General features: G+C 63.7%; 54 protein-coding genes (1 of these 54 only partly in view). 37 read left to right on the plus strand and 17 right to left on the minus strand.

The window, feature by feature from the left end; genetic code table 11:
• Nucleotides 1-105 precede the first annotated feature (105 nt).
• The 3 genes from LN996_RS10275 to LN996_RS10285 are packed head-to-tail and all read right to left on the minus strand — an operon-like array spanning nt 106 to nt 3,076.
• Complete coding sequence (locus LN996_RS10275; RefSeq protein WP_231340291.1) at nt 106-927, minus strand: ABC transporter ATP-binding protein; 822 nt, start codon at nt 925-927, stop codon at nt 106-108.
• Nucleotides 924-1,988 carry an iron-enterobactin ABC transporter permease gene (gene fepG / locus LN996_RS10280; RefSeq protein WP_231340292.1) on the minus strand — a complete coding sequence of 355 codons (1,065 nt, stop codon included), beginning with the start codon at nt 1,986-1,988 and terminating at the stop codon, nt 924-926. Before fepG ends, LN996_RS10275 begins: the two co-directional genes overlap by 4 nt.
• Complete coding sequence (locus LN996_RS10285; protein ID WP_374110773.1) at nt 1,985-3,076, minus strand: Fe(3+)-siderophore ABC transporter permease; 1,092 nt, start codon at nt 3,074-3,076, stop codon at nt 1,985-1,987. The genes fepG and LN996_RS10285 overlap by 4 nt, the downstream gene beginning before the upstream one ends.
• Before the next feature lie 150 nt (nt 3,077-3,226).
• On the opposite strand from LN996_RS10285, the gene LN996_RS10290 reads away from it, so the two are divergent.
• Nucleotides 3,227-4,219: an ABC transporter substrate-binding protein gene (locus LN996_RS10290; RefSeq protein ID WP_374110834.1), complete on the plus strand. Its 993-nt coding sequence runs from the start codon at nt 3,227-3,229 to the stop codon at nt 4,217-4,219.
• 152 nt (nt 4,220-4,371) lie between these two features.
• Here the strand turns inward: LN996_RS10290 and LN996_RS10295 are convergent, their stop codons facing one another.
• Nucleotides 4,372-5,004, minus strand: coding sequence for a uracil-DNA glycosylase (locus LN996_RS10295; RefSeq protein ID WP_231340294.1), 633 nt, complete (start codon nt 5,002-5,004; stop codon nt 4,372-4,374).
• Between the two features lie 242 nt (nt 5,005-5,246).
• Here LN996_RS10295 and LN996_RS10300 point away from each other — a divergent pair, with 242 nt between their 5' ends.
• From LN996_RS10300 to LN996_RS10330, 7 genes are all read left to right on the plus strand, one after another.
• Complete coding sequence (locus LN996_RS10300; RefSeq protein ID WP_231340295.1) at nt 5,247-5,585, plus strand: hypothetical protein; 339 nt, start codon at nt 5,247-5,249, stop codon at nt 5,583-5,585.
• A 111-nt stretch (nt 5,586-5,696) separates the two neighbouring features.
• Nucleotides 5,697-6,314: a SipW-dependent-type signal peptide-containing protein gene (locus tag LN996_RS10305; RefSeq protein WP_231340296.1), complete on the plus strand. Its 618-nt coding sequence runs from the start codon at nt 5,697-5,699 to the stop codon at nt 6,312-6,314.
• Between the two features lie 3 nt (nt 6,315-6,317).
• Nucleotides 6,318-6,977 carry a SipW-dependent-type signal peptide-containing protein gene (locus LN996_RS10310; protein WP_231340297.1) on the plus strand — a complete coding sequence of 220 codons (660 nt, stop codon included), beginning with the start codon at nt 6,318-6,320 and terminating at the stop codon, nt 6,975-6,977.
• Nucleotides 6,974-7,498: a signal peptidase I gene (locus tag LN996_RS10315; RefSeq protein ID WP_231340298.1), complete on the plus strand. Its 525-nt coding sequence runs from the start codon at nt 6,974-6,976 to the stop codon at nt 7,496-7,498. The genes LN996_RS10310 and LN996_RS10315 overlap by 4 nt, the downstream gene beginning before the upstream one ends.
• Nucleotides 7,485-8,147, plus strand: a complete 663-nt coding sequence (locus LN996_RS10320; protein ID WP_231340299.1) for a hypothetical protein — start codon at nt 7,485-7,487, stop codon at nt 8,145-8,147. The genes LN996_RS10315 and LN996_RS10320 overlap by 14 nt, the downstream gene beginning before the upstream one ends.
• The gene (locus tag LN996_RS10325; RefSeq protein ID WP_231340300.1) at nt 8,144-8,674 is read left to right on the plus strand and encodes a hypothetical protein; all 531 of its coding nucleotides are present in this window, start codon (nt 8,144-8,146) and stop codon (nt 8,672-8,674) included. The genes LN996_RS10320 and LN996_RS10325 overlap by 4 nt, the downstream gene beginning before the upstream one ends.
• A 235-nt stretch (nt 8,675-8,909) precedes the next feature.
• The gene (locus LN996_RS10330) at nt 8,910-10,199 is read left to right on the plus strand and encodes an adenylosuccinate synthase (RefSeq protein WP_011773318.1); all 1,290 of its coding nucleotides are present in this window, start codon (nt 8,910-8,912) and stop codon (nt 10,197-10,199) included.
• A 60-nt stretch (nt 10,200-10,259) separates the two neighbouring features.
• Here LN996_RS10330 and LN996_RS10335 read toward each other — a convergent pair whose 3' ends face one another.
• Complete coding sequence (locus LN996_RS10335) at nt 10,260-10,985, minus strand: DUF2306 domain-containing protein (RefSeq protein WP_231340301.1); 726 nt, start codon at nt 10,983-10,985, stop codon at nt 10,260-10,262.
• Nucleotides 10,986-11,129: 144 nt separating this feature from the next.
• On the opposite strand from LN996_RS10335, the gene LN996_RS10340 reads away from it, so the two are divergent.
• From LN996_RS10340 to LN996_RS10360, 5 genes are all read left to right on the plus strand, one after another.
• Nucleotides 11,130-11,870, plus strand: coding sequence for a TetR/AcrR family transcriptional regulator C-terminal domain-containing protein (locus tag LN996_RS10340; protein ID WP_231340302.1), 741 nt, complete (start codon nt 11,130-11,132; stop codon nt 11,868-11,870).
• The gene (locus LN996_RS10345) at nt 11,851-13,308 is read left to right on the plus strand and encodes an MFS transporter (RefSeq protein WP_231340303.1); all 1,458 of its coding nucleotides are present in this window, start codon (nt 11,851-11,853) and stop codon (nt 13,306-13,308) included. The genes LN996_RS10340 and LN996_RS10345 overlap by 20 nt, the downstream gene beginning before the upstream one ends.
• A 9-nt stretch (nt 13,309-13,317) precedes the next feature.
• Nucleotides 13,318-14,190, plus strand: coding sequence for an SMP-30/gluconolactonase/LRE family protein (locus LN996_RS10350; protein WP_231340304.1), 873 nt, complete (start codon nt 13,318-13,320; stop codon nt 14,188-14,190).
• Nucleotides 14,191-14,409: 219 nt separating this feature from the next.
• A complete protein-coding gene (locus LN996_RS10355) occupies nt 14,410-14,784 on the plus strand; it encodes a MarR family transcriptional regulator (protein WP_231340348.1) in 375 nt (124 codons plus the stop codon).
• Nucleotides 14,781-16,043, plus strand: coding sequence for an MFS transporter (locus tag LN996_RS10360; protein ID WP_231340305.1), 1,263 nt, complete (start codon nt 14,781-14,783; stop codon nt 16,041-16,043). The genes LN996_RS10355 and LN996_RS10360 overlap by 4 nt, the downstream gene beginning before the upstream one ends.
• Nucleotides 16,044-16,064: 21 nt before the next feature.
• Here LN996_RS10360 and LN996_RS10365 read toward each other — a convergent pair whose 3' ends face one another.
• A complete protein-coding gene (locus tag LN996_RS10365) occupies nt 16,065-17,414 on the minus strand; it encodes an MFS transporter (RefSeq protein ID WP_231340306.1) in 1,350 nt (449 codons plus the stop codon).
• A gap of 266 nt (nt 17,415-17,680) precedes the next feature.
• Here LN996_RS10365 and LN996_RS10370 point away from each other — a divergent pair, with 266 nt between their 5' ends.
• A complete protein-coding gene (locus LN996_RS10370; protein ID WP_231340307.1) occupies nt 17,681-18,766 on the plus strand; it encodes an App1 family protein in 1,086 nt (361 codons plus the stop codon).
• A gap of 249 nt (nt 18,767-19,015) precedes the next feature.
• Nucleotides 19,016-20,521, plus strand: coding sequence for a CoA-acylating methylmalonate-semialdehyde dehydrogenase (locus tag LN996_RS10375; RefSeq protein WP_231340308.1), 1,506 nt, complete (start codon nt 19,016-19,018; stop codon nt 20,519-20,521).
• A gap of 123 nt (nt 20,522-20,644) precedes the next feature.
• Here the strand turns inward: LN996_RS10375 and LN996_RS10380 are convergent, their stop codons facing one another.
• Complete coding sequence (locus LN996_RS10380) at nt 20,645-22,174, minus strand: PucR family transcriptional regulator (RefSeq protein ID WP_231340309.1); 1,530 nt, start codon at nt 22,172-22,174, stop codon at nt 20,645-20,647.
• Between the two features lie 125 nt (nt 22,175-22,299).
• On the opposite strand from LN996_RS10380, the gene LN996_RS10385 reads away from it, so the two are divergent.
• The 8 genes from LN996_RS10385 (at nt 22,300) to LN996_RS10425 (ending at nt 30,859) form a co-directional block, all read left to right on the plus strand.
• The gene (locus LN996_RS10385; protein WP_231340310.1) at nt 22,300-23,628 is read left to right on the plus strand and encodes an aspartate aminotransferase family protein; all 1,329 of its coding nucleotides are present in this window, start codon (nt 22,300-22,302) and stop codon (nt 23,626-23,628) included.
• Nucleotides 23,629-23,763: 135 nt separating this feature from the next.
• Nucleotides 23,764-24,219 (plus strand): iron chaperone, encoded by a 456-nt coding sequence (locus LN996_RS10390; RefSeq protein ID WP_231340311.1) that lies wholly within the window; start codon nt 23,764-23,766, stop codon nt 24,217-24,219.
• 447 nt (nt 24,220-24,666) lie between these two features.
• Nucleotides 24,667-25,713: a saccharopine dehydrogenase gene (locus LN996_RS10400; protein ID WP_231340312.1), complete on the plus strand. Its 1,047-nt coding sequence runs from the start codon at nt 24,667-24,669 to the stop codon at nt 25,711-25,713.
• The gene (locus tag LN996_RS10405) at nt 25,710-26,324 is read left to right on the plus strand and encodes a TetR/AcrR family transcriptional regulator (RefSeq protein ID WP_231340313.1); all 615 of its coding nucleotides are present in this window, start codon (nt 25,710-25,712) and stop codon (nt 26,322-26,324) included. The genes LN996_RS10400 and LN996_RS10405 overlap by 4 nt, the downstream gene beginning before the upstream one ends.
• A complete protein-coding gene (locus LN996_RS10410) occupies nt 26,321-27,577 on the plus strand; it encodes an alpha-L-fucosidase (protein WP_231340314.1) in 1,257 nt (418 codons plus the stop codon). Before LN996_RS10405 ends, LN996_RS10410 begins: the two co-directional genes overlap by 4 nt.
• 91 nt (nt 27,578-27,668) lie before the next feature.
• Nucleotides 27,669-29,111, plus strand: coding sequence for an HNH endonuclease (locus LN996_RS10415; RefSeq protein ID WP_374202218.1), 1,443 nt, complete (start codon nt 27,669-27,671; stop codon nt 29,109-29,111).
• A gap of 339 nt (nt 29,112-29,450) precedes the next feature.
• Complete coding sequence (locus tag LN996_RS10420) at nt 29,451-30,005, plus strand: RNA polymerase sigma factor (RefSeq protein WP_231340316.1); 555 nt, start codon at nt 29,451-29,453, stop codon at nt 30,003-30,005.
• Entirely contained in the window at nt 30,002-30,859 is an 858-nt protein-coding gene (locus LN996_RS10425) for a hypothetical protein (protein ID WP_231340317.1), read from the plus strand. Before LN996_RS10420 ends, LN996_RS10425 begins: the two co-directional genes overlap by 4 nt.
• 17 nt (nt 30,860-30,876) lie before the next feature.
• Here the strand turns inward: LN996_RS10425 and LN996_RS10430 are convergent, their stop codons facing one another.
• From LN996_RS10430 to acs, 4 genes are read right to left on the minus strand one after another with little or no spacing between them, the layout of a single operon-like run.
• Nucleotides 30,877-31,371 (minus strand): CoA-binding protein, encoded by a 495-nt coding sequence (locus LN996_RS10430; protein ID WP_231340318.1) that lies wholly within the window; start codon nt 31,369-31,371, stop codon nt 30,877-30,879.
• Entirely contained in the window at nt 31,368-32,735 is a 1,368-nt protein-coding gene (locus LN996_RS10435) for an O-acetylhomoserine aminocarboxypropyltransferase/cysteine synthase family protein (protein WP_231340319.1), read from the minus strand. Before LN996_RS10435 ends, LN996_RS10430 begins: the two co-directional genes overlap by 4 nt.
• On the minus strand, nt 32,735-33,925 hold the full coding sequence (sfnG, locus tag LN996_RS10440; RefSeq protein ID WP_231340320.1) for a dimethylsulfone monooxygenase SfnG: 1,191 nt from the start codon (nt 33,923-33,925) through the stop codon (nt 32,735-32,737). The genes LN996_RS10435 and sfnG overlap by 1 nt, the downstream gene beginning before the upstream one ends.
• On the minus strand, nt 33,922-36,036 hold the full coding sequence (acs, locus tag LN996_RS10445; RefSeq protein ID WP_231340321.1) for an acetate--CoA ligase: 2,115 nt from the start codon (nt 36,034-36,036) through the stop codon (nt 33,922-33,924). The genes sfnG and acs overlap by 4 nt, the downstream gene beginning before the upstream one ends.
• Nucleotides 36,037-36,253: 217 nt before the next feature.
• On the opposite strand from acs, the gene LN996_RS10450 reads away from it, so the two are divergent.
• The 9 genes from LN996_RS10450 to LN996_RS10490 all read left to right on the plus strand — a co-directional run bounded on the left by LN996_RS10450 (nt 36,254) and on the right by LN996_RS10490 (nt 42,909).
• Entirely contained in the window at nt 36,254-36,679 is a 426-nt protein-coding gene (locus LN996_RS10450) for a CoA-binding protein (RefSeq protein ID WP_231340322.1), read from the plus strand.
• Nucleotides 36,680-36,751: 72 nt separating this feature from the next.
• Nucleotides 36,752-37,585: a polysaccharide deacetylase family protein gene (locus LN996_RS10455; protein WP_231340323.1), complete on the plus strand. Its 834-nt coding sequence runs from the start codon at nt 36,752-36,754 to the stop codon at nt 37,583-37,585.
• 9 nt (nt 37,586-37,594) lie between these two features.
• On the plus strand, nt 37,595-38,005 hold the full coding sequence (locus LN996_RS10460; RefSeq protein WP_159705716.1) for an MmcQ/YjbR family DNA-binding protein: 411 nt from the start codon (nt 37,595-37,597) through the stop codon (nt 38,003-38,005).
• Between the two features lie 97 nt (nt 38,006-38,102).
• The gene (locus LN996_RS10465; protein WP_231340324.1) at nt 38,103-38,369 is read left to right on the plus strand and encodes a hypothetical protein; all 267 of its coding nucleotides are present in this window, start codon (nt 38,103-38,105) and stop codon (nt 38,367-38,369) included.
• A 176-nt stretch (nt 38,370-38,545) separates the two neighbouring features.
• Complete coding sequence (ngcE, locus tag LN996_RS10470; RefSeq protein WP_231340325.1) at nt 38,546-39,955, plus strand: N-acetylglucosamine/diacetylchitobiose ABC transporter substrate-binding protein; 1,410 nt, start codon at nt 38,546-38,548, stop codon at nt 39,953-39,955.
• A 5-nt stretch (nt 39,956-39,960) separates the two neighbouring features.
• Nucleotides 39,961-40,977 (plus strand): carbohydrate ABC transporter permease, encoded by a 1,017-nt coding sequence (locus LN996_RS10475; RefSeq protein WP_231340326.1) that lies wholly within the window; start codon nt 39,961-39,963, stop codon nt 40,975-40,977.
• Nucleotides 40,977-41,870 (plus strand): carbohydrate ABC transporter permease, encoded by an 894-nt coding sequence (locus LN996_RS10480; protein WP_231340327.1) that lies wholly within the window; start codon nt 40,977-40,979, stop codon nt 41,868-41,870. Before LN996_RS10475 ends, LN996_RS10480 begins: the two co-directional genes overlap by 1 nt.
• Before the next feature lie 80 nt (nt 41,871-41,950).
• Nucleotides 41,951-42,493, plus strand: a complete 543-nt coding sequence (locus LN996_RS10485) for a GNAT family N-acetyltransferase (protein WP_231340328.1) — start codon at nt 41,951-41,953, stop codon at nt 42,491-42,493.
• A 98-nt stretch (nt 42,494-42,591) separates the two neighbouring features.
• Nucleotides 42,592-42,909 carry a putative quinol monooxygenase gene (locus LN996_RS10490; RefSeq protein ID WP_231340329.1) on the plus strand — a complete coding sequence of 106 codons (318 nt, stop codon included), beginning with the start codon at nt 42,592-42,594 and terminating at the stop codon, nt 42,907-42,909.
• 76 nt (nt 42,910-42,985) lie between these two features.
• Here LN996_RS10490 and LN996_RS10495 read toward each other — a convergent pair whose 3' ends face one another.
• Genes LN996_RS10495 through LN996_RS10520 form a run of 6 tightly spaced genes read right to left on the minus strand, consistent with a single transcriptional unit; the run spans nt 42,986 to nt 48,236 of the window.
• On the minus strand, nt 42,986-43,510 hold the full coding sequence (locus LN996_RS10495; protein ID WP_231340330.1) for a flavin reductase family protein: 525 nt from the start codon (nt 43,508-43,510) through the stop codon (nt 42,986-42,988).
• A gap of 1 nt (nt 43,511) precedes the next feature.
• The gene (locus LN996_RS10500) at nt 43,512-43,883 is read right to left on the minus strand and encodes a cupin domain-containing protein (RefSeq protein WP_231340331.1); all 372 of its coding nucleotides are present in this window, start codon (nt 43,881-43,883) and stop codon (nt 43,512-43,514) included.
• 2 nt (nt 43,884-43,885) lie between these two features.
• Nucleotides 43,886-45,358 carry a 4-hydroxyphenylacetate 3-hydroxylase family protein gene (locus LN996_RS10505; RefSeq protein WP_231340332.1) on the minus strand — a complete coding sequence of 491 codons (1,473 nt, stop codon included), beginning with the start codon at nt 45,356-45,358 and terminating at the stop codon, nt 43,886-43,888.
• A complete protein-coding gene (locus LN996_RS10510) occupies nt 45,355-46,041 on the minus strand; it encodes a DUF2848 family protein (RefSeq protein WP_231340333.1) in 687 nt (228 codons plus the stop codon). The genes LN996_RS10505 and LN996_RS10510 overlap by 4 nt, the downstream gene beginning before the upstream one ends.
• Before the next feature lie 36 nt (nt 46,042-46,077).
• Nucleotides 46,078-46,872 carry a carbon-nitrogen family hydrolase gene (locus LN996_RS10515; protein ID WP_231340334.1) on the minus strand — a complete coding sequence of 265 codons (795 nt, stop codon included), beginning with the start codon at nt 46,870-46,872 and terminating at the stop codon, nt 46,078-46,080.
• Nucleotides 46,869-48,236, minus strand: a complete 1,368-nt coding sequence (locus tag LN996_RS10520) for an MFS transporter (RefSeq protein WP_231340335.1) — start codon at nt 48,234-48,236, stop codon at nt 46,869-46,871. The genes LN996_RS10515 and LN996_RS10520 overlap by 4 nt, the downstream gene beginning before the upstream one ends.
• A gap of 222 nt (nt 48,237-48,458) precedes the next feature.
• Between LN996_RS10520 and LN996_RS10525 the strand changes: the two genes are divergently transcribed.
• The 5 genes from LN996_RS10525 to LN996_RS10545 form a co-directional block, all read left to right on the plus strand.
• Nucleotides 48,459-49,100: a GntR family transcriptional regulator gene (locus tag LN996_RS10525; RefSeq protein ID WP_231340336.1), complete on the plus strand. Its 642-nt coding sequence runs from the start codon at nt 48,459-48,461 to the stop codon at nt 49,098-49,100.
• A 197-nt stretch (nt 49,101-49,297) separates the two neighbouring features.
• On the plus strand, nt 49,298-51,340 hold the full coding sequence (locus LN996_RS10530) for a cellulose biosynthesis cyclic di-GMP-binding regulatory protein BcsB (protein WP_231340337.1): 2,043 nt from the start codon (nt 49,298-49,300) through the stop codon (nt 51,338-51,340).
• On the plus strand, nt 51,330-53,024 hold the full coding sequence (locus tag LN996_RS10535) for a glycosyltransferase family 39 protein (RefSeq protein ID WP_231340338.1): 1,695 nt from the start codon (nt 51,330-51,332) through the stop codon (nt 53,022-53,024). Before LN996_RS10530 ends, LN996_RS10535 begins: the two co-directional genes overlap by 11 nt.
• Nucleotides 53,021-54,979 (plus strand): glycosyltransferase family 2 protein, encoded by a 1,959-nt coding sequence (locus LN996_RS10540; RefSeq protein ID WP_231340339.1) that lies wholly within the window; start codon nt 53,021-53,023, stop codon nt 54,977-54,979. Before LN996_RS10535 ends, LN996_RS10540 begins: the two co-directional genes overlap by 4 nt.
• A 124-nt stretch (nt 54,980-55,103) precedes the next feature.
• On the plus strand, nt 55,104-56,235 hold the 5' portion of the coding sequence (locus LN996_RS10545; protein WP_231340349.1) for a GGDEF domain-containing protein. The gene runs 47 nt beyond the window's last position; only the first 1,132 of its 1,179 coding nucleotides appear in the window; the start codon lies at nt 55,104-55,106; its stop codon lies off the right edge, out of view.

Below are 56,235 nucleotides of genomic sequence, written 5' to 3' on the forward strand. Positions count from 1 at the left end.
CCCCCCCCCCCCCCCCCCCCCCCCCCCCCCCCCCCCCCCCCCCCCCCCCCCCCCCCCCCCCCCCCCCCCCCCCCCCCCCCCCCCCCCCCCTCGTCGTTAAAAGCGTTAGTCCGTGACCGCTGCGTGGCGGGGTCGCCCGAGCGGGACCACCAGCGGCGTGTGCGTCACGGGGTCGTCGATGATTTGGCAGGCCATGCCGAACACGTCCTCCACCAAGGACTCGGTGATCACGTCAGCGGGAGCCCCTTCGGCCACTACCACGCCGTCTTTCATGGCGATGATGTGGTCTGCGTAGCGGCTGGCATGGTTGAGGTCGTGCAGCACTGCGACCAGCGTGTGGCCCTTGTCCAGGTTGAGCTCGCGGAAGAGTTCCAACAGTTCGATCTGGTGTGCGATATCAAGGAACGTGGTGGGCTCGTCCAGGAGCATCAGCGGCGTCTGCTGGGCGAGAACCATGGCCACCCACACACGCTGGCGCTGGCCGCCGGAGAGCTCGTCAACCAGCCGCCCGGACAATGCGGCGACGCCGGTGGCATCCATGGCTTCCACGACGGCCATTTCATCGGCTTCGGACCATTGCCGCAGCAGTTTCTGGTGCGGGTACCGGCCTCGTGCCACGAGGTCGGCCACGGTGATGCCGTCGGGTGCGATGGAGGACTGCGGCAGCAACCCGAGGCGCCGGGAGAGTTCCTTCGAGGGCAGCGCGGTCACGGATTTGCCGTCCAGCAGCACCTGTCCGCTGCGCGGCTTGATGAGCCGGGCGAGGGCGCGCAGGAGCGTGGACTTGCCGCAGGCGTTGGGCCCCACGATCACGGTGAACTTTCCCTCGGGGATGCGCACGTTGAGGTTCTCGGAGATGATGCGTTGCTCGTAGCCGATGGTCAGGGCTTCGGCGTGGAGCTGCGGAGCAGAAGTAGTGAGGATCATGATTTCCTTGCTTCCCTGGCCAGCAGCCAGACGAGGTAGATACCGCCGATGCATACCGTCACAACGCCGACGGGGAGCTGGATCGGAGAGAACAGGCGTTGCGCGGCGAGGTCGCTCGCCACCAGCAGGAAGGCACCCATCACTGCGGACGGAACCAAGGTGATGCCGGCGCTCCCGGTGAGCCGACGGGCCAACTGCGGGGCGGCGAGGGCGACGAACGCTATGGGACCGGCCACTGCCGTCACAGCCGCAGTGAGCGCCACGCCCAGGCTGAGCAGCAACAAACGGGTGGGTTCCGCCCGGACGCCCAAGGCGCGTGCGGCGTCGTCGCCCATTTCCAGGAGTTGCATCCGACGCGTCACGGCCAGCGTGGCCAAGCCAACCACAACAACCACGACGGCGGCAGGCGCCGCTTGCTCCCACGTGATGCCGTTGAGGGACCCGGCTCCCCAAACGGCTGCCGCCAGGGCGGCTTCAAGTTCGGCCTGCAGGATGAGCCAGTGATTCAAGGCGGCCAGCATTGCGCTGATGCCGATGCCCACGATGATGAGCCGGAAGCCTTGGGAGCCGCGGCGGTAAGCCAGCAAATAGACGGCCAGAGCGGTGAGGACGCCACCCACAAGGGCGCCCGCTGCGATGCCAAGGTAGCCCCCACCAACTGTCAGCATCACGATCAGCGCACCAGTGTAGGCGCCTGTGTTGAAGCCGATGATGTCCGGGCTGCCCAAAGGGTTGCGGGTCATGGACTGGAAAATGCCGCCGCTCATGCCCAGGGCGGCACCGAACACCAACGCCGCCAGCACACGAGGGAGACGCCACTCCATGACGATGGTCTGTGCAAGTCCCGGGGCATCTCCGGTGAAGGCTTGCAGGACCTGTTGCACAGTGACGTCGTAGTCGCCGGTGGCCAGTGAAACCACGGCCACGGCAAGCGCGGCCAGGAGCAGCGGGATGCAGACGAGGATGCTGCGGACATCGAACCGGAGGCTCAGCGAGCGGTTGCGAAGCAGGACGGTGGGCCGGCCAAAGTCCACTCGAGTCCCGGGGTCCAGGCGACTCATAGTCCGCTCACCTTCCGGCGCCGCGCCAACGCGATCAGCACGGGAGCACCGATGAACGCGGTCACCACTCCCACTTGGAGCTCACCGGGTGCGGCAACCCTGCCAACGACGTCGGACACCAGCAGCAGGATGGGGGAGAGCACCACGGTGGTGGCCAGGATCCACCGCTGGTCCGGGCCCACGATCCACCGGGCCACGTGCGGAATCATGAGCCCCACGAATCCGATGGCTCCGGCACCGGCCGTTGCTGCGCCGCTCAGGAGGGTGATGGAAATAATCCCCAGGATGCGCGTGCGGTTGACGTTGGCCCCCAGGGAGGTGGCGAGGTCGTCGCCCAGCGCCACGGCATTGAGTCCGCGGACGCAGAACAACGCCACCAGCAGGCCCGCGCCCATGAACGGCGCCACAGTCAGGACCGACTCCATGCTGCGCGTGTCCAGTGAGCCGATGCTCCACGAGCGCAGGTGGTCAAAAGCTTTCGGATTCAGGAGCGTGAGCCCGGATCCAATGCCGGTGAGCACCGCGCCCAAGGCCACTCCGGCCAGCGTCAGCCGGATCGGATTCACCACGTTCCTGCCGGAAGTGCCGATCAAGTACACGGCCGCCGTTGTGAGGATGGCGCCGGCAAACGCGAACCAGATGTAACCACTCAGGGAACCAACGCCGAAGACGCCGATCGCCAGCACGATCGCGAAGGATGCGCCGGCGTTGACGCCCAGGATGCCAGGATCTGCCAGCGGATTCCGCGTGATCGCCTGGATCAGCGCGCCGGCTACACCCAGGGCGACTCCGACGGCGATCCCCATCAAGGTACGCGGCAGGCGGCTTTCCAGAATGATCGCGTGATCTGCCGTGTCCTGTGGGTTGGTGAACGCTTCCAGGACGGTGGCAGCCGGGATGAACTTCGCCCCGATGCCCAGGCTCAACATCACGGCACCCAGGAGTACCGCCGCGGCAAGGGCCAGGAAGACGATCCGCCAGCGGGATTTATTGACGACGCCGGAATGCGGCACCGCGCCGGCAGCCGGAAGGGCGGGAGCGGCTACTTGGGACATAGCGCCGTCATGTGGGACACAGCAGGGGACCATTCCGGAGAGGTGGGGCGGTAATAGGGGGCGATCCCGTGACTGTTGTCACAACGTCACGGAAGTGTGCCTTAATTAGGTTAGCCTTACCCAGTGAAAAATGACGATTTTGAAGTACAGCCGCGTAAGGCTTCCCGCATGCGCAAGCTTTCCATGAAGGTGGCCGGAGTCGCCTTGGTAGCTGGCCTCCTTGCGGGCTGCGGCGCCAGTGGTGGCTCGGGCTCCAGTGCCGGCAACGCGGATGTTGCAACGGGCGGATCCAAGTTCACTACTGCGGACCAGGAAACGGCCAAGCTCGGCACGGACGCCGCCCCCGGCGTTTTCCCGCGTACCCTGAAGCACGCCAACGGTGAGACCACCTTGGAGAAGAAGCCCACACGCGTGGTGGTCCTCGACACCGGGGAGCTGGACGACGTCGTGACCCTTGGCATCACGCCGGTAGGGATGGCCACCACCGAAGGCGCCAACCCTGTCCCCACGTACTTGGCTGACAAGGTCAAGGATGTGGCTTCGGTAGGCACCATCCAGGACCTTAACCTCGAAGCAATCGCTGCGCTGAAGCCGGACCTCATCCTGGGCAGCCAGCTCCGCGCCGACAAACTGTACAAGCAACTGTCCGCCATTGCCCCCACAGTCTTCAGCATCCGCCCCGGCTTCCCGTGGAAAGAGAACTTCCTCCTGGTGGGCAAGTCCTTGGGCGAGGAAGACAAAGCCGTCAAGGCCTTGAACGACTACCAAACGGAAGCGGACGCCCTCAAGGCAGACGTCAAGGGCGATCCCAAAATCTCGCTGGTCCGCTTCCTGCCGGGCAAGATCCGCCTCTATGCGAACAAGTCACTGATCGGCGTCATCCTGAAGGACGCTGGCCTGGACCGTCCCGAGAACCAGAATATTGACGAACTCGCCGCCGAGATTTCGGCCGAAAACATCGAGCAAGGGGATGCAGACTGGATCTTCTACAGCAGCTACGGTGACCCCGCTGCCACCGGCGAAACGTCCGTGGTTGAAGGCGCTGTCTGGCCTAAGCTCGGTGCCGTCAAAGCCGGCCAGGCCAAGGCCGTCAGCGACGACGTCTGGTTCCTCGGCCTCGGCCCCACCGGCGCCCAGCTGATCCTCAAGGACCTCCGGAGCATGCTGGTCGGCTAACGCCTCCACCCCAAAACAAGCACCCCAACGTACGACAGCCGCCCCCACCAAAAGGTGAGGGCCGCCGTCGTCGTTAATTCGCCCAAGTAGGTCGCATTTGTGCGCGTATTGAGCGCTCAAAACGCGCACAAATGCGACTCAGTTGGGTACGGCTAGGCCTTGCGGGGGATGCCCGTGCGTGCCATGGCCTCGGCGTAGGCGCCGTGGATGGCATCCAGGTATTCCTGCTGGCGTGCCGGAGTTCCGGCGAAGGAGCGGCCACCGAGCGAGCGGACCTTGAAGGTCTTGAAGCCGCGGCGGGCGATGCTGGCCGGAGCAGCCTTCATGAGCTGGTCGGCGAGGCGGTGGGCCTCATTGCCGTGCGCCACCAGTGCGGAGGTGCGCGGGAGGAGCTGGAGGAGGCGCAGCAAAGGCTTGAGGCCTTCGGTGATGTTGGCCGGCGTGAGCTTGCCCGGTTCTTCGGTGGGTTCGATCCACGGGTACGCGTTCCACGGAATCATGAGCTCGGGGCGGAGGCCAAGCTGCCACTGCATGCCGAGCATGCGGGTGGCGGCTTCGTCGTCACCAGGGGTGATGAAGCCCTCGCCGGTGTTGGTGCGCTGATTGGAGAAAAGGCTGACGATGCGGCAGTCATCCATGCTGTGGGCGGGGTCGATGTAAAGGACCTCGCTGCCCGGCTTCTGCTCCTTGATGGAGTCGCACAGCTCGTTGACCTCGGCGATGTGCGGTTCGTAGCGGCGGTTCCAGAGGATTTCTTCGGGTGATTCAGTCGCCAGTTCTTGCATCAGGGGTTAGGTCTCCTAGGTGTTACAGCGCACCATTCCAAGGGGCCGCGGGCATGCCGCAGCCGAACCTCAAAGGGTGCTGTTGGGGGCTAACTAACCTTACCGGACTATGGGGGTTAACGGGGCCCGCTCCGGCGCGCCCCGAAATGCGACGCGGCGTGTTGCCCGGAAACGTGTCGGGTATCTCGACGGCGGCGGTCAAGTCTCGACGACGGCCCGCGGGGTCGTGCATGATGCGGCATATGGAGAAACAAGAACCGTCCGCTGCCGCCCTTTCCGCTTTCGAGGGCCTGGGCGCAGAACTTGCCGCGGCCGGCGTCGTCATGGGAAAGATGTTCGGGGCCAGTTCGCTCATGCTGAACAAGAAGGCGTTGGCCTGCTTGAACGGCGACAAGGTGGTCTTCAAACTCGGCCGGGACACCGCGGAGCACGCCCGTGCGCTTGATCTGCCGGGCGCGGTGTTGTTTGATCCGTCAGGAATGAAGCGCCCGTTCAAGGACTGGGTTGAAGTACCTTTTTCCTCCAACGAAGAGTGGCCCGCGTTCGCCGAAGCTGCGCTGCAGTTCGTGGCCGGTGAGTGATTAACCCTTAAGTGCCGGTCGGCGCCGCTGCTGTCCACCCGAGTAGAAGATGGGTTGGAAGGGGAGCCATTTGGCGACCCGTCACGCGCCAACACTCATCTCGGGGGAACAATGGTTGCACATGAAGTAGCTTCACCGGAAACAAGGCAGCGTCACAGCAAGGCACCCAAGGTCCGCGCTTTCCTGGCCGGTGGGCTGGTACTCGGAGTAGGCGCTGCGATTACCTTGGCGGCGTGGAACGACTCCGAATTTGCCCAAGGCACCTTCACCGCTGGTTCGTTCAACCTTGAGGGCAGCACGGACGGCACGGCGTTCGGAGAGAACCCGGTTGCGACACCGGCAACGCTTGGCTTCACTGCCACGCCGTCCAACCTTTCACCCGGGGACGTGGTCACGGCGCCCTTCGCGGTCAGGCTGGATGATGCCACCACCAACGACGCCACCGTCACCGTCTCAACTGAAGCATCAACGGGTGCACTGACTGGTCTCACGTACTCCCTCACGCAATCGACGGATTTTGGGTGCGCCGAACCAGTGGACACCACGTTGGTGGCAGCCGGACAAGTACTGGGGACGACGCCGGGCAGTGTCACCTTTGCGCTGACGCAGGGAGCGGGCACCAATCCGGGCGATGCAGTGAACCTGTGCTTCCGGATCACGGCCGACGATGACCTCGTCCAGTCCCAAACCGGGACCACCACCTGGGAATTCGCCGCGCAATCGCAGTGATCCATGGGTCGTCGACAAGCCAAGACCAAGCACGGTGCGGTTGCCCTGCGCATCCGTGCGATCCTCGCCGGGGCGTTGGTGCTGGGGCTCGGCAGCTCAGTGACCCTGGCGTCCTGGACTGACAGCGACTTTGCCGGTGGCTCCTTCGGGGCGAGCGTTTTCCAAACGGAATCCAATGTCACCAAGCCGTACAGCGCCGCAGGCGCATGGAATACCAATGACGTGTCTCCGGGCGGCACGCTGGTGTTCGCCGCTACTGCGATGAGCCCTGGCACTGTGGCCTATGCACCGTTCGCCATCCGGACCAAAGCCACCTCGGTAGCCGGCGAGGTGGTCCTCGGGGTTCCGGTGGTGACCAGCAGCGGTACCGGAAACGCGGACCTGGGGGCGGCGCTCCGATACCGCGTGGTCCGGTCGGCCACCTGCGACGCGTCGTCGTTTACCGGGACGCCAACGTTCGTGGTGGGCAGCGACGGAGCCAAACCGTTCACGCAAGGGCAGGCGGCCGGCGTCGTAAATCCCCTGGCCGCCGCAACAGCGACGCTTCCCGGGGCTCCGACGCAGTTCTGCTTCGAGGTCACCCTTCCCCTTGGCGCAAACAATGCCCTGCAAGGCCAGACCGCCACCGCAACCTGGCAATTTACTGCCACCTCAAGCTCATGAGCCGCCGCCCGTTCCGCAGCCGGCTGCGGGAAGTCCTGTTGAACATCGCGGCCGCAGGCGGGGCTGTGTGCATCCTGGCGGTGATCTGCGCACTGCTGTTCAACATCACGCTGATCATGTTCAAGACGGGGTCGATGTCGCCCGGTATCCCGGCGGGTTCGCTCGCCGTGGTCCGTGAGATCCCTGCCAGCGGGATCAACGCAGGCGACGTCGTGACCGTGGACAGGCCGGGGAAGCTGCCCATCACGCACAGGGTCCAAACAGTGGAGCCTGCGGACGGATCTGCGCGAACCATCACCATGAAGGGTGATGCCAACACCGAAGCGGATCCGGCACCCTATGTGGTGGAGAAGGTCCGGCTGGTCCTCTGGTCCGTGCCGGGGCTCGCCCAGCCACTGTCCGCGGCCGCCAATCCGGTGGTTCTTGGCGCCACAACTATTGCTGTCTCCGGGCTGGTGACCTGGGTCCTGTGGCCAAGGAATCCGAGCCGGCGCAGGAGCGGGCAGCATGTGGCGGCGTAGTGGGTTGTGGACGGCAGCCGTTGCGGCAGGGCTGCTGCTGGGTGCCGCACCCGCGGTTGCCGCCGATGGGGAGGCTTCGGGTTGGTTGGAGCTCGACGCCGGTCCAGCCGGCCAAGTGCATCGGCTCACCCCGGGCGGCAGTGCGGATTGGGCGGTGGATGTCCATGTTCGCGGCGAACCTGCCACATCCCTCGACGTCGGGCTGCAAACCGAGCCGGCGTCAACGGAGGTGCTGCGGGATTTCCTGAGCGTGGAGCTCAAGGCTTGCTCGCAACCCTGGGAGGGAAGCTCCTGCGCGGAGGGCCAGCGTGTCTTGTTGGGGCGGACATCGCTGGACACTGCCGGGGGTGTGCAGGTGGACCTCATGGAACCCGGCAGTGCCGAATCGACCAACGCCTACGTCCTCCTGACAGCAACGTTGGCCGAGGACGTGCCCCGTGAGGTGCAGGGGAGTCGTACGCAGATCGTGGTGGGCGTCCACGGGTCAGGGGACGACACGGGTGGGCCGGGCGTCCCCGGAAACCCGGCCGGGCCGTCGTCGGGAATCCTGGCAGACACCGGTTTTCGCCTGGGAGGGTTTGCGCTCCTCGGTTTCGGGGCGGTCGCGGCAGGGTTTGGACTTGCCCGTTTGCGGGGTGCTGCCGGGTGAATATGTTCAAGCGGGCGCGGGTTGGACTGACGGTGGCGTTGCCCCTCGCCGTCGTGTTTTCCGCGGTGAACCCGCCGGCCGTCACGGAAGCGGCATGGCAACGCGATCAGTACTCGGCGGGGAGCTTCGGCACGGTGACCATCCCGGCTCCAACACTCAACGGTCCATGTGTGTACAACAACGGGATCGCCGGTCTGGGCGCCTATGTGCGGGTGTACTGGAAACCACCAGCAGGCTACGCACTGGCGGATGCAGAAATGCAGGCTTCCACCAGTGGCCTGGGGTCCCTTCTGGCGCCACTGACCGGCTACTCGTTGGCTGGGAACACTACCGGAACAGCGGCAGGCGGATACACCACGGACGTTGCCACCAATTTGTTGGGCGGTCTGCTGGGCCTTGGCACGGAACTCCAACTCGCCATTGTGGTGAAGCGGTACGGGTGGACCTCCCAGCCGGCCTCAGTGGCCACGAATGCGGGACTCATCCTTGGACTGGGCGGCAACTGCCGGAACCTGCCGGCCGCTTAGAGATGGCCCGTCCCAGGTTTCACTGAAGAAAACTTCACCCTGCCGCCTTCCAAGACACCTTGACACCAGAGAAAGCGGTGTCATCGGCTAAACTTGGCTGGTAAGAGCCCCGAAACTCTTGCGTAGGTCGCCGCTCGCGGCAGGCTGCACCGGTAACGTCGGGGCATTCTCATGTACGGCGTCGAGTTCTGGTCATCCGGCCAGTGTCTCGCCCGAAAGAATGGGGGAGGATCCCATGCCCGCTATCGTGATCGTCGGAGCCCAGTGGGGCGACGAAGGCAAAGGCAAAGCAACCGATCTGCTCGGTGGCCGCGTTGACTACGTGGTCAAGCCCAATGGCGGTAACAACGCCGGGCACACCGTGGTTGTTGGCGGTGAGAAGTATGAGCTGAAGCTCCTTCCCGCGGGCATCCTGAGCCCCAACGCAATTCCTATTATTGGCAACGGCTGCGTGGTGAACCTCGAGGCCCTGTTCCAGGAAATCGATGGCCTCGAAGCCCGTGGCGCGGATACTTCCCGCCTGCGCGTCTCGGCCAACGCCCACCTGGTTGCCCCTTACCACCAGGTGCTGGACAAGGTCACCGAGCGCTTCCTTGGCAGCCGCGCCATTGGCACCACCGGCCGCGGCATCGGTCCGGCCTACATGGACAAGGTGGCCCGCCTCGGCATCCGCGTCCAGGACGTCTTTGACGAGTCCATCCTCCGCCAGAAGGTGGAAGGTTCGCTGCGCCAGAAGAACGAACTCCTGGTCAAGGTGTACAACCGCCGCGACATCATTGCTGACGAGATCGTGGAGTACTTCCTGTCCTTCGCCGAGCGCCTGCGCCCGTTGGTCATCGACAGCACCCTCGAGCTCAACAACGCACTGGATGAGGGCAAGGTCGTCCTCATGGAAGGTGGCCAGGCCACGTTCCTGGACGTCGACCACGGCACCTACCCGTTCGTCACCTCGTCCAACCCGACTGCAGGCGGCGCCTCCGTTGGTTCGGGCATTGGCCCTACCCGCATCTCGCGCTCCATCGGCATCATCAAGGCGTACACCACGCGTGTTGGCGCCGGGCCGTTCCCCACGGAACTGTTCGATGAGATGGGTGTTTACCTGCAGAAGACCGGTGGCGAGTTCGGTGTGAACACCGGCCGTCCCCGCCGCTGCGGTTGGTACGACGCCGTCCTGGCCCGCCACGCTTCCCGCGTCAACGGCTTCACGGACTACTTCGTCACCAAGCTGGACGTCCTCACGGGCATCGAGCAGATCCCTGTCTGCGTCGCCTACGACGTCGACGGTGTCCGCCACGACGAGATGCCCATGACGCAGACCGAGTTCCACCACGCTGTCCCGATCTTCGAGTACTTCGACGGTTGGACCGAGGACATCACCGGTGCGCGCACCCTGGAGGACCTCCCGGAGAACGCCCGCAACTACGTGCTGGCCCTGGAAAAGCTCTCCGGAACGCGCTTCTCGGCCATCGGCGTCGGCCCGGACCGCGACCAGACCATCGTTGTTCACGACCTGATCAACGACTAGGGTCTTCCGGACTTCGCCGTTCATTGAACGCTGACGACGGCGGCGGGTCACCTTGGTTCCTCATGGAACCGACGGGTGGCCCGCCGTCGTCGTTTCCGGTTTAACGGCCCGGCCCGCCGTGCTTGAGGCGTGGCCGGCCATCCTGGCGCGCCTGCGGATGACGTACTCGGCCACCGCAAGGTTGATGACCCAGGAGGCGCCCATGAGTATTGCCCGTGTTGTCTCGTTGGTGGGGCCGGCAACCAGTATCCACGACAGGATGACCAGGGCTTGCGTTCCGGCCCCCAGGGCGATTGCGTAGGCCCGCGTCATCCATGCGCCGTGGGTGGCGTAGTCCCGGCGTCGAATCGCAAAGAGTCCCAGGATGATGCTCGCGACCATGGCCGAACCAAAGATCAGCCGAAGGACCAGAAGCGCCTCGCCGTCGCCTTCGGGGAGGTCGTAGAACATGGACATCCATACGCCGGACAGGGCAGCGAGCAAGCCGGCCGGCACAAGGATGCGTCCGGCCATCCGGTGCCATGACCGCTTGCCGCGCCGAAGCGAAGGGATGAACTGGAAAGCCCCGAGCAAGCTGTAAACCGTCACGGTGACGATGTGGGTTATCACCGGGATGGGCGAACCGAAGAACCTGGCGTTTTGCGGAGTGGGTGCGCCGCCCGTCAATTCAGAGAGGCGGGCGGCACCGGCTATGACCGGGATGAGGCTGAGTGCGATCAAGGCCGCGGGCACCGCCCACTTTGCCTGGTGGTTGCCGCGGGGGGATGTGGTGGTTCGTGCTGTCATGGCTCTGCCTTGCGCTCTTTGGTGACCGGCGTCCTGGAAGGTGTACGGCGTACACCTTCATGTTGGAAAGGCTAGGTGTACGCTGTATACCTGTCAACCCCCCCGGACTCCGGTCCTTGCGGTACTTTTCGGAAGGCATGTCATATGACCCAGCTGGCGGAAGCAGCCCGACGCGTACCCCTGAACCGCGACCGCGTGCTGGAAGCCGCCGTCGCGCTGGCCGACGAGGTGGGAATTGAGTCACTGAGCATGCGTCGGCTCGCGCAGGAACTCGGCGTTGTTCCGATGGCGCTGTACAAGCACGTCGCCAACAAGGAAGAACTCCTGGACGGCATGGTGGACACCCTTGTCAGCGAAATCGACCCGCCCGTTCCGGAGGCGCCGTGGAAGTCTGCCGTCCGGCTGCGGGTGCTTTCGGCCAGGCGGGCACTCCTGCGGCACCCCTGGGCCCGCCCTGTGATTGAGACCCGCACCACCACCACGCCGGCCGTACTCGAGTACATGGACGGCTTTGTGGGAATGTTCCTTGGGGGAGGGTTATCCGTGGATCTCACGCACCACGTCATGCACGCCTTGGGCAGCCGGATGTGGGGGTTCACCCAAGAGGTCTTCGACGACTCGGCGGGGCGGGATGCCGGCGGGCAGCAAAGCATGCCGGCCGAGGTCCGGACCGCCATGGCGAGGCAGATGGCCGAGAGCTACCCGAATCTCTTTCGGATTGCCTTGGCGGCAGCACATGAGGATGAGTCCGTTGTAGGGTCCGGTTGCGATGACCAGTTCGAGTTCGAGTTTGCCCTCGACCTCCTCCTTGACGGATTTGAGCGGCTCCACGAGCAGGATTGGACGAGCACGATTGGACGGGCAGATGACCACAGTGACCGATGACGGAATCGGGTTCCGATCCCGTCGTGGACCCATTCTGATTGCTTTGATGCTCTCCACGGGCCTGGTGGCGATCGATGCCACAATTGTTGCCACGGCGGTGCCATCGATCGTTGATGACATCGGCGGGTTCTCCTCATTCCCGTGGCTCTTTTCCGCATACCTGTTGGCCCAGGCGGTGTCCGTCCCTGTCTACGCCAAACTCTCGGATGTCCTGGGCCGCAAACCGGTCATACTCCTTGGCATCGGCCTTTTCCTGCTCGGATCGATTCTCTGCGGAGTGGCGTGGAGCATGCCGGCGCTCATCGCATTCCGCGTGCTTCAAGGGCTCGGTGCGGGAGCCGTGCAGCCTGTAGCCATCACCATTGCAGGCGACATCTACACGCTTGCGGAGCGGGCGAAGGTGCAGGGCTACCTGGCGAGCGTGTGGGCCGTTTCTTCCGTGGTGGGGCCAACACTGGGTGGCGTGTTCGCATCGTTGGAAATCTGGCGTGGGATCTTCCTCATCAACATCCCTCTATGCCTCCTGGCGGGTTGGATGCTGATCCGTACTTTCCACGAGAACGTGGAGCGTACCAAGCACCGCATCGACTACCTGGGAGCCGGACTGCTGACGATCTCCCTGAGCCTGCTCATCCTGGGGGCGCTCCAAGGGGGCCAGGCCTGGCCGTGGAACTCACCCATCAGCATCACTGTATTTGCCGGGGGAGCCGTGGTGCTGATCGCGTTCCTCCTGGTGGAGCGGAAGGCGTCGGAGCCGGTCCTGCCGCCCTGGGTCGTCTCGCGCAGGCTGCTGGCGACGACGGCGATGGTCGCTTTCGGGGTCGGCGCGGTGATGCTGGGGCTCACCTCCTACGTGCCCACCTTCCTGGAAGGCGCACTGTCCACGTCACCGCTCCTGGCTGGCCTTGCGTTGGCAGCATTGACGCTGGGCTGGCCCATCAGCGCTTCCCAAGCCGGCCGGTTCTACCTCCGGATCGGGTTCAAGCGGACGGCCATCATTGGCATCGTGATCACGGTGGTTGGCACCGCCGTCCTGGCCCTCACCGCCTCGTCGCCCAGCGTTCTGCTGGTGGCGGTTGCCTGTTTCATCGTTGGACTCGGGTTGGGCCTGGTGGCAACTCCAAGCCTCATTGCCGCCCAGACCAGCGTCGAATGGAATGAGCGCGGCGTCGTCACCGGGACCAACCTCTTTGCGCGTTCCATCGGCAGCTCCATCGGTGTAGCCGTGTTCGGGGCGGTGGCCAACGCCATTTATGCCAACGGTCCAAGCGGCGGCCCCGATCCTCAAACCACAGTTCACGCATCCGCTGCCGTCTTCATGGCTGTGCTTGTCAGTGCCATCCTCACGGTCGTGGCAGTTCTGGCGATGCCGTCGGAGGGCAAGGGCAGCAGGACGGAACCGGCAGGGAAGGCCAGCCCGGAACCTGCCAACGACTAGTCTCAAATCATGGAGAATCTGATCACGGGCACCCTGGAGAAGCTGTTCGAAGGCACTGTGTGGGCGGAGGGGCCAGTCTGGGTTCCTGCGTCGCAGACGGTTCGCTGGAGCGACATCCCCAACAACCGGATTCTCGAGTTCACGCCCGCCACTGGTCGGACGCGTGAGTATGCCACCGCCGTCGAATACACCAACGGGCGTACCCTCGACCACGACGGCAGCGTGGTGCAGTGCAGCCATGGCCGCAGGCGCGTTGAGCGGGATCACGACGGCGTGGTGACGGGAATCGTCGATTCGTTCGGCGGACATCGGCTCAATTCGCCCAACGACGTCGTGGTGGCCGGCGATGGCACAGTCTGGTTTACGGATCCACCGTACGGAATCCTGCCCGGGACCGTCGAAGGCCACGAGGGCGAGCAGGAATACGGTGGTTGCTACGTCTTCCGCTTCGACCCGGGAACGGAAGAGCTGACGCCGGTGGTGACGGACCTTGTTCACCCCAATGGCCTGGCGTTCTCTCCGGACGAGTCGCTGCTGTACGTCGCTGACTCGGCGGGTCCGGGACTCGGGGTGCCTTTCCGGATCGCTGTTTATCCCGTTGAGGGCGGCGTTTGCGGGGAAGGCCGGACGTTTGTTGAGCTTGAAGATGACGCGGCATCGGACGGATTCCGCGTTGATGTCGACGGTAGGGTGTGGACGTCAGCTGGGTCATCGGTCCGCGTGTATTCGCCCGACGGCGGGTTGCTGGCCGCCGTCGACGTTCCGGAAAGAGTCTCCAACCTTTGCTTTGGCGGAGCCGATGGCCGCGACCTGTACATCACCGCCACCACGTCCTTGTACCGACTGCGGACATCGACGCAGGACACGGTCGCGAAGCGTTAGCCACGGCGAACCGTTCGACAGCTGGAGGTGAAGGGGAGCATAATGGTTAGCGGAGCTAATTAGCATTGCTAACTATTATCGCACCTCAGGAGGCGCCTCCCAGTGACGGCAAGCAAGCCAGCAACTAAAACCAGCACAGCAACTAAAACCCAAGCCACAGCCCAGGAATCCGACGGCATTCGGGCGGATATCCTGGCCATCGATCTTCGTACCGCCGTGATGCGCACTTCGCGCAGGCTCCGGATCGAAGCCACGGGCGATGTCATTACCCCCGGCCAGTACACAGTGCTCGCCCACCTCAACGCCGGTTCGCAGACACTCCGCGAATTGGCCGAACGCGAGCACGTCCAGGCCCCGTCGATGACCCGGATTGTGAACGCCTTGACGGACCAAGGTTTCGCTGCCCGGCAGCCGCACCCCGGAGACGGGCGGCAAGTCCACATCAGCATCACTCCCGCAGGCCAGGAAGTCCTGGCGGAGGCACGCAGCCAGCGGACTGCCTGGCTGGCCCAGCGAGTCGCAGGACTTAGCGAGGAGGACCGACTGACGCTCAGCCGCGCCGCGCACATCATGCAGGAAATGAGCGCCAAGTGAGTGCCATGTTCCGGGCCTTGGAGAACCCCAACTACCGGGTCTGGGCGGGCGGTGCGCTGGTCTCCAACGTCGGCACCTGGATGCAGCGAGTAGCCCAGGACTGGCTGGTCCTGACTGTCCTCACCAACCACTCCGGTACGGCCGTTGGCATCACTACGGCACTTCAGTTCCTCCCCATGCTGCTGCTGGGCCCCTACGCCGGCGTACTTGCCGACCGGTACCGCAAGCGCGTGATCCTGCTGTGGACCCAGGCCGCGATGGGGGTCTGTGGGCTGATCGTTGGCCTGCTGGTGGTCATGGGCTGGGCGCAATTGTGGCATGTCTACCTCGCTGCCCTTGCGCTCGGACTTGCTGCAGCGATCGACGGCCCGGCCCGGCAGGCGTTCGTTTCCGAACTTGTAGGACCGGACAAGATCTCCAATGCCGTGGCCCTCAATTCCGCGTCGTTCAACAGTGCCCGGCTGACCGGCCCGGCCGTTGCCGGCGTGCTCATCGCGTGGATCGGTACGGGGCCCGTCTTCCTCCTGAACGCCGCGAGCTTTGTGGCGGTCATCATTTCGCTCTTCCGCGTCAAGATCTCCCAGCTCGAGCCGAGCGTCCCGGTGGTTCGCGGCAAGCACCAAGTGGCGGAGGGCCTGCGCTACGTGCGTCAGCGTCCGGACCTGGTCCTCATCCTCGTCATGGTGGGGCTCCTGGGTGCCTTCGGCATGAACTTCGCTGTCACGAACTCCCTGATGGCCACCACCGAATTCGGCATGGGTCCTGAAGAATTTGGACTCCTCGGCTCCATCATGGCCGTGGGAACACTCGCAGGCGCCCTGCTGGCCGCCCGACGGTCCGGTCCCCGTCTGCGCTTCATGCTGGGGGGTGCCTTGACCTTGGGGGCCTTCACCCTCCTGGCCAGCATCTCGCCCACGTTTTGGATCTATGCGGCCGTCCTCATCCCCGTTGGCCTCGCCTCCATTACGTTCCTCAACAGCTGCAACACCACTATCCAGTTGTCCGTGGAACCACAGTTCCGGGGACGGGTCCTCGCCCTGTACCTTGCCATCCTGCAAGGGGGAACGGCGATTGGTGCTCCCCTGATGGGCTGGATCGGCACGGAGTTTGGTGCTCGATGGGCGGTGGCCGCTGGCGGAGCGATCGTCCTCGCCACGGGCGTCGCATCAGTGATCCTGGTCAGCCGTCGCAGCCAGCGCACCATCCGCGATCAGGTGCGTGCCGCGTGGCTCAGGAGGCGCGCGACGCAGGCTTCCTGAGGCCTTGGGCTCCTTGACGATCTAGCGGACCTCGAGGTCCTCCAGGGATTTGCCCTTGGTGTCCGAAGACAGCAGGGTGGCTACCGCCGAGACAAGGCAGATTCCCAGTGTGGTCAGGCCGATGACCATGGGGATGTTCGCTGATCCCGGGGGAGCGATCGCTGTGAAAAGGCTCGGGAAGAACGACGCGATCATGAGGCCGATGTTTTGTGAGACCGCGAAGCCCGTCACCCGCATCCGCATGGGGAACTGCTCCTGGAAGAAGGTGGCAAAGGTGGCGTTCCACATCTGGAAGAGGATGCCTTGCACGATCACAACGCAGATGAACACCAACGGCAGGCTTCGCTGTTCGATCGCCCAGAGGTACCCCACGGTCAGCAGTCCGCCGGAGATTCCACCGGCCACCATGAGGGCACGCCGGCCGATCCGGTCGGACAGGGCGCCGAACAACGGGATGGTGGCTACCGCGGCCACGTTGGCAGCCATGGTGACCCAAAGGAACTCGCTGCTGGAGAAGCCGATGCCGTAGCCCTTCTGGGTGGCGAAGGAGACGCCGAAGATGAGGGTGGCCATGCCGATGACGTTGGTGAAGGTCATGAGGATGCACCGGACCAGGACCCAGGGGTGGGTGCGCAGGAGGTCGACCAAGGGGAACCTGCGCTTGGCGGTGGCGTCCTCGGACTGTGCCAGGTAGGCGGGCGGCTCCTGCACGCGGCGGCGGATCACGTACCCGGCGATGATCACGACTGCGCTGAGCAGGAAGGGCAGGCGCCAGCCCCATGAGTGGAACTGTTCTTCCGGGAGGAGGGCGGCGAGTGGAATCAGGACGGCTGTGGCGAGGATGGAGCCCACCTGCGTGCCTTGCAGGCTGAAGCTGGCAAAGAAGCCGCGCTTGGAATCGGGGGAGTGCTCCACGATCATCGCGCTGGCGCCGCCCAGTTCGCCGGCGACCGCGAAACCCTGGACCAGGCGGAGGATTACCAGGAGGACGGGCGCAAGAAGTCCCACTTGGCCGTAGGTGGGCAGGAGCCCCACGGCAAAGGTGGCGAAGCCCATGAGGAGCATCGCGAACACGAGCACCTTTTTGCGGCCGTGCCGGTCACCGTAGGCACCCAGGACGACGGCGCCGAGCGGGCGGGAAACATAGCCCACCGCGTAGGTGGCCAGCGAGGCGATAATGCCGACGGTGGGATTCTCGGTGGGGAAGAAGATAGTGGGGAAAAGCAGGGTCGCTGCCAGTGAGTACAGGGCGAAGTCGTAGTACTCCAGCGCACTTCCGATCCAGCCGCTCATCGCGGCTTTCCTGGGATCCTTGTGGCCGGTGGCTTCGCTCTGGGTGGAGGGGAGATCCCTCCCGTGCATGACGCTCATTGCGGCTGAACTCCTATGTCGTCGTTGGCAAGGAACAAGAACTCTTCCCATCCAAGACTGAACAATGCGGTGCTCATTCAGCGTGAGGAAAGTTACATCTTGAATCGATTCATAAAATCATAAGTCGTGACCTGCGCTACGTCAACGCGCGGCGGATCCTTTATCACTCCACCGATGTCAATGGTTCGGACACGCTGGTTTCGGGTCTGGTCATCGCACCCGCTGCTCCGGCTGCGTTAGGGGGCATGCCGTGGAAGACTGGACGCATGTCTCCCCGTCCCATGAAACCGCGCCCCCAGTCCGACGCCGTTGAAAGCGACGGGCCCAAACCGGCGGCCAACGCACGTCGCCACCTCGCCATGAGGCTCGACGACGCGTGGCTGGGTTTCCAGACCCGCATTGCCATCCGGCGTGGCCGGGTAGAGACAGTAATTCCCTATACGGGCTACGGTTCCACGTCCTGGGTCCGGGTTCTCGCCAGGGTTGTACGGAGCGATCCCCGGGACGCTGCGGGCCACGCCAAGCCGTTGCAGGAAAGCATGCGCGGCTGGCGAAACTTCACGAGTGCCCCCGTGGCCAACGCCGCAGTGAAAGTCACTATCGACGGCACCGTTCATGACGTCGTCGCAGACCGCGGCGGAGTGGTGGATGCTCGGATCCCGGTAGCCCTCGACGCCGGGTGGCACGCCATCACGCTGCAGTCCGGTGAGTCCCGGGTAGTGGAGGCGCCCGTACGGATTGTCGCGGACGACGCAGACTTCGGCGTCGTATCCGACATCGACGACACCGTCATGGTCACTGCGCTGCCCCGTCCGTTCCTGGCCGCCTGGAACACGTTCGTCCTTAACGAGCACGCGAGGACGCCCACCCCCGGGATGGCCGTGCTGTACGAACGGATTGCCCGGACAGCCCCCTCAGCTCCCGTGTTGTACCTGTCCACGGGAGCGTGGAACGTGGCACCCACGCTGTCACGGTTCCTGTCGCGCAATTTGTATCCTGCGGGCCCCAAGCTCCTGACCGACTGGGGCCCCACCCCTGACCGCTGGTTCCGCAGCGGCCAGGAGCACAAGAGGAACTCCCTGGAGCGCCTCGCCGAAGAGTTCCCGCACGTCAAGTGGCTGCTGGTCGGCGACGACGGGCAACATGACGAAGCCATCTATTCCGAATTCGCCCAGCAGCATCCCGAAAACGTCAGGGCAATCGCGATCCGCCAACTCTCGGCCGGCGAAGCCGTACTCGCCGGTGGCCGTTCCAAGTCCGGGGGCCAGCCCACTCCTGGCGTCCCGTGGATCTACGCCCCGGACGGTGCCGGGATGTCCGCGCAGCTCGAGGAGTTGGGGATTATCCGGTGACGTCGATGAACACAGGGTTCGCGTAGAACCAGGTGTCCGTCCACGGATCGGCGTCGCCGAGGTTGTCACCGTGGCGGATGGGGCCTGCAGGATCCACGGACGCGCCGTAGTATCCGGCCCTGCGGTCTGTACATTTGTCTATTCAGCAAACAGCTTTTCGCTGAATGTAGTGCCTCTTCCTGCAGGTCCCTTCCCTACGGTGGAACCAGATGCTTCGCACATCGATCCGCCGTAAGAAATGAGAATGCAGTGACTGAAATCAACCAACTCCACGTCGTCCCGCACTGGATCGGTGGCGCCGAGTCGCCGTCGGCCGGGGATCGCACGGCCCCTGTCTTCGATCCGGCCCTCGGCCGGGAAACCAAGCTGGTCAACCTCGGGAACGCGGAAGACATCGAGTCGGCCATCTCTTCGGCCCACAAGGCATTCCCGGCCTGGCGCGATATGTCCATCACCAAGCGACAGCAAATCATCTTCCGCTTCCGGGAACTGCTGAATGAGCGCAAGGGCGAACTCGCCGGCATCATCACCTCCGAGCACGGCAAGGTGGTCTCCGACGCCCTCGGTGAAATCACCCGCGGCCAGGAAGTCGTGGAACTGGCCACCGGCTTCCCGCACCTCATCAAGGGTGAGCATTCAGAAAATGTCTCCACCGGCGTCGACGTTTACTCCACCAAGGCCCCGCTGGGCGTTGTGGGGATCATCAGCCCGTTCAACTTCCCGGCCATGGTGCCGCTGTGGTTCCTGCCGATCGCCATCGCCGCCGGCAACACCGTGGTGTTGAAGCCGAGCGAAAAGGACCCGACGGCGGCCAACTGGCTCGCTGCCCTGTTCACCGAGGCCGGGCTTCCTGATGGTGTCTTCAACGTGCTGCACGGCGACAAGGAAGCAGTGGATGGGCTTCTGGAGCACCCGGACGTCAAAGCGATTTCCTTTGTCGGTTCCACCCCGATTGCCCAGTACATCTACGAGACCGCTGCCCGCAACGGCAAGCGCGTCCAGGCGCTGGGCGGGGCGAAGAACCACATGCTGGTCCTGCCCGACGCCGACCTCGAGTTGACTGCCGACGCCGCCATCAACGCCGGCTTCGGTTCCGCCGGTGAACGCTGCATGGCCATCAGCGTGGTGGTCGCCGTCGAACCGGTCGCCGATGCGCTGATCGGGAAGATCACCGACCGCATGTCCACCCTGAAGATCGGCGATGGCCGACGCAACTGCGATATGGGCCCGCTTGTCACCCGCCAGCACCGCGACAAGGTGGCGTCCTACATTGACGTCGCCATCGAGGACGGCGCCAAGGTCGTGGTGGACGGCCGCGGCATCGAGGTGGACGGGGACCAGAACGGTTTCTGGCTTGGCCCGACGCTCATCGACGACGTCCCGGTCACCTCCCGGGTGTACACCGAGGAAATCTTCGGCCCCGTGCTGGCCGTGATCCGCGTGAAGAGCTACGAAGAGGGCCTGCACCTGATCAACTCCGGCGCCTTCGGCAACGGCACGGCGATCTTCACGAACGACGGCGGCGCCGCCCGCCGCTTCCAGACCGAGGTCGAGGTGGGCATGGTGGGCATCAACGTGCCGATCCCCGTGCCCGTGGCCTACTACTCCTTCGGCGGCTTCAAGGACTCCATCTTCGGCAGCTCCAAGGCCTACGGCCTGCAGGGCTTCCAGTTCTTCACCCGCGAGAAGGCCATCACGTCACGTTGGCTCGACCCCAGCCACGGCGGCATCAACCTGGGCTTCCCGCAAAACTAACGAAGGGTGAGAGAGCGTCCGTATTTTGTGGCCGGGAGGTGAGAGCGCGTCTGACCTGATGGACGCCCTCTCACCTTTCGCCCGTTTTGGGCTAACGCTCTTCCACCTTTCGCCCGTTTTGGGCTAACGCTCTTCCAAGAACTCGACGGCGGCGAACAGTTCCAGCCTGTCGCGCAGGCTGTCGAGGTTGAGTCCCAGGACGGTGCCCGCAGCATCGATGCGGTTCCTGAGAGTGTGCCGGTGAACCCCCAACTGCCGTGCCGTCCGGTCCCAGACGCAGTTGTTCGCCAGCCACGCAGTGACCGTCGGCAACAGTTGGGTCTGCTCCGATTCATCATGCTTGGCCAACGGCTCAATCAGGCGCCGAGCAACTGACCCAGCCTCTTCCCGGTGCAGCAGGCCCAGCATCCCGCCTTGCGAAATCTCATCGAAGGCCACCAGCGGGCGGGAGAGTTCCAACGCCCGTTGCAATGATCGCCCGGCTTCCTTCAATGCCTTGTCGAGGTGGCCGAAGTCCGTTTCCCCGGAAGAGCCCGCGGTTGCGCCGTACCTTTCCAGGAGGACAGTGACCTTTTGCTGGAGGGCTGGCCCGGCCAGCACCACGATGTTCTCGTTCCGCTGGGCGTAGAAGACGGCACCGCGGTGGTCGTCCGACAACAACTCCAGCGCTTCCAAGAGGTTCTGTCCCTGCCCGGGAGGCTGCGCCAAGGTCACCACCAAGGGGTTCGCAGGCAGCCGGCCCCAGACCTGCCGGGCCGTGCGCTCAGCAACATCCGTGCTTCCCGCCAGCAATTGCTCGAAAACGCCTGCACGCAGGTGGCGGCGTGCCGTATCCAGGTTTCGCGTCTGCTCCAGTGCAAGGCTTGCCAAAGCAATCACGCTGTTGATGATGTCCGTGCGGGCCGGGTCCAGGGGTTCGATGGCGCCCAGGACCAAGACTCCGCGCAAATGGTGCCTGCGGCCCAGCGTCTGCAGGGTGATCTGCTCGCCGTCGACCGTCAGTTGCGACACAGAACGCGATCCTTGGTCGAGGGATTTCCGCACGGCTTCTTCCACTCCAGGCATCAGGGCAGAGGGCACGGGACGGTTGTTGGGCATCAGGATGTGGTTTCCTGCGGCGTCGAACAGGGCTACCCAGCCATGCAGTTGCCGTTCGAGTTCGGCCAATATGGATCGCAGTCCGTCGGGACGAAGGGCGGCCCGCGCGATGGCCCGTTGGGCTTGGAGCGACCACTCAGACCGCGCGTTCTGTTCCCTCGCCAACCAGTCCGCAACGAACCGTATGACAGCGATGAAGGGAGTCCTGTCGGGGACCTCGAGCAAGGGCAACCCTTGGGTCCGGCATGCCTCAACCAGCCCTGCCGGCAGTGCACCGTGGATCACTTGAGTGGCAAAACCGAGGCCGCTGATCCCGTGTTTGACCAACCGCTCCACGTAATCGCTGTAAAGGGAACCAGGGGCATCGCCGACAGGAAATTGCGTTCCATCCGTCAGGAGCAGTTGCCCGGCGTCGAGGAACGGGGTGGGGTCGTCAAGGTCCGAACTATGGACCCAGGACACCGAAGCATCCGCCGCGGGATCTGCGGCCTCCGGGGTCACCAGCCTCAGGTTCAGCGAGCCCTTGTGGAGGATCGTGTTGATAGTTGGCGGCATGCTCAAGCGCTCCTTGGAAAAACGTAGTTCCACACCCCGCTAACTATACAAATGTCGAGAGATACATCTCCTCCCAAAAGCTCATGATGAAAGGGAAGCCCCCGCCCTTTCGAGAGGACCCTCCAATGTCTCCCACCCGGACCGCCCTGGCAGTTTCCACGTCAAATGCCGAGGTTGCTGCCTTGGACACGGCCAATGTCTTCCACTCGTGGTCAGCACAGAAGTCCTTGAAGCCCCTGGCTATCGCCGGTGGTTCCGGCAGCACGGTCTGGGACCACGAAGGCAGGACGTACCTGGACTTCTCCAGCCAGCTGGTCAACACCAACATCGGCCACCAGCACCCGCGCCTGATCGAGGCCATCAAACAGCAGCTGGACACCCTCACCACGGTTGCACCCTCGCATGCCAACCACACCCGCGCCCTGGCAGCCCGGAAGGTCCTGTCCCACGCGCCGTCGAATATGGACAAGGTGTTCTTCACCAACGGCGGCGCTGACGCCAACGAGAACGCCATCCGCATGGCCCGCCTGCACACCGGGCGGGACAAAGTCATCTCCCGTTACCGCTCGTACCACGGCAACACCGGTGCAGCCATCGTGGCCACCGGTGACTGGCGCCGCATCCCCAACGAATACTCCCGCGGACACGTCCACGTCTTTGGGCCGTACCTTTATCGCTCCGAGTTCTGGGCCGAAACCCCGGAACAGGAAGCGGAGCGCGCCCTGCAGCACCTGCGCCGCACCATCGAACTCGAAGGGCCGCAATCAGTGGCCGCTGTGCTCCTCGAAACCGTTCCCGGCACCGCCGGCATCCTGCTCCCGCCGCCCGGCTACCTGGAAGGCGTCCGCGCACTCTGCGATCAGCACGGAATCGTCCTGATCCTGGACGAGGTCATGGCCGGCTTCGGCCGCACCGGCGACTGGTTCGCCCTGGACGCCTTCAACGTCAAGCCCGATCTCATCACCTTCGCCAAAGGAGTCAACTCGGGCTACGTGCCGGTGGGCGGCGTCATCATCTCCGAAGAAATCTCGGCCACCTTCGACGAAAGGGTCTTCCCCGGAGGCCTCACCTACTCCGGCCACCCACTTGCCGCTGCCTCCATCGTGGCCTCGATTGAGGCGTTCGAAGAAGAGAACATCATCGGGAACGCCGCACGCATCGGCGCCGACCACTTGGAGCCCGGCCTGAAGGTCCTCGCTGCCAAGCACGGTGTCATCGGTGAAGTGCGCGGACGCGGCGTGTTCTGGGCCCTCGAACTCGTCGAAGACCGCGAAACCCGCACGCCCGTTACTGCAGGGTTCATGGGCAAGCTCAAAGCGGAACTGCTCAACCGCGGACTGTTGCCCTTCATCGCCGACAACCGCGTGCACGTGGTGCCTCCCGCCGTCGTGACCCCCGAAGAAGTGCGCCAGGCACTGGCGATTTACGACGACGCCCTGACCGCCGTTTGTTGACAGGAAGGTGCCGATGACTTTGTAGCCCGAGACCCACCACAGCCCCAACTGAGCAGTTTCGGAGAAGCATCCAGCCTGCCGGCACCGTAGCTTTGGGATATCCGCAAGATATCCAGCAGAGAAGAGGGGCCTGCCATGGCTGAGACCGGAACGACCAACAAGACCAAGTCCTACGACGGCTTTACGGAGGAAGAGCGCGCCGCAATGAAGGAGCGCGCTCAGGAGCTGAAGAAGGCTCCGCGCAAGAAGGCGTCCAAGGCAGACGGTGAAGCCGACGTGATGGCAAAGATCGCCGAAATGCCTGAGTCTGACAAGGTCATGGCCGAACGGCTCCATGCAATCGTCAAGGAACACGCGCCGGAACTGACGCCCAAGACCTGGTACGGGATGCCGGCCTACGCCAGGGACGGGAAGAACATCGTCTTCTTCCAGAGCTCACACAAGTTCAAGGCACGGTACGCCACGCTCGGCTTCGAAGAAAACGCCAAGCTCGACGACGGCGCCATGTGGCCCACCTCGTTTGCCCTCAAGGAGATTACTCCGGAGGTCGAAACGAAGATCGTCGAACTCATCAAGCGGGCCATCGCCTGACGGTCTGAAATCCGCGACGGGGGGGGGGGGGGGGGGGCCCCCCCCCCCCCCCCCCCCCGCGCCCCCCGCGCGGCCTGCCGCCCCCCCGGGGGGGGGGGCCCCCCCCCCCCCCCCCCCCCCCCCCCCCCCCCGGCCCTTGACTCTCAAAGGAGATCAGTAGGTGGGATCTGGGTTCGGGTGCGGCGGAACCGGCCCAGGATCGGGCGCCGGTGACGGGCCAGGTGTTGGGTTGGGGCTTGGAATGGGACTGGGCGGAAACGGCGTGGTGGGGTCCGGTGGTGGCGCCACGGGTCCGGGATCCGGTGGGAATGGCTCGGGCTCGTGAGTTGGAGGAAGGGTCATGGTCTCTCCTTTGCGTCCTCAGGTAGATACCCGCAGCCTACGCGCCGTCGGCACGAAGGTGAACGCATCAGGCAATTTTAGGTCAAATGACCTAGAATCAAGTTTATGAACGATCTCCTTGAACTCGATCCCTCCGGCCCTGTGCTGATCGCAGGCGGCTACGGCACAGTCGGAACTGCCCTCACCCAACTCGCCGCGAAGGAGTGGCCCCTACTTCTGACCGGGAGGAATCCAGACCGGGGAAGCAGCCTCGCCAGCGAAAGAGTTGCCGTCCGTCGGTGGGACCTCAACCAGCCGGAACCCTTCAAAGCCAACGTCAGGGCCGTCATCAGCACGGTCAACGACCCCGACGACAGGGTGCTCCGCGCGGCAGTCCAGGCCGGGATTCCATATGTTGACGTCACCCGCTGGACCAGCCGTGTCACCCGGGCCCTGACCCTGGCAACCCTCATGCAGCCGGAAGCTCCCGTGCTGTTGAGCTCGGGCTGGATGGGAGGAATTACCAACATCGTGGCAGCGGCATTGGCTGAGGAAGTGGGAGGCGCTGACCAGATCGACGTCGCCATCCGCTATGACACCAACGACCAAGCCGGCGCCGACTCTGTCGACTTTATCGACCGGCTGGGACTGGACTTTGAAGTACGCAAAGGCGGTAAGGCCGCCGTCGTACGTCCCCTCAGTGACACCCGCTGGGTGGACATTGCCGGCCACCGCACCAAAGTCGCCCGCCTGGACACCCCTGAGCAGTTCACCTTGCCGCTGACTATCGGCGCCGGCTCGGTGGCCACGAGGATTGGCTTCAGTTCCAACACCTCCACGACGGCGTTGCTCGCCGCGAGGACGATAGGGCTGTTCCGCTGGGGGAGCGGAGAACGGTGGGAACCGCTCCGGCGGTCCCTTTTGTACTCGCCGGGATCGGGCGGAACCGCGCACCTTCGTGTGGATGTGGAGGGGCCGGGCGGCACCAGAACTGCCGTCATTTCGGATCCCCAGGGACAGGCGCACCTGACCGCGTTGGGTGGTTTGTTGGGACTCCACACGGTGCTTGGCGCCGGGGCACAGGCAGGAGTCTTGTTCCCTGAATCAGTGCTGGAACCGGCCTCGCAGCTCGCGAAACTGGAATCGTGGGGTGTGACAATATTGAGGTCATGACCGAAAGCAAGGGCGCCCTGCGGAAGGCGGCGCTCCTTGACGCTGCGGAGGAAGTGCTGGTCACCAAGGGGAACGCAAACGCAGCAATGCGGGACTTCGCCGCCGCTGCAGGTGTGCGGATAGGGCACCTGCAGCACTACTTCCCAACCCGGGCCGACCTCATCCGTTCCGTCCTTGAACGGACACTCGAGCGCTCGCTGCGGAGGCTTGAGGAAACGGCCGGATTTGAGCTCGGTGCCGAGTCTTCCGGCCAACTTTCCCAGAACGATTCCCACCGCCTGCTCACGGCGCTGCTCCAGGAGCATTCGGGCCTGGCGGACGTCAGGATGCACCTGGAAATCTGGGCCATGGCTGCCTCCGACGAGTCAGCGGCCGGTGCCGTGAGGGCGTTCTATTCACAGTACTCGGCGCGTGTGCAAGGCGTGGTCCGGCGTGGCAGGCCGGACCTTACCGAGCCCGAAACAAGGGACGTTGCCGCCACGATAGTGAGCCTCTTCGAAGGCGCTGCCGTCACACGGTCCGACATCGCAGGACTGCGAACTGAACAAGGCGACCAAACCATCATTCGCACGGCACAGTGGTTGATCCACGGACAGGAAGCTTCTCGGTGACTCAGGTGATGCCCACCCCCGCCCAACTCCGGTGGCAACAGTTGGAATTCGGCGCGTTCATCCACTTCGGCATCAACACCTTCGCCGGTAAGGAATGGAGCGACGGCACCATCCCGGCCTCCACCTTCAACCCCTCAGAGCTCGACGCCGGAAGTTGGGTTCGCGTGGCCAAGGAAGCGGGTGCCAGGTACTTGGTCCTCACTGCCAAGCACCATGATGGCTTCTGTCTCTGGCCGACGACCACCACTGACTACTCCGTCGCTTCCTCGCCGTGGCGCGGTGGCAAGGGCGACGTGGTTCGCGACGTCGCCCAGGCCTGCGCGGAACAGGGGATAGGACTGGGCCTCTACCTGTCACCCTGGGACCGGAACGCCGACTGCTACAGCGATTCCGCAGCCTATGACGACTTCTACCTCCAGCAGCTCACGGAACTGTGCACGGGCTATGGTCCGCTCATGGAGCTGTGGTTCGACGGCGCGGGCTCGGTGGGCCGGGAGTACGACTGGGACAGGATCATTGCGGTAGTTAAGGAACACCAGCCTGAGGCCATGATTTTCAACATGGGCCAGCCGACCATCCGCTGGGTGGGCAACGAGAACGGCCTGGCGTTGGATCCCGTGAACTACGTGGTGGACCGCACGTCCGATACCCAATACACGGACTCCAGCTCGGGGCTCGGAACTGCGCACTACTTGCCGCCCGAATGCGACGTTTCCATCCGTCGTGGCTGGTTCTGGCACCCGGACGACGAAGTAAAATCCACCGGGCACCTGCTCGCGATCTACTACCAGTCTGTGGGTATGGGAGCCAACCTTCTGCTGAACCTGCCGCCGGACACCCGCGGATTGATTCCCGACGAGGACGCGCAACGGCTCCGGGAGTGGAAGGCCGAGTTGGACCGTCGGCTCTCCGGCGCGGTTGAGGCAACCGTGGAACATCACGACGGCGGAGCGACCTTGAGCTTCCCGGCTGCGGTCACCTTCAATCACCTTGAGCTCGTGGAGGACCTGAGTTCGGGGCAGCGGATCACGCACCACGTTGTTTCCGGAGATGATTCAAAGCTTGTTGAGGGAAAGACGGTCGGTAACCGACGCATCCACCAGCTGCCCGTTGTCACCGCAAAAAGGTTGCACGTGAAACTGAGCGGTGAAGGTGGCAGCATGGCATCGGCGCGGGTCTACACCGGGGCCCTCGATGCTGCAGTGCCAGCGATTCCCGAGGGCTACGAGGCTCCCACGGACGCGCCGGACTGACGTCTGCAGGGCCCGGGCGGGCCGGCACTGCCAGCCGCCGGGCAACGTTCCCGGGGGTGCTCCTTATTTTGTCGGTGCCTCCTGCAAGAGTATGGACATGGAGCAGATTCGGGACAGGCGAGCGGGTGTGGTGGCGTTGGGCGCGCCCATTCCTGCGCTGGTTCCTGTCGGTGACGATTCCGTTCGTCCAAGCCGTATCCGGCTCGGTACTGTGGAGTCCGGCTCATCCAGGCAGTCCAGTTCCTCCCTGCAGCCAAGTGCTGTTGAGTCCGGCACCGTCAGCGGTGATCTGATCAATCAATTGCGCGCTCTGGAAGACATGAAGTCGGCGATCGTTGCTTTGCAGGCAAGAATTGCCGTGGCGTTGGATCTGACCCAACGGCAAGAGCAGGCCGAGGCCGGTGTACCCGTGTCCGAACGGGGTAAGGGTGTGGGTGCCCAAGTGGCGCTGGCTAGGCGGGAGTCCCCGAATCGCGGCTCCCGGCTGTTGGGGATGGCCAAAGCCCTGGTCATGGAGATGCCACGAACCTTGGCCGCGCTGAACACGGGCCAGTTGAACGAGTGGCGTGCCACGCTGCTGGTGAAGGAAACGGCGTGCCTGTCTGTGGAGGACAGGTGCGCGGTGGATGAAGAACTCGCCCCCGACACCGGAACTTTCGACGGCGCTGGAGATCAAGCGATCATTGCCGCAGCGAAAGCGGCCGCGTACCGGCGCGATCCGCGGTCGGTGGTGAAGCGTGCCAGCCACGCCGTCACCGAGCGGACCGTGAGTCTGCGTCCGGCGCCGGACACCATGACGTACCTGACCGCGTTGCTGCCGGTCGCGCAAGGGGTCGCGGTCTATGCCACGCTCACGCGTCGGGCTGATTCTGCCCGCTCGGCCGGTGATCCCCGGAACCGGGGCCAGGTCATGGCCGACACCCTCGTCGAGCGCATCACCGGTACGCCGTGCGGGATCTCAGGGATCAACCTGGACCTCGTCATGACCGACCGAACCCTCTTCCAGGGCGATGCCGAACCCGCACGCGTGAAGGGCTACGGAATCGTCCCAGCAGGGTGGGCCCGGAAACTGGTCGGTGCAGGCGGTGCAGGCAGGGAGATTCCAGTCGTCCAGGATCCCTCGGCTGGCAGCGACTCCGGTCCTCCGCGGGATCCCGAGCTCCACGTCTGGGTCCGCCGGCTCTACACTGCACCGGCCACAGGAGATCTCCTGACCATGGATTCCAAAGCCAGACTCTTTCCACCGCGGCTCAGACGCTTCATCGAAACCCGCGATGACACCTGCCGCACACCCTACTGCGACGCGCCCATCAGGCACATCGACCACATCGTGCCCTGGCACGCCGGAGGCACCACCACACTGGCCAACGGTGCCGGACTCTGCGAAGCCTGCAACCACACCAAAGAAAACCCCGGCTGGAGCGCCAACACCAGGCCCGGGGAAAGACACACCCTGGAAATACGCACGCCCACCGGACACAGCTACCGCTCGCAAGCGCCGCCCCTGCCCGGGCACCGGCCCTCCAGAACGTAATCACCGCCGTTCAAACGTGCCCGCAGGACGCCCATATCGGTGCGTCCTGACGTGCCCTGAAAAGTTTTCAAAAAAGATTCGTACCCGGCGTAACCCTTTGGCGTACGTGGACGATTACGTCTGTGAAAGGGCCGAGCTGGAATTTGTCCCCCATCATGTTCCAGCTCGGCTCTTCCTTGTCCGGATCAATTTGCCTGATCAGATTTTCCTCGGACAAGCGGGTCCTCCGTGAGGATGGCCCGGCAGAGCAGATACCCTTGGTGAAGTCCTCCGTCGTGCAAAGGCGGGTGACCTGGCTACAAAGCCACGGACCTGCCGCCGATCGAAAGTCCCATAACTGTGACCGACGCATTGACCGACGAAGCGCTTCATGCGCTCAAGGGCAATAACGCGGAACTGTTCAGTGCCGTCTACCAGTCCTACGCGGGCCAGGTTCTCGGCTACCTGACGGCCAAAGGCGTGCCCGATCCTGAAGCAAGTACGCAGGATGTGTTCCTCGCGGTCTTGCCGCGGCTGGATGACCTCAGCGGCGGTGTTAACGGCCTGCGGACATTCATCTTCTCGGTGGCCCATGCACGCATGGTGGATGAGCACCGGAAGCAAAGCCGGGCTCCGATACACCACGAGTTCGAGCCCGAGCGGGATACGCGCGAATCGAGCTCTGCGGAGGCCGAAGCTTTGACCAGGCTGGCGCCGAATGAGGTGGCAGCACTCCTGGATTACCTGGGCGACGACCAACGTGAGGTCCTGAACCTCCGCATCGTGGCCGGCCTGACGGTTGAACAGGTAGCCGACATCATGGGGAAAACCGCCGGCGCAGTAAAGCAGTTGCAGCGCCGGGCTCTTATTACGCTCCGTGAGCATTCGGCAGTAAAGGAATACGTGTCGCCATGACATACAGGGATACAGACCGCGAAGCGATGGTTGACGAGTTGTTGCTCGACGCCGATCTCGCCGACGCCTCGGACGTCCGGAATACGCTGCTTTCGCTGGGTACCTTTGCCAATCTGTCGGCTCCTGCCCCCAGCGCGGAGCTCGCTGCCATGATCGCCGGACCGCACGATGAACTGTCCAAGCGTCGTTGGCGGCACAAGCATCGGACCGCTGTGGTCAGCATTGCCGTGGTTGCTGCGATGGGCCTTGGTGTGAGCGGTGTTGCCGCGGCCAGTTCGGGCTTCACTCGGAACCCGTCTTTCATTGATGAACTCATCGGGAATTTCCAGCCCCAGCCGGCAGTCGCCGCGCCGGTACTCCCTGCGCCCGATGCGCCACGTGTCAGCACGGAAGCGGCTCCTGCCGCAGATCCGGCTGCTGTTCCACCGGCCGCGGAAGTGCCGTCGATTCCCGTCGCAGGCCCAGTGCCCACCCAGGCCACGCCTGTCGAAGATCCCGCCCCGGCACAAACCCAGGCACCAACGCCGGCAAAGGCGCCGACCGCGGACGTGGCACAGCCGCCGGCAGCGGTCGCTGTCCCGGAAGCCACCGTACCCACCCCCGCCGTCCCGAACGGGTCCAAGCCAAACCCGGCCCACAACGCGCAGGCGAAGCCGAGTCAGGTCAAGCCGCGGGGCCAGGAAGCAGTCTGGCCTGAAGCATCAAAACCCGGTGCGGGGCAGTCAGACAAGCCCGGGGCCCAGGGCAGCAAACAAGGCCCGCAGCTTCCGTCGTTGTCCGACAAGCGCGCAGAAGAGCAGTTCCAGACTGCGATGGACAAGTGGAAGCAGTGGCTGAAACGCGGTCACCGCTAGTCGTGTTTGGGGGCTGGCTACGCCAGAACCTGGCGCTTCGAAGAGATAACCCCGGTATCGAAGCCAGCCAGATGGAGGCCACCGTGGAAGCGGGCGTGCTCGATCTTCACGCAGCGGTCCATCACCACGTTGAGGCCCGCAGATTCGGCGTCGCGGGCAACCTCTTCATGCCACGAACCGAGCTGCAGCCACAGCGTCTTGGCGCCAACCGCGACGGCTTCGTCCAAGACCCCCGGAAGGTCGTCGTTCTTGCGGAAGACGTCCACGATATCCGGTGACTCGGGAAGGTCGGCCAGCGACGCGTACGTTGGCTGGCCCAGGATTTCCTTGACCACAGGGTTGACGAAATACACCTTGTAACGGGTGGACGACTGCAGGTACGTGGCCACGAAGTAGCTGGCACGGGACGGCTTGTCCGAGGCACCGACGATCGCGATGGACTTCGCCTGCCGGAGGAGTGCCAGGCGCTCAGGAGCAGATGGGCCCTCCCAGGTACGTTCAGCGGTGCTCATGCTTTCGCTCCTACGGTTTGAGTGCCTGCCGCCGGGATTGCCACCGCGCAGGCTTCACCTGGTTCTTCATCAGATGCAACCGTCTGGGCCGCCATCAGCGCCTGGTCCAGGTCCCAGAGGATGTCCTCAAGGTCTTCCAAGCCAACGGAGATCCGGACCAGGTCCTCCGGCACGCCGGCCGACTCAAGCTGTTCGGCGCTGAGCTGCTGGTGGGTGGTGGAACCGGGGTGGATGACCAAGGTGCGGGCGTCGCCCACGTTGGCCAGATGGGACGCGATCTGCAGCGACTCGATAAACTTCCGGCCAGCTGCACGACCCCCGGCAACACCGAACGAGAAAACGGAACCCGGCCCCTTGGGCAGGTACTTCCGTGCGCGATCGAAGTGCGGGTGGGATGGCAAACCTGAGTAGTTCACGTACGCCACGCGGGGATCGGCATCGAGCCATTCGGCCACGGCCTGGGCGTTCTTCAGGTGCTCATCCAGGCGCTGGGGGAGCGTTTCAACACCCTGCAGCAGCTGGAACGCGGAAAGGGGTGAGAGCGCCGGGCCGATGTCGCGAAGGTGCTCGCAACGCAGCTTGGTGAGGAAGCCGTATTCGCCAAAGTTGCCCCACCAGGAGACATTGCCGTAGGACGGGACAGGTTCGGTCATCATGGGGAACTTGCCGTTGCCCCAATTGAACCGGCCGCTTTCCACGATCACACCGCCCAGGGTGGTGCCGTGGCCGCCGATGAACTTGGTGGCCGAGTGGATCACGATGTCCGCACCGTGCTCGAACGGCCGCACGAGGTAAGGCGTGCTCAAGGTGGCGTCGACCACCAAGGGGATACCGGCGTCGTGCGCTACCTTGGCCAGCCCGGCAAGATCCTGCACTTCCGACGACGGGTTCGCAACGACCTCGACGAAGAGCGCCTTGGTGTTCTCCTGAATGGCTGCGGCGTAATCGGCCGGATCCGTTCCGGGCACGAAGGTGGTGCCCACGCCAAAGCGGCGAAGGGACACGTCCAGCTGCGTGACAGTGCCGCCGTACAGCTGGGACGCCGCGACGATGTGGTCGCCGGACTGCGTCAGCGCGGCGAAGGTGATGAACTCGGCAGCCATGCCCGACGCCGTAGCTACCGCCCCGATCCCGCCCTCAAGGGACGCGATACGCTCCTCGAAAGCCGCGACAGTTGGGTTGCCGATGCGCGAGTAGATGTTGCCGTACTTCTGCAGGGCGAAGAGGTTCGCGGCATCGTTGGTGTCCTTGAAGACGAAGGACGTGGTCTGGTAGATCGGCACCGCGCGGGCGCCGTGCTCGGCGTCGGGAGTGCCGCCGGCATGGAGGGCACGGGTGCGGAATCCGAAGGTACGGTCAGCCATCAGACTGCCACCGAATCGGCGACGGGTGTGGAGGAGAGGTCCAGCTCGGTGCCGTTCTTGCGGGCAAGGTCTGCTTCGAGTTCACGGACGATCGGCAGGACGTCCTGGCCGAACGCAGCGATCTCTTCCTGGAAGTGCAGGTACCCGGTGAGGAACAGGTTCACGCCGATCTTCTTGTACTCCACGATCCGCTCGGCAATCTGTTCCGGGGTGCCGATCAGTTGGGTCTTGAAACCGTCGTTGTACTGGACCAGGTCCTCAAACGTGGAGTCCGCCCACATGCCCTTGCCGTCCTTGGTGGAGGCGCCGGCTTCCTGCACGGCGTCCCGGAAACCCTGGACTGCCGGCTTGTGAGCCTTTTCCACGATCTCACGGAGGGTGTCGCGTGCTTCCTTCTCGGAATCGCGGGCGATCACGAAGCCGTTGAGGCCAAACTTCGGCAAGGACAGCGCTCCCTCGGTGCCGCGCTTAGTCTCTCCGGAAGCGGCTACCACGCCGGCGATGTTCTCCTTGAAGCCCTCCAGGTCCTTGCCGTTGGAGAAGTACCAGTCCGCCACGCGGCCCGCAGTGGCCTGTGCCGCCGTCGAGTTTCCGCCGAAGAAGATTTCCGGGTGCGCACGCCCGGGAACGTCGACGGGCGCCGGGTTCAGGGTGAAGTCGGTGATGTTGTAGTACTTGCCGCCCTGGCTGTAGCCCTGCTCGGTCCACAGGCCGCGGAGGACCTTGATGAATTCCTCGGTGCGGACGTAGCGCTCATCGTGTTCCAGCCATTCGAGGCCGAAGTTGGTGAACTCGCTCTTGAGCCAGCCCGAGACGATGTTCACGGCAGCACGGCCATTGGAGATGTGGTCCGCGGTGATGATGAATTTCGCCAGGACGCCGGGGTGCCACATGCCCGGGTGGACGGCGGCGATGACCTTGAGACGCTCGGTCGCCGCGAGGAGCGCCAGGCTGAACGACGTCGCTTCGTGCTGCTTATCCGCACCGTAGGAAGCGGCGTAGCGGGTCTGGGTCAAGGCATATTCGAAGCCGGAGTTCTCCGCGATCCGGGCAAGCTTCTTGTTGTAGTCGAAGTCCCAGCCGGTGCGCTGCTCGATGGTGGACACCACCAGGCCGCCGGAGACGTTGGGAACCCAGTAGGCGAACTTGAGCGGCTCGGAGAGTCGGGCGACGTTGCTGATCTCGGTCATGAATTTTCCTTTACTAGGGCCCGCTCGCGCAGGACGTCCTGGATGCCGGCAATAGCCGGTTCGTTCTGGAGTGAGGTGGTATCGCCCAGGGCGGTCCCCTCAAAAAGCTGGGTCAATAGACGGCGCATGATCTTGCCGCTGCGGGTTTTGGGTACGTCAGCCACCACGACGACGTCGCGCGGCTTGGCGATGGGGCCGATCTCCTTGGCAACGTGGTTGCGCAGGTTGTTGGTCACTTCCGCAGCTGACCCACCGGAGGCGTCACTGCAGGCGTCACCGCGAAGGACGACGAACGCGACCACGGCGTGCCCGGTGGTGGGATCGGCCACCGGACAGACCCCGGCCTCCACCACGTCCGGGTGTGAAACCAGCGCAGACTCGATCTCGATGGTGGACAGCAAATGGCCTGAGACGTTGAGGGTGTCGTCCACGCGCCCAAGGATCCAGATGTCGCCGTCGGAGTCGTATTTGGCGCCGTCGCCGGCAAGGAACCAGCCCTGCTCCGCGTACTGGCTCCAGTAGGAATCGAAGTACCGCCGCGGGTTGCCCCAGACGGTCCGTGCGATGGCGGGGCCGGGACGGTCCACCACGATGAAGCCCTGCACGCCGGGCTCCGAAAGAGTGCCGGCCTGGTCCACTACCCGCGTGCTGACCCCTGGAAGCGGCCGTGCGGCACAACCGGGTTTGAACTCGGTGTCCGTTGGTGAGGGAGACATGATGGTGGCGCCCGTTTCGGACTGCCACCACGTGTCCACCATGGGTGCAGTGCCCCCGCCGATGTTCCCGCGAAGCCAGCGCCAGGCTTCGGGGTTCACGGCCTCGCCCACTGTGCCCAATACACGGATGGAAGAGAAATCGTAGCTCTCCGGCACGCCGTCGGGGAACCAACCCATGAGGGAGCGGACCAGCGTGGGCGCGGTGTAGTACTGGGTGACCTTGTAACGCTCGATGATCTCGAAGTGCCGGCCCGGATGCGGGGTGTTGGGGGTGCCCTCGAAAATCACCTGGGTGACGCCGTTGGAGAGCGGCCCGTAGATCTCGTAGGTGTGGGCCGTGACCCACGCGAGGTCAGCGGTGCACCAGTGCACGTCGCTTTCCCGCAATGACGGGTCCGGGTTGCTGAAGAGGTACTCGAAACTCCAGGAGGCCTGCGTGAGGTAACCGCCCGAGGTGTGAACCAGGCCTTTCGGCTTACCCGTGGTCCCGGAGGTGTACATGATGAACAGCGGAGTCTCGGCGTCGAAAGCCTTCGGCTCGTGCACGTCGGAGGCGGTGTCCACGACATCGTGCCACCAGACGTCGCGGCCTTCCTTCATGTTTACGCTGGCCAGATCCCCGGCAGGAGTGGTCCGGTTGATAACCAGTACGTGCTCGATGGCGTTGTCACCGGCGACGGCGGCATCGGCATTGTCCTTCACGGGCACAGCCGTTCCGCGCCGGAACTGCCCGTCCGTAGTAACCAGGAGCTTCGCCTGTGTGTCCTGCACACGGAAGCGGAGCGCCTCGGCCGAGAAACCGCCGAAAACCAAGGAGTGGATGGCGCCGATGCGGGCCACGGCAAGCGTAACGATCACAGTTTCGGGGATCACCGGCAGGTAGATGACCACGCGGTCGCCCTTGGTGATCCCAAGGTCCAGGAGCGCGTTGGCGGCCTTGGACACCTCGCGTTGAAGCTCTGCATAGGTGATGGCACGGCGGTCACCCGGCTCGCCCTCGAAGTACAGGGCTACCTTGTCACCCTTGCCGGCAAGCACATGCCGGTCCACGCAGTTGTACGCGACGTTCAGTTTGCCGCCGTCGAACCATCTGATGTCCGGGCCGCGGCCCGCTTCGACGTCTGTTGGCGTCCAAGTGTGCGCGGTGTGCCACGGCGCCGCCCAATGCAGGCGGCGTGCCTGCTCTTCCCAGAAGCCGACGGCCGATCCGGCCTCATCAAAACCGCTGTGACGCGCCCGCTCGCCGAAATCAGCGCCGTGCACTGCGCCGTCCGCGGGCTCAGTCGAGGACCATCCCGATGAGCCGTGAAGGGAGCCGAGCGCGTCAAGCAGCCCTGCTTCAGAGGCCGTCGCGTCCGAAGTGGTGTGTGAAATTTTGGGTACGGCAGAAGTCATGCGAAATCTCCATGCCTGGAATTGGCGCAGTGCGATTCAAGGGATGGTCGCCCATTGTTTCGCTGGGATGGTCGTTCCTTACTAAAGCCGATCGTTCATTTGACTCAAAATTGGGCAGACTCCATGCGTAATATTCGCTGTTCAGCCGGGTCGAGCGGCGAATGATGCAGATTATTCGGCAAAGCAGCTCCTGGAGGGGCGGGAGTAGGCTTGGCTCATGATGCATGTCAACGATCCGGCCGTCGTCGAGCGGTTGATGCGAACAAAAGGCACATGGGCCGTCGTGGGCCTCAGTACCAACCAGTGGCGCTCCGCTTACGACGTTTCGCTCTATGTCCGGGACACCATGGGCATGGAAATCATCCCGGTCAACCTCAAGGGCGAGGACGTGCACGGGGAGAAGGGGTACAAGACTCTGGCTGATATTCCAGAGGCGAGGCGCCCCATCGACGTTGTGGACTGCTTCGTCAACTCCCAACGAGTCGGTGCAGTGATCGACCAAGCCATTGCCATCGGCGCCAAAGCAGTATGGCTCCAGCTCGGCGTGTTCGACGACGAAGCCACGCAGCGCGCCAGGGACGCAGGATTGGATGTCGTGGTGAACTCCTGCCCGGCGCGCGAGGGCTGGCACTACGGCTTGTGATTCCTCTGCTAGATTGCAGCTGAATCATTTCTTGAGTCTTGGGGGACAGCCATGTTCGGCGGCCATTCTGCGGTGCCATTTTCCACTCCCAGCAGACGGGCCGCCTTCAGCATCCTTGGCGCTTCCGTGGTTGCCGGTTTGACGGCTTGCACAGCAGCGGAAGGCGCTGACAACACTCAAAGCGCTGAAAGTTCGACGCCGGCGCTGACGCCCGGTGCCGCTTCAGCGTCGCCGGCTGTTACTCCCACGCCTACTCCTACGGCCACCAAGCGCCTTCGGAAATCGTTCATTCCGGACTACCAGTTGCCGCCGATCGTGGGCGGATTGGCTCCGGTCATCACCAAGATCGAGACCCAACATCCCGTGGTGTTCCTGACCATCGATGACGGCAACATCAAGACGCCCGAATCGATCAAGCTCATGGCCGGGTACGACTACCCGGCATCGCTCTTCCTCACCAGGGACACGATCGCCGACAATCCTGCCTTCTTTAATGCGTTCAAAGCCCAAGGCAGCCTGATCGAGAACCACACGGTAACGCACAACATCAACATGGTGCGGCAGTGGGGATACCAGCAGCAGGTGAACGACATGGTGGGAATGCAGGAGTACGCGTTCCAGCACTACGGCCGCAGACCGACGCTCTTCCGTCCCCCGGGAGGCGCCTATTCCAACGTGATGCGCAAGGCTGTGGCAGACGCAGGCATGAAGGCGATCGTCACGTGGGAAGCCAAGGCAAACGCCGGAAAGATGGACTACCAGGTGGGTAACTCGCTGCGCCCGGGCGACATCGTGCTCATGCATTTCCGTGCCGAGTTCGCGGCGGACCTCGCTGCGTTCCGCGCGGCCCAGTTGGCTGCGGGGCTCGAAGTAGTGTTGCTGGAGGACTTCCTGGGCGTTGCGTAAGCTCGCTGCATGGACGTTTCCCGCCTCCGCGAAATCTGCCTGGGCTTTCCCGGCGCCTTTGAAGACTTCCCCTTCGGTCCCGAGACATCCGTGTTCAAGGTGCGTGCCGCCGTCGCGGGTGGAACCCGGCACGAGGCAAAGATGTTCGCCCTGTCCTCGATGGACCCGGACAACTGGTCCGTGAGCCTCAAGTGTGAGCCGGCGTTGGCCGAACAGCTCAGGGCCGCAAACCCCGAAATCACTGGTGCCTGGCACATGAACAAGACCCACTGGAACGGTGTCCGGCTGGATGGGGCCCTCTCCGATGACATGGTCAGGGACATGGTGGAGGACTCCTACGACCTTGTTGTTGCCACCCTGAGCCGCAAGCAGCAGGAGCAATTGGGCTGGGCCAGGCTCGCCAATCCGCGCGGCAGCTGACACGCGCGCGAACACACTCCCCACGGCGCTGACATGGGACTAGATTGATACTGCATACCTAAGGACCTCAGCCTCAGCGCTGGTCAGGAGCGGTTTGATGCTGGATCAGAAGACGCAACTCCATATGCGCTCCACTGGCGTCGAAAATGCCTCTACGGCCCATGATGATCGAACCAAGGCCTGGATGATTGCTTTGCACGTTAGCCCCAGCATGTTTCTCGGCGGTAAAAACCGGCTCACGGAGGCCGTGGTGGAGTTCCAATTAGCCGAACAATGGGCGGAAAGACGGGGAACTGAGCGGCAAGAGACCCTGGCCCGGGAAGCCATCACAGAGTGCGGAAAGGCCCTCGCGGAGGGTCCGTAGAAAGATCACGCTTTGACAAATGTTGATCGAAACTGCCGCGAAATATTGATTTTCGATCATTCGTGGTGAATTATGTCACAGAAGGTTGGTGCTGCCAGAGCGCCAACCCAGACTGTCTGACTGAACGGCTTTCCCGCCGCAACAGTCGACACTACGAGTCACTGGAGGGTTTAGAAATGAACGTTCAGCACCAGTCCGTCGGTCGCCGTGGATTCCTGCGTGGAGCACTCGCTGCAGCCGTGCTCGTGCCCATGGGGGGAACCATTGCTTCATGTGCCGCAGGTGGCGGTACCACCACCACCGGCCCCACAGGCACTGTCTCCGACACCAACCCGTTCGGTATGGCAGAGAAGGCCACCATCGACGCCGTGATCTTCAAGGGTGGCTACGGCATCGACTACGTCGAGTTCGCCGGCAAGATCTTTGAGAAGACCCACGAGGGTTCCACCGCCAAGATTTCCCCGTCCACGGACATCGCCCAGGAGCTCCAGCCGCGCTTCGTGGGTGGCAACCCGCCGGACCTGATTGACAACTCCGGTGCCAAGTCCATCGGCTTCAGCACCATCCTGGCCCAGCTCGAGGACCTCACGCCGCTCGTGGAGGCCAAGAACCTCGAGGGCAAGGTCATCAAGGACACCCTGTACACCGGCGTACTGGCTCCAGGCACTTTCGATGGCAAGCTGGCCGCCCTGAACTACGTGCTGACCGTCTATGCAATGTGGTACTCGGATTCCGTCCTCAAGGAGAACGGCTGGACCGTTCCCAAGACCTGGGACGAAATGTACGCCTTGGGCGAGCAGGCGAAGGCCAAGGGCAAGTACCTGTTCGTCTGGGGCAAGGAAGCCGCTACGTACTACCAGGAAATGGCGATCGCCTCCGCTATCAAGGAAGGCGGCGACGACGTTCGCCTCGGGTTGGAAAACCTCACGGCGGATTCCTGGTCGCACCCCGCCATCCAGTCCGTCTTTACCGCTCTGGACAAGATCGTCAAGGCCGGCTTCTTCAAGCCAGGTGGCTCGGGCACGCAGTTCACCGCCGCGCAGGCGCAGTGGAGCAACGCCCAGGAAGCTGTGTTCTACCCGTCCGGTTCGTGGATCGAAAACGAAATGAAGGACCAGACCAAGGCGGGCTTCAACATGATGGGCGCACCCGTGCCCACCGCGAGTGCAAGCTCCAAGAAGCCTTATGCGGCTCTCCACAGCGCCGCCGGCGAACCTTTCATTGTCCCCTCCCAGGGCAAGAGTGCCGCTGGCGGCAAGGAATTGCTCCGCATCATGCTGTCCAAGGAAGCTGCCACCAACTTCGCCAAGACCAAGCTGGCTCCCACCATCGTCAAGGACACCGTTCCGGCCGATGGCTTCGGTTCCACGGCCCTGGTTTCGCAGACCAAGTTGCTGGGCGACGCGGGCGAGGACATCTTCACCTGGAACTTCATCGATCTCTACGGCACCAACAAGGACCAGCTGGTTGTCTGGAACAGCTTCCTGGACGGCAAGTCGGACGTAGCAACCTTGACCTCCGCACTGCAGAACATCACCGACAAGGTCCGTAACGACAGCTCGGTCAAGAAGATCGAAGTGAAGTGACCTCAGTGAAAACTCAGCAGAGCCGGAACGACGACGGCCTGGCCGCCGTCGTTCCGGCGACGGCTGCCCCGCAAGTGATAAAGCGGAGGCGGAAGCCGTTGACATGGGACAAGGTCAGCTTCTTCGCGGTTTTCCTCGGACTGCCGCTGGCGATCTACCTGTTGTTCGTGATTTGGCCCTTCGTTCAAGCTTTTGGTTACTCGCTGACGGACTGGTCGGGCTTCTCGCCGAACCAGAACTTCATCGGCCTCGAGAACTACGTAAAGATCTTCACCGACGACATTTTCATGAAGGCCATGGGGAACAACATCCTCCTGGTCATCTTCCTCCCGATCATCACCATCATCCTGAGCCTGGTGCTTGCCTCGTTGGTGACCGTGGGCGGAAGCAGCAAAGGCCAGATCAAGGGACTTCGCAATTCCAGCTTCTACCGTGTTGTGTCGTTCTTCCCGTACACGATTCCGGCAGTAGCCATCGGCATCATGTGGGGCCAGATCTACGATCCCTCCGGCGGCCTGCTCAACGGCATCCTGACGGGGCTGGGCTTTGACCAGTTCAAGGACTTCGCCTGGCTCGGTGACAAGAACACCGCCATGATTGCCACGATGTTCGTGATCGTTTGGGGCTTTGTCGGCTTCTACATGGTCCTGTTTGTTGCAGGCATCAAGGGCATTCCCGCCGAGCTTTTCGAGGCCGCCAGAATCGATGGCGCCGGTCGCTTCCGTACCGCCGTGTCCATCACCATCCCTTTGATCCGCGACAACATCCAGACTGCCTACATCTACATGGGCATCCTGGCTCTGGACGCTTTCGTTTACATGGCGGCACTGAACTCCGGCGGTGGTCCGGACAACTCAACGCTGGTCATGGCCCAGCAGCTGTTCTTCACCGCCTTCAGCAAGGGTCAGTTCGGGCTCGCAAGTGCCATGGGCGTTGTCCTGGCCATTGCAACACTGATCTTCTCCGGCCTGGTGTTCGTGGTTAACCGGCTCACCGGCGGCGACAAGGATGTGAGTCTGTAATGACAACCAAAGTCTCAACTCCGGAAATGAAGTCGTTGCACTTCCAACCGCGGACGCCGGCAACCACAAAGGGCGACAAAGTGGTGGGAGCCGTGTCGCACACGGCTTTGACCATTTGGACGCTCATCGTCATTCTTCCGCTGCTGTGGACGTTCATGTCCTCCTTCAAGACGTCCAGCGAGATCTTCGCCTCGCCGTTCGCCTTGCCGGGTGAGTGGAAGCTGGATAACTACGTCAAGGCCTGGAGCGAAGCCGGCATCGGCAGCGCTTTCCTGAACTCGGTGATCGTTGTTGCAGTTGCCTTGGTGATCGTCATGGTCCTCGGTGCCATGTGTGCCTACGTCCTTGCCCGGTATACGTTCCCGGGCAGCAGGGCCATCTACTACCTGATGCTCGCCGGCCTGACCTTTCCGATCTTCCTGGCCATGGTGCCGTTGTTCTTCGTCCTGAAGAACATGGGCCTGCTGAACACCTTGCCCGGACTCATCCTGGTGTACGTGGGCTTCGCGCTTCCGTTCACGGTGTTCTTCCTGTTCTCCTTCTTCAAGTCGCTGCCTCACGAAATTACCGAAGCAGCGGCCCTTGACGGCGCAGGGGAGTGGCGGACGTTCTTCCAGGTCATGCTGCCGATGGCCAAGCCGGGCCTTGCCTCGGTTGCCATCTTCAACTTCCTGGGCCTGTGGAACCAGTTCCTGATTCCGGTGTCCATCAACGCCGCCGGCCCACGCGTCCTCTCGCAGGAGCTCGCCGCCTTCGCCGGCCAGATGGGTTACGCAGTGGACTATGGCGCGCTGTTCGCCGCGGTCAGCGTCACCGTCATTCCGGTCCTGATCGTCTACGTGATCTTCCAGCGCCAGCTGCAGGGCTCCGTGTCGCAAGGCACCTCGAAGTAGTACAGCCAAGCTAAAAACAACGGTCGACGGCGGTCCTCACCTTACGGTGCGGGCCGCCGTCGGGCGTTTACCATTGGCTGATGTTCGAGCCACACCAACTCCGTAACGACGTCAGCATGCGCCTGCTCCGTGTGGGCGACGCGCCAGCGCTCGCGGCCGCGTATGTACGCAACCGTGAATACCTTGCGGCCTGGGAGCCGGTGCGTTCCGACGAGTACTTCACCGAAGAGTGGCAGGCGGCGGATATCGCCAAGCGCCTGGCCGTCCATGAAGCAGGCGAGGGGTTCCCCCTGGCGTTGATTGCCGACGATGCCGTTATTGGCAGGTTCACCCTTGCAGGAATCGTGCGCGGTCCTTTCCAGAGTGCAGGACTGGGTTACTGGATTGACGGCAAGTACGCGGGCCGTGGTTTGGCGTCCGCCGCCGTTAAAGTGATCGTGGAAAAATCCCGGGACGAGCTGGGTCTGCATCGGGTGGAAGCGAGCACTCTCCTGCATAACGTTGGCTCCCAGCGCGTGCTGTTGAAGGCGGGCTTCCGGAAGATCGGGATGGCGCCGAAGTACCTGCACATCGCTGGGAAATGGCAGGACCACAACCTTTACCAGGTCATTTTGCATGACTAGCCGGTGGACCGGCCCTGCCGGCTGACGCACGACTCCGAATGGACCCGCGGCTGTGAAAGGCTGGACTGATTCTGTAGTGCAACGAAAGGCAGCAGCCCGTGATTTTTATCGTGGTCAAGTTCAACGTCAAGCCTGACTGGTCCGGGCGGTGGCTGGACCTGGTGGCCGATTTCACCGAAGCGACCCGCGCTGAGCCCGGCAACCTGTGGTTCGACTGGTCCCGCAGCGTGGACAACCCGAATGAGTTCGTCCTGGTGGAAGCGTTCCAGGATGACGCTGCCGAGGCCCACGTCAACAGCGAACACTTCAAGAAGGCCATGGCGGACATGCCCCAGGCCTTGGTGGAGACGCCGCACATCATCAGCCGCCAGTTCGAAGGCAGCGGCTGGGACCGCATGGGCGAGCTCACCATTTAAAGCAACGCGGGGTCACTTACGGCCCATCCCAGAGGGATTCATGGGCCGTAAGTGACCCCGCGTTGTTCTATGGGAACTAGAACATCCAGGGGATCTCCGCATGGCCGAAGTCGCTGAACGAGCCGAAGCGGCCGGCCTTGAACGCGAGCACCTCGCCGTCCCGGTCCCGGCACGTGGTGACCTGGCCGAAGAAGACCTGGTGATCGCCGACGTCGTATTGCTGCACCACGCTGCAGTCCGCCTGGGCGAGGGCGCCCTTGATGACCGGAAGGCCGTTGTCGGTGATGTCGAAGTCGCCGTCGCCGAAACGGTCCCCGCCGCGGACGGCGAACCGCCGGGCCACGGACTCCTGCTTCGCGCCGAGGATGGACACCGCGAACTTGCCGCTCTCCATCAGGGCCTCGCCGGTCCGGGTGCCGAAGTTCAGCGAGATCATCAGGATGGGCGGCTCAAGGCTGATGGACGTCAGCGAGCTGATGGTCATCCCATACTGCTCGTCCTCGTGCTGGGTGGTGACCACGGCAACGCCCGTGAGGAAGCGGCCCATGGCGCGGCGCATCCCCATGGCATCGGGGATGGTGAAGGCTGGTGCCAGGCTCATGTCAGTTGCTCCGCTCCGCTGGGACCGGCTCCGTGTAGTACCGGACTTCGAACATCCTGGCTCCATTCTCGGAGACCCACGGGCCGTGCTCCATGCCGGGTGGGCGGGTGGCCCAGTCGCCGGCCTTGAAAGTCTTGCCGAGACGCTGGTCCACGAAAGAGCCCTCGAAAATGAAGACCTCTTCCCAGAAATCGTGCGTGAGGACGCCGTTGGGGGAAGTATCCGTGCCGGGCTCGAACTTGAGGATCCGGGTGACGCTGTCATTGTCCGAATCGCGGGCGAGGATGGCCTCGGACAGCCCCTCGATGTGCGGGTTGCAGGGTGCGAAGTCCACCGAGGAAACGGGGGTGAACTCGAATTCGGGCTTTGCCATGGTCAGATCGCCTCCGATTCGGTGGAGCCCTCGATGCTGTAGGAACCCAGGAACGTGTCCAGCTCCGCCACCAGGGCGTCGTAGCCGTAGTTCCGGTAGGTGTAGGCGCCGCGGACCACGAACGGTGCGCCAGCGTAGAACATCTCGTACTGCTGGTGGCGGCCGGCGAACTCGGAACCGATGATGTCCCAGGCCAGCTTGAAGAGCTTCACCCGTTCCTCGCTGCTGACGCCGGGTGACTGGACGTAGCGTTCCATGTCCGGCCGGGTCACGCTGCTGGTCATGTCGGCGATACTGGAGGGAAGCTGCAGGACGCCGCCGCCCACCAGGTCGCGCAGGATCGAGATCACTCGCGGGTAGGTCTCGGACTGCAGGCCCATGGCCCCGTACAGTGCACTCTTTCCGGGAACCCTCATGCCGGCGTCGTCCGTCGTTGCCGTGTATTCGGCGGCGAGAACCGCCGACTCAACGGACTGCACGATCGCTGCGAGCTCGCCGAGCTTCTCCTGGACGCCGGGAATCTTGTCCGTGCCGTTCACCTGGGTGACCTTGCGGGCCACGGAAGCGATGAACTTCAGCTTGGTGGAGAAGCGGATCTGGGCCTGCCAGTTGCCCAGGGCGTGGGCGCCGGTGTCGAAGAACTGACGGCGCAGGGTGTCGATGTTCCGGTTGATGAAGACGCGGTCCCACGGGATGAGGACGTCGTCGAAGACCACCAGGGCGTCCGGCTCGTCGTAGTGGCTGGTCAGCGGGTAGTCGAAGTCGCTGGTGGCGGCCGGCGCGAACGGGCGGCGGCAGTAGAGCTTCAGGCCGTCCGTTGCCACGGGGATGGCGAAACTGATCGCAAAGTCCACGTCGTCCGGGCCCAGTGGCTTGATGCAGGTGACAAAAACTTCGTCGGCAATGGCGGCACCGGTGGCGAGCATCTGCGAACCACGGACAATGATGCCCTCCTCGGTTTCACGCACGACGCCGACCTGCAGGTATTCGCCCTCCCAACCTGACGCCGTGGTTGCGCGGGAAACCTGTGGGGGAATGATCGCGTAGGAAAGGTACAGGTTCTCGGACAGGATCTTCTTGTAGTACCGCTCCACGTTCCCGGCGAAGTCCCGCTCGTCATTCTTGAAAACGTCCGGGTGGGAACCGAACGCGGCGAAGAACGTGCCCACATGGTCCGGGCTGCGGCCAACCCAACCGTGGGTGTGCTTGGCCCATTTCTCGATTGCCTGGCGGCGCAGGACGAGTTCCTCCTGCGTCCTGGGAGCGGCGAAGGTCCTGTTGGCCGGTCCGTCGATCTCCTCCGAGTGGAACTGCATTCCGTTGGCGGGATCGGCCGCGATGTCGAACAGCTCGGACATGGTCCGGGCAACCTTCGCGAAGGCCGGGTGTTCCAGGACGTTGCCGACTACCTCGCCATCGAGGATCACTGTCCGGCCGTCGTTCAGGGACTTCAAATACTGCTTACCGGTTCTCATCGAAGTGAGCCTTTCCTGATTTTGTAGTTATGTTCGATTGTGGTCCCATTCGGGAAGGAGAGCTCCAACTTCCAGGAAGTTCCATCAACGAACTTCCCGTCCAGCAGCGGCAGGGTGCCGCCGAGGCACATGAAGTCGGCATCACCGATGTCGGTACGGTCCAGGAGGCGCTCGACGACGTCGGCCGGCGTGCGCAGGCCGCTCAGCGAACCCTCTTGGTACAGTTCCCCGTCCACCCATGAGCGGGCGGTGCAGCTGTCGAGGTCGAGATCCGCCAAGGATTCGACGGCGATGACCTCACCGGCGACGGGCTTGGGGCAGGCGCGCTTGGAGTCTCCAATGTCCCGGGCCTCGATGTCGCGGTCCGTGTGGTCCGAGCCGATGCCGAGATAGTACTTGCCGTCGTGGCGGATGTAGAGGGGTTCAATCTCGCCTGAGGTCAGGTTCTCCGAGGTGTCGTGCTCGCCGGAGGTCTCGAACAGGTCCGAATCCATGCGGTAGAACATGGGTACCTCCGGTGGCGGAGCTACGCCGATGGCTGCCAGTTCATCGATGTGGTGCTGGACTGCCTTCGGATCCCGGCCTGTGTAGCCGGCCACCACTCCGTGGAAATCCGTGACCACGATGGTTTTCTCTGTGCCCACCACCTGGAAGGTCAGCGGGACTTGCCTTGTTGTTTCCATTCCGTCTCCTTGGATGGCTTCTGAACGGTCTTGGGTCTAAACGGTGAGTGTGTCGTAGGCCGCGAGGCGGTCCCCGATGACGGGAAACTCGCTGCGGACGGCCTGGACCTGCAGGGGATCGATGTCCACCAGGAGCACCGATTCCCCGGCGTCCGCTTCGGCAAGGACGTTGCCGGCGGGGTCCACCACCCGGCTGTGTCCGCCGAGTTCCACACCTTCCTGGCTGCCTGCTGCATTGCAAGCGATCACGAAGATTTGGTGCTCCACAGCCCGGGCCGTGGTGAGCAGGCGCCAGTGTTCACGCCGGGCCGCCGGCCAGGCCGCGGGGACGATCACGATCTCCGCACCGCGGTCGCTCAGCTCCATCCACAATCCGGGGAAGCGGAGGTCGTAGCAGGTGATGCCTGCAACGGACCCGAAAGGCAAGGGGACTACGGGGAGGGACGATCCAGCGGTGAGGAGGCTTGCCTCCTTGGACTTGTACCCGAAGACGTGGATTTTCCGATACGTGTGGACCACGTTGCCGTCAGGGCCCAGCAGGATGGAGGTGTTGCTGAGCCGGCCGTCGTCGCCCGCCTCGATGATGCTGCCGAGGTGAAGGTATACGCCAAGGTCTTTGGCTACCCGTGAGCACATGGACACTGTGGGGCCGGTGAGCGTCTCCGCCAAGGCCTCGTATTCGTCGAAGTGGAAGTATCCGGCGCTCCACAGTTCCGGCAGGACGATCAGTTCGGCGCCGTTGATACCGCGAAGGATGGCTTCTACGCGCTGGATGCGGTCATCGCGGGTTTCGGAGTCCGGGCTGGCTACTTGGACAAGTGCGATTTTCATGCTTTTTCCTTTTCCGGGGCGCCGTGTGGATCGTTGTCCAGGTCGCTGAGGCGCAAGCCCTTGGTTTCCTTGGCAAACATCACCGAGACCATGGAGATCAGGCCCATGACGGCGAGGTAGATGCCGATCGCATAGCCGGTGCCGAATGCGCTGTAGAGGGCCAGGGCGATGATCGGTGACAACGAGCCGGCGATCAGCGATGCCAGGTTATAGGCCACTGAGGTGCCGCTGTACCGGACGTCCGTGGGGAAAAGTTCGGAGAAGAACGCGCCGATCACCGAGCTGTACGCCGCGAAGATCAGCAGGCCGCCCACGGCAGCTGCAATGATTCCCCAGGTCTGTCCCGTATTGAGCAGGGCGAAGAACGCGAAGGCCCACACCACGGTGGCAATCGACGCTCCGATCAGGATGGGCTTCCGCCCTACCTTGTCCGCGTACAGCGCCAGGATGGGAATGGCGACGACGGCCACGCCCTGCCCGATCATGACGGCGGTGAGGCCTGTCTGCCGCTGCAACCCCATGATCTGGGTGACGTAGGTAATGATGAACAGCGAATAGATGTAGAAGCCTGCGTTCTCGCCCATCCGGCTGCCGGTGGCGATGAGGATCTCGCGCCAGTTGCGGCGGAACAGGATGGTCAGCGGCATCTTCCGTTCCTTGTTGCCTTCGGCTTCGCGCTTGCGCTGTGCTTCCTTGAACAGCGGGGTTTCCTGGACGTAAAGCCGCAGGACGAGGCCAATGACTACCAGCAGTGCAGACAAACCGAACGCGATGCGCCAGCCCCATGCCAGGAACTCGCTCTCCGGCATGGTGGCGGCGAGGATGGCCAGGACGCCGGCAGCCATCAGGTTGCCCAGCGGTGGGCCCATGTTCGGCCACGAAGCCCAGAACGCGCGGCGGGCGCTTTCGTTGCTGTGCTCGGAGACGAGGAGTACCGCGCCGCCCCATTCGCCGCCGAGGGCAAATCCCTGAATCAAGCGGAGCAGCAGGAGGAGCAGGGGTGCTGCAAGGCCGATCGCTGCGTACGAAGGGATGAAGGCGATGAGGGTGGTGGCGACACCCATGAGCATCAGGCTGGCAACCAGTGTTGCGCGCCGGCCGTGTTTGTCTCCCAGGTGACCCAGGACTATGGCGCCGATGGGGCGTGCCAGGAAGCCGGCCGCGAACGTTCCGAGGGCCAGCATGGTGCCCACCAGGGGATCGTCGGTAGGGAAGTAGAGCTTGTTGAATACCAGCGCTGCGGCGGTGCCGTAGAGGAAGAAGTCGTACCATTCAACGGCCGTGCCGGCCAGGCTCGAAGCAGCCACCACGGGCAGGCTGGAGTGCTTCTGTTGCCGCAGTTCTGCTTTCTTCAAATCGGTCATTGTGGGAATCCTTTGCGAGTGGGAGCCGCGGAGCTTCTGTTGAGTCTGGCGGCCGGGCTCCCAGGAAAATTTGGGGTATTTCCGATGCGTGAGCGGAGTCACTGAACAACACTGTAGACGGGTTGTATACAACCTGTCTATATTTGAAGGAGAAGTTTTCAGGAACGTCCCGAACAGTCCTGAATGCAACTCGTATACTGGGCTACGCGAGAAAGGCTCTGCATGATCCAGATGACCCCCGCTGCACAGTCGCAGCCAGAAGTGGCCTACCAGTGGATGAAAAGCTACATCGCAGCCCTGCCCCGTGAGGAAGAAACATTCCTCAACGAGGGAGTCCTGGCCAAGACCACCGGTACCTCACGAACCCCCGTGCGTGAGGCATTGCTGCGCCTTGAAGCCGAAGGATTCGTCAAGAGGATCCCGCACAAAGGCGCCTACGTGCCACCCATCTCCGACCCCGACGTACGCGCCATCCTGCAGGCACGGTCCGTGGTGGAGAAGTGGGCCGTCTCGGCAGTGGAAACCATGCTTGAGGCCCAGATCGATGCCTTCCAGCGCGTGATTGACCAGCAGCAGGAGGCCCGGGACGATCCCGCCAGGTTCATCGAGCTGGACACGGAATTCCACACGCTCATGGTCCGTGCCGGCGGCAACCCCGTACTCGCCGACTTCTACGCGTCGCTCCGGCAAAAACAACTCAGGATCGGCGTCAAAGCCGTTACCCAAGGCACGGATCGAGCCGGGGACGTCCTGCGGGAACACCAACTGATCGTCGACGCGCTCCGCAGCCGAAGCCTGGACGCAGCGCACAAAGCCATCGACGAGCACCTCGATTCCACCCGCTTGGCAGTCATTGGGTACTAGTCCTCGCTGTGCAGCTCCCGTTGCCGATCCCCATGGTTCATTATCACCGCAGGTCAACGGCGGTAGGGGCGACATGGTCTTGATCGAATCTTGAGCCAACTCAGCAATGCGCCTTGAGTTCGGTTCGGCAGTGTCTATGAGGTTGGCCTTGATCGGCTGACGGACACATTCGCTGCTAGTTACTCAGGACTGACATCGTGACCCAAACCCCTGCCGGACCACGCCCGCGCCTCCAAACCCGACCCCACCCGGTCAGGATCCTGCTCGCCTCTGCCGCAACCCTGGCGCTGGCCGCCGTTACCGCCCCTGGAGCAAGCGCTGAACCTGCACCAGCGCAGGGAGCGGCCCTGCAGACCTCATCCAGCGTTTCGGCCCTCGCAGGCCAATCCGAGCAGATGGTGGTGGTGCCCGTGACGGCCGGCTTGGAACCCACCCGGGTGAAGGGGACAATCGCGGTGTCGGGGAAGCCTGAGGGGATGGTCCGGGCCACGGTCAATGGCCGGATCATCCTCGAAAGCAACGCAGCAGCCACTGTCCCCCTCGACGAAGCAGTCAGCAGCGCCGACGTTGTTGGCCAGCAGCTCTCCGTTGGACTGCAATACATTCCGGCAAACCAGACCATGTGCGTCCTGTCCAACTCCACGGCAACGCTCGGCAATCTGTCGGTTGACTTCAGCGGAACCGCCAAGGATCCCACCACCGTTGGCGAGTTCTTCCCGGCGTCCGTGCCCGCCGTCGTACTTCCCGTCCCGGCCGATCCCGGAGCAGATGTTTCCGCGGCCATCATGACCGCGTCGGCCGCCATGGCCCACCGCTACCCTGAGGCCAGCATCAGCGTGGTTCCGGACGCTGAACTCGCGGCCCGCACAGCCGGCCTGCCGGCAGGGAGCCGGATCATCAGCGTCGTCGCCGGCTCCGGGGACACCAACACACAGCTGACCGCTGCGGCCGGCCTTCCCCAACTCATCCTCAGCGGCCACGATGAACAACTCCGCACCGCAGCCCGGGCGTTCGCCAGCGACAAGACGGCGCTCGCGGTGACCTCCTCCGTCACCGGCCTTACCTCCGCGCTACCTGCCGCCCCTGGCCTGGTCCAGAGCCTCAAGGACCTCGGCAGCGCCACGCTCAAGCTCTCCGGCTACGGCACGCCGGAATCCTACGTCGGCGTCAGCCAGTCGCAGTTCGGCGGCCCGGTTTCCTCAGTGAAGGTCCAGCTCAAAGGCACGCACACAGCCGTCCCGGACAACGCCCAGGCGCAGCTTTCGGTCTTCTGGAACGACTACCTGCTCGGCTCGAAAAACCTCGACGGCGGTGACACCTTCACGGTGGACGCCGAGGTTCCAGCGGGGCAGCTCCAGGCGAAGAACGGCCTGCGGATCCGCCTCGCTGCGCTCCCGGCCGGCGGTGACTGCACCGGGCCCGCGGGTGTCATGCCCATGGAAGTCACCCTCGATACCGCGGGTAGCACCCTCACCGCCGTCCGGGGCGCTTCCACGAAGGCAGGCTTCGCACGCTTTCCCCAGGCATTGGGCCAGAGCGTTGCCGTGGCCTTCGGAGACGGCAACGCCCAGGCAAACACCGTCAACGCAGCGTCCCTGACAGCGTCCCTGCAGCGGGACAGTGCCACCTTGCTGGACACCCGCGTGGTGGGCCTGGATACCCTGGCAGGCTCCAGCGAGCCCGGGCTGGTAGTGGGCGCCACCGCCGAGGTGGCCAACAAGCTCTCGGCGCCCCTGCGGTTGGCGGAGTTCCGCACCATCTCTCCGTCCGACGTCGAATATGGCGTGGGCACTACGGCGCCGTTCGGCGTGCTGGAAGCGTTCGAGCAGGGCGGCCGCGACCTGTTGCTGCTCGGTGCGTGGGCGCCGGAGGGCGACGCAGCTGCGGCGTCCACGTTGCAGGCATCCCTGGTCTCCCATGTGGGTGGCGTTGAAGGCGGGTGGGCTTCCCTGTCCCGCAATCTCCTGGTGACCCAACCCTCGGGAACCCCGGTCCTGCTGGAAAGCAACGTACTGGTTCCGCAGAAGGCTGTTACCGACGACTACCGTCCCTATGCCTGGTGGATCGGCGGAGCTGTCCTGGTGCTCGGACTGGCCTTCGCACTCCGGACCGTGCTCATGAGGCGTCGTGCCAAGGAAGCACAGACATACGTGGACGCTGAACAGGCGGCAACGGAACGGGCCGAACAGGCAGAGCAGGCCGAACCGGCAGAGCAGGCCGAACAGGCACATGGCAACTAGCGTCGCCACCCGGCGCCGGGCTGTCCACCGGCAGCCGGCGCTGCGGGCCCTGGTATTGCTGGCCCGGAAGGGCTGGGTGCGGCTCGGTGCCCCGGTGGTTGGCCGCAAGGTCCCGGGCACCAGGATCGTCGCGGTGGTTTCGCTGCTGGTGGGCTACATCGCATGCCTTTACACGATCGGCCATGGCACCAACTTGGACTACTCCGACGCCCAAAGCCACCTGACCATCGCCCGGCGTATCTTCGACAGCAAGGCGCCCGGCTTTGAACAGTTGGGCACCGTTTGGCTGCCCATGCCACACCTGCTGCTGGCACCGTTCGTGCTGAACATGTGGTTGTTCAGCACGGGCTGGGCTGCAGGAATCCTGGGTATCCTGGCGTTGTCCGCCACCGCCACCGGGTTGTACTTGATCGCCGCCCGCCTCGGGTTGGGAAGGGCGGGGCGGCTGGCCGCTACCCTGGTGGTCCTGGCCAACCCGGCGGTCCTCTACGTCTACACCACGGCGTTGACCGAGCCCGTGCTCATCATGTGCATCGTGGGAGGCATGGCCGGCCTGGCGCATTGGGCAACCAGCCGGCGCCGGATGAGTGCCGGCGAGCTGGCAGTCTTCGCCGGGATCCCATCGGCCGCCGCAGTGCTTTCCCGTTACGAGGGGTGGGCCTTGGTGATGACCGGAACGCTCTTTGTACTGATCGTGGCCAAACGCCGCACCGGCGGGTGGCGGGAAGCCTTCGTTATGGCCGGCGGCTACGTGATGATCCCGGCCGCGGCAGTGCTTTGGTGGATCTCCTATAACTGGGCCATCTACGGCAACCCGCTGGAGTTCATGTTTGGGCAATACTCCGCTTACGCGCAGCAAAAGAACATTACCGACGGCGGACTGTTGCCAACCAAGGGCAACCTGGGGCTGACGCTGACTACTTTCCACTGGTCGCTGCTGGAGACGGTCGGCGTCGTTGTCCTCGCCTTGGCGGCGTGCGGCGCCGTCGTACTGGTCTTCAGGCGCGGCTTCGCCAACAGCACTTTGCTGGTGGCGGTGACCGGCAGCGCTTATGCTTTTGCGCTGCTGAGCCTGTTCCTGGGCCAGACCGCCATCAACAACGATCACTCGCTGCCATCCACGTGGTGGAACAACCGCTTTGCGCTGACGGCCTTGCCGCTGGTGGCCATCCTGGTGGCCGTGTTCGTCGAGGAAATCACTCGGCCCGCACGGCTCAGGCTTTGGCTGACCGGCGCCTTGCTGGCAGGACTCGTGGTGCAGAACGTGTGGTGGAGCGAGGACCCAACTGGGCGGCTTGCCGTGCTGGCGGAAGGGCGGATGTCCGCTGAATCCACCACGAATTCCACGGCCGCGGCGCGCTGGCTCAACGAGCACTACGAGTCCGGCGGAATCCTGATGGACGAGAGTGCCCGGGGCAATGCGGTGCTTCCAGTGATGGGTATTCCGCTCAAGGAGATCTACAACCGAGCTTCCGGGGATTACTTCGGGCCGGCGCTGGAGGACCCCGCGAAGTACGCACAGTGGGTCTTCGTCAACGTTGAAGCAGGTACAGGTGCGCGGGACTCCGGGCCCACGGACCTGGTGTACCAGGCGATCGGCAAGAACCCGTCCTTCAACGTCCGCTATTCCGTTGCCTTTTCCACCCCCACCCACCGGATCTATGAAAGGTCCTCCGACCGATGACTTCCTCTTCGCACCTTGCGGACGCCACGCTCAACCGGCAATCGATCGGACAGGCACTGCTCGCCGCCGGATTGGTAACACCGGAACAGTTGCAGCGGGCACTTGACCGGGCAGTGAGCGAAGGTGGATTGCTGGGCCGGCACCTCATCCTGGAAGCCGGCCTGGACCGGCGTCGGATTTATGAAGTCCTGGCTCAGCATTGGGAGGCGCCACTGGTGGACCTGGTTGCCGAACCGGCCGACGACCGGCTCATGGAGATGCTCGGCTACAGCGGACTGGGTGAACCACGTTGGCTGCCATGGCGGATGGAGGGAGACCTCCTGACAGTTGCCACGGCGGTGGCTCCGTCGGCGGCCATTGCGCACGAGGCGGCCCTGACGTTCGGGGCCAAGGACGTCGTCTTCCGGACCACCACTGACTGGGACATCAACCAGTCCATCCAGCGGTCCTTCCGCCGCCACCTCCTCTACGAGTCCGCCGAGCGCCTTGCCGAAGAACGGCCGGGAGAGTCCGCCCGCACCGCCCTGACACAATGGCAGCGCTACCTTCCGGTGGTCCTGGTCCTGGGAATGGTGGCCGCCTTCGTGCTCTCGCCGCTGACTGCGATCATCGTGTTGTTGGCCGCTGCGAACATCGTGTTCCTGGTGAGCATCGGCTTCAAGACACTTGCCAGCCTTCGCAGCCCTTTCGACCGTTTGCATGACGCCGCGGTGGCCAAGGCCAGAGATAAGGAGAGGGCCGGCCGCGGGTTGCCTCCCTTGGCGGAGGAACGGGTTCCCGATGGGGAGTTGCCCGTCTACACCATCCTGGTGCCCGTGTTCCGGGAAGCCAACATCATCGATAAGCTGCTGACCAACCTGGGCCAGTTGGACTATCCGCGGTCCAAGTTGGATGTCCTGGTCCTCCTGGAAGAGGACGACGCCGAGACCATCGCCGCAGCGAAAGCCTCACGGCCGCCGGAGTATGTCCGCATCCTCATCGTGCCCAAGGGCGATCCGCAGACCAAACCCAGGGCCTGCAATTACGGGCTCACGTTCGCCCGCGGCGAGTATGTGGTCATTTACGACGCCGAGGACCGCCCGGAGCCCGGCCAGCTCCGCGCATCCATAGCCGCGTTCAAGCAGGACGAATTCGAGCGGAAACACCTTAACCCCAAGCGCAAGCCACTCATCTGCGTCCAAGCCGCGCTCAACTATTTCAATGCAGACCAAAACGTCCTCACCCGGATGTTCACCATCGAGTACACCCACTGGTTCGACTCGATGCTCCCTGGCCTGGACAACTCCGGAATCCCGCTGCCGCTGGGCGGCACGTCCAACCACTTTGTCACCGCCCTGCTGAAGGAAGTCGGCGCGTGGGATCCGTGGAACGTCACGGAAGACGCCGACCTGGGCCTCCGGGCTGCAGTGGACGGATACCGCGTGGGCGTCATCAATTCCACCACGTGGGAGGAAGCTTGCTCGCAGGTGCCGGCGTGGATCAAGCAACGCACGCGCTGGATCAAGGGCTACATGGTGACCTCGGCAGTCAATACGAGGAACACCCTGCGCTACATCAAGAGCACCGGGATTGCCGGCGCCGTCGGATTCCTCGGCCTGATCCTGGGAACACCCCTGGCTTTCCTGGCCTACCCGCTGGTTGTGGGGTTCACCGTAGTGACGTACATCGGGTACGACATCGTCGGCCTGGTCCTGCCCGAATGGCTCCTGGTGGGAGGCGTGGTCTCCATGCTGTTCGGAAACGCCATGATGATTGTTGTCTCCGGGGTTGCCACGCTCCGCCGCCACGGATGGCGGATCGCGATCTTCGCCCTGCTCAACCCGTTCTATTGGGTGCTGCACTCAGTGGCTGCGTGGCGGGCGGCATGGCAGATGCTCACGAGCCCGCACAAGTGGGAAAAGACGCCGCACGGGCTGGAAGCGGAGTACCACGACGACGGCCACTGGACTGCCTAGGGAGCGCACCTTGGTGGAGTACAGCTGATCTTGAGCAAATCTTGAGCAAATGCCGCATCGGGATTGAGTAAGCCCCGAGACACTGAACTCAAAGCCGATGGATGACCAGCTGAGGGGGTTGGACATGGTGCTCGATGCGTTTTCGGTAAGAGTTGCCCTGGGCGTGGTTACAGTGACTCTCCTGGTGCTGTTCTGTACCTCATTCCACCGCACGCGCTCGCCGTATGCAGGCTGGTGGAGCCTGGCCTTGCTGGAGTTCATGGTGGGCAATGCTGCTTTCCTTCTGAACGGCACCCCTCACCAACAGTGGGCCAACCCCTTGGGCAACGTCCTGGTGGTGGCGGGTGCATTCAGCGTTTGGGCGGGGGCGAAGACCCTGCGGGACCAGAAAGCGCCGCCGTGGCAGTTGGCCGTTGGACCAGCCGTAACAGCTATCGCTTCCATCCTGGAGAGCCCCGCAACCAATGTGTGGTCCGGAGGGTTCGTGTATCTGGCCATGATGACCGTGGGCATTTCGTTGGCCGCCTACGATCTGTGGTTCATCAAGTCCTCGCACTCCCAAGTCCACAAAGCGCTGTCCATTGCCGCGGGCCTGTTGGCCATCTATTACATGGGCCGTTGGATGGTTTATGCATTGGAGGGACCGGCGAGCCACGCCTTCACCACCTACTTTGGCCCCGGACCCTCCGCGCTGATATCCATGGTTCTTCTGGTCACCGTGTCTTTCAGCATGACAGCGCTCACCAGCGATCAGCTCATCAGGGGCCTCAAGGAACGCGCAGCCCGGGATCACCTCACCGGCCTCCTCAACCGCGGCACCTTCCTGGACTTGGCCGGTACTGAACTGAACCGACTGCACTCCACCGGATCCGGCGCGGCTGTAGTCCTGGCCGATCTGGACCACTTCAAAGCTGTCAACGACGAATACGGCCATGGTGCCGGGGACGTGGCCCTGCAGGCCTTCGCCGAAGCCTGCGGCGCTTCGGTCAGGTCCACGGACCTCATCGGACGCTACGGCGGCGAAGAGTTCATTCTGTTCCTGCCCGGGGCCACCCAGGATCGTGCCGAAAGCATCGCAGCGGAAATCAGTCGCCGCATGGCAGCCACACCGGCGCCTGAAGGCGTCTCCTTCCCCACCATCAGCTACGGAGTCACCTCCAGCATCCCTGCCGGCGCCGATCTGACATTCATGATCGAGGTAGCGGACGCAGCCCTCTACAGCGCCAAAGCACAAGGAAGAAACCGGATTGTAGGAG

It is taken from the genome of Arthrobacter sp. AK01 (assembly GCF_021109375.1).
Lineage (GTDB): Bacteria > Actinomycetota > Actinomycetes > Actinomycetales > Micrococcaceae > Arthrobacter.

Coding starts and splice junctions, on each gene's coding strand:
- LN996_RS10275 (WP_231340291.1), bottom strand. CDS start 927: ATGATCCTCACTACTTCTGCTCCGCAGCTCCACGCCGAAGCCCTGACC.
- fepG (WP_231340292.1), bottom strand. CDS start 1,988: ATGAGTCGCCTGGACCCCGGGACTCGAGTGGACTTTGGCCGGCCCACC.
- LN996_RS10285 (WP_374110773.1), bottom strand. CDS start 3,076: ATGGTCCCCTGCTGTGTCCCACATGACGGCGCTATGTCCCAAGTAGCC.
- LN996_RS10290 (WP_374110834.1), top strand. CDS start 3,227: ATGAAGGTGGCCGGAGTCGCCTTGGTAGCTGGCCTCCTTGCGGGCTGC.
- LN996_RS10295 (WP_231340294.1), bottom strand. CDS start 5,004: ATGCAAGAACTGGCGACTGAATCACCCGAAGAAATCCTCTGGAACCGC.
- LN996_RS10300 (WP_231340295.1), top strand. CDS start 5,247: ATGGAGAAACAAGAACCGTCCGCTGCCGCCCTTTCCGCTTTCGAGGGC.
- LN996_RS10305 (WP_231340296.1), top strand. CDS start 5,697: ATGGTTGCACATGAAGTAGCTTCACCGGAAACAAGGCAGCGTCACAGC.
- LN996_RS10310 (WP_231340297.1), top strand. CDS start 6,318: ATGGGTCGTCGACAAGCCAAGACCAAGCACGGTGCGGTTGCCCTGCGC.
- LN996_RS10315 (WP_231340298.1), top strand. CDS start 6,974: ATGAGCCGCCGCCCGTTCCGCAGCCGGCTGCGGGAAGTCCTGTTGAAC.
- LN996_RS10320 (WP_231340299.1), top strand. CDS start 7,485: ATGTGGCGGCGTAGTGGGTTGTGGACGGCAGCCGTTGCGGCAGGGCTG.
- LN996_RS10330 (WP_011773318.1), top strand. CDS start 8,910: ATGCCCGCTATCGTGATCGTCGGAGCCCAGTGGGGCGACGAAGGCAAA.
- LN996_RS10335 (WP_231340301.1), bottom strand. CDS start 10,985: ATGACAGCACGAACCACCACATCCCCCCGCGGCAACCACCAGGCAAAG.
- LN996_RS10340 (WP_231340302.1), top strand. CDS start 11,130: ATGACCCAGCTGGCGGAAGCAGCCCGACGCGTACCCCTGAACCGCGAC.
- LN996_RS10345 (WP_231340303.1), top strand. CDS start 11,851: ATGACCACAGTGACCGATGACGGAATCGGGTTCCGATCCCGTCGTGGA.
- LN996_RS10350 (WP_231340304.1), top strand. CDS start 13,318: ATGGAGAATCTGATCACGGGCACCCTGGAGAAGCTGTTCGAAGGCACT.
- LN996_RS10355 (WP_231340348.1), top strand. CDS start 14,410: ATGCGCACTTCGCGCAGGCTCCGGATCGAAGCCACGGGCGATGTCATT.
- LN996_RS10365 (WP_231340306.1), bottom strand. CDS start 17,414: ATGAGCGTCATGCACGGGAGGGATCTCCCCTCCACCCAGAGCGAAGCC.
- LN996_RS10370 (WP_231340307.1), top strand. CDS start 17,681: ATGTCTCCCCGTCCCATGAAACCGCGCCCCCAGTCCGACGCCGTTGAA.
- LN996_RS10380 (WP_231340309.1), bottom strand. CDS start 22,174: ATGCCGCCAACTATCAACACGATCCTCCACAAGGGCTCGCTGAACCTG.
- LN996_RS10385 (WP_231340310.1), top strand. CDS start 22,300: ATGTCTCCCACCCGGACCGCCCTGGCAGTTTCCACGTCAAATGCCGAG.
- LN996_RS10390 (WP_231340311.1), top strand. CDS start 23,764: ATGGCTGAGACCGGAACGACCAACAAGACCAAGTCCTACGACGGCTTT.
- LN996_RS10400 (WP_231340312.1), top strand. CDS start 24,667: ATGAACGATCTCCTTGAACTCGATCCCTCCGGCCCTGTGCTGATCGCA.
- LN996_RS10405 (WP_231340313.1), top strand. CDS start 25,710: ATGACCGAAAGCAAGGGCGCCCTGCGGAAGGCGGCGCTCCTTGACGCT.
- LN996_RS10415 (WP_374202218.1), top strand. CDS start 27,669: ATGGACATGGAGCAGATTCGGGACAGGCGAGCGGGTGTGGTGGCGTTG.
- LN996_RS10425 (WP_231340317.1), top strand. CDS start 30,002: ATGACATACAGGGATACAGACCGCGAAGCGATGGTTGACGAGTTGTTG.
- LN996_RS10430 (WP_231340318.1), bottom strand. CDS start 31,371: ATGAGCACCGCTGAACGTACCTGGGAGGGCCCATCTGCTCCTGAGCGC.
- LN996_RS10435 (WP_231340319.1), bottom strand. CDS start 32,735: ATGGCTGACCGTACCTTCGGATTCCGCACCCGTGCCCTCCATGCCGGC.
- sfnG (WP_231340320.1), bottom strand. CDS start 33,925: ATGACCGAGATCAGCAACGTCGCCCGACTCTCCGAGCCGCTCAAGTTC.
- acs (WP_231340321.1), bottom strand. CDS start 36,036: ATGACTTCTGCCGTACCCAAAATTTCACACACCACTTCGGACGCGACG.
- LN996_RS10450 (WP_231340322.1), top strand. CDS start 36,254: ATGATGCATGTCAACGATCCGGCCGTCGTCGAGCGGTTGATGCGAACA.
- LN996_RS10460 (WP_159705716.1), top strand. CDS start 37,595: ATGGACGTTTCCCGCCTCCGCGAAATCTGCCTGGGCTTTCCCGGCGCC.
- LN996_RS10465 (WP_231340324.1), top strand. CDS start 38,103: ATGCTGGATCAGAAGACGCAACTCCATATGCGCTCCACTGGCGTCGAA.
- ngcE (WP_231340325.1), top strand. CDS start 38,546: ATGAACGTTCAGCACCAGTCCGTCGGTCGCCGTGGATTCCTGCGTGGA.
- LN996_RS10480 (WP_231340327.1), top strand. CDS start 40,977: ATGACAACCAAAGTCTCAACTCCGGAAATGAAGTCGTTGCACTTCCAA.
- LN996_RS10485 (WP_231340328.1), top strand. CDS start 41,951: ATGTTCGAGCCACACCAACTCCGTAACGACGTCAGCATGCGCCTGCTC.
- LN996_RS10495 (WP_231340330.1), bottom strand. CDS start 43,510: ATGAGCCTGGCACCAGCCTTCACCATCCCCGATGCCATGGGGATGCGC.
- LN996_RS10500 (WP_231340331.1), bottom strand. CDS start 43,883: ATGGCAAAGCCCGAATTCGAGTTCACCCCCGTTTCCTCGGTGGACTTC.
- LN996_RS10505 (WP_231340332.1), bottom strand. CDS start 45,358: ATGAGAACCGGTAAGCAGTATTTGAAGTCCCTGAACGACGGCCGGACA.
- LN996_RS10510 (WP_231340333.1), bottom strand. CDS start 46,041: ATGGAAACAACAAGGCAAGTCCCGCTGACCTTCCAGGTGGTGGGCACA.
- LN996_RS10515 (WP_231340334.1), bottom strand. CDS start 46,872: ATGAAAATCGCACTTGTCCAAGTAGCCAGCCCGGACTCCGAAACCCGC.
- LN996_RS10520 (WP_231340335.1), bottom strand. CDS start 48,236: ATGACCGATTTGAAGAAAGCAGAACTGCGGCAACAGAAGCACTCCAGC.
- LN996_RS10525 (WP_231340336.1), top strand. CDS start 48,459: ATGATCCAGATGACCCCCGCTGCACAGTCGCAGCCAGAAGTGGCCTAC.
- LN996_RS10535 (WP_231340338.1), top strand. CDS start 51,330: ATGGCAACTAGCGTCGCCACCCGGCGCCGGGCTGTCCACCGGCAGCCG.
- LN996_RS10540 (WP_231340339.1), top strand. CDS start 53,021: ATGACTTCCTCTTCGCACCTTGCGGACGCCACGCTCAACCGGCAATCG.